Origin of the sequence: Mesorhizobium yinganensis (assembly GCF_040081985.1) — a bacterium.
In the GTDB taxonomy this organism is placed as follows: Bacteria; Pseudomonadota; Alphaproteobacteria; order Rhizobiales; family Rhizobiaceae; genus Kumtagia; species Kumtagia yinganensis.
Genome location: NZ_JBEBMH010000003.1, coordinates 512,716 through 565,860 on the forward strand (window position 1 = coordinate 512,716; position 53,145 = coordinate 565,860).

Annotated in this window: 63 protein-coding genes (2 of these 63 cut by a window edge); 37 read left to right on the forward strand and 26 right to left on the reverse strand. The window is 64.2% G+C overall.

The window, feature by feature from the left end; translation table 11 throughout:
* Positions 1 to 285, forward strand: the 3' portion of a protein-coding gene (locus tag ABMA59_RS09525) for a LysR family transcriptional regulator (protein WP_349005227.1). 645 nt of this gene lie to the left of the window's left edge; the window shows 285 of its 930 coding nt (coding positions 646-930); its start codon lies off the left edge, out of view; it ends in the stop codon at positions 283 to 285.
* 160 nt (positions 286 to 445) lie between these two features.
* On the opposite strand, the gene ABMA59_RS09530 is transcribed toward ABMA59_RS09525, so the two are convergent.
* The gene (locus ABMA59_RS09530) at positions 446 to 949 is read right to left on the reverse strand and encodes an invasion associated locus B family protein (RefSeq protein ID WP_349005096.1); all 504 of its coding nucleotides are present in this window, start codon (positions 947 to 949) and stop codon (positions 446 to 448) included.
* Between the two features lie 335 nt (positions 950 to 1,284).
* Here ABMA59_RS09530 and ABMA59_RS09535 point away from each other — a divergent pair, with 335 nt between their 5' ends.
* The gene (locus tag ABMA59_RS09535) at positions 1,285 to 1,857 is read left to right on the forward strand and encodes a sigma-70 family RNA polymerase sigma factor (RefSeq protein WP_349005097.1); all 573 of its coding nucleotides are present in this window, start codon (positions 1,285 to 1,287) and stop codon (positions 1,855 to 1,857) included.
* A 22-nt stretch (positions 1,858 to 1,879) separates the two neighbouring features.
* On the opposite strand, the gene ABMA59_RS09540 is transcribed toward ABMA59_RS09535, so the two are convergent.
* The 3 genes from ABMA59_RS09540 to ABMA59_RS09550 all read right to left on the reverse strand — a co-directional run bounded on the left by ABMA59_RS09540 (position 1,880) and on the right by ABMA59_RS09550 (position 3,745).
* Entirely contained in the window at positions 1,880 to 2,224 is a 345-nt protein-coding gene (locus ABMA59_RS09540; RefSeq protein WP_349005098.1) for a YkvA family protein, read from the reverse strand.
* Positions 2,225 to 2,319: 95 nt separating this feature from the next.
* A complete protein-coding gene (thpR, locus tag ABMA59_RS09545) occupies positions 2,320 to 2,913 on the reverse strand; it encodes an RNA 2',3'-cyclic phosphodiesterase (protein ID WP_349005099.1) in 594 nt (197 codons plus the stop codon).
* A 187-nt stretch (positions 2,914 to 3,100) separates the two neighbouring features.
* Positions 3,101 to 3,745, reverse strand: coding sequence for an arylesterase (locus ABMA59_RS09550; protein ID WP_349005100.1), 645 nt, complete (start codon positions 3,743 to 3,745; stop codon positions 3,101 to 3,103).
* A 61-nt stretch (positions 3,746 to 3,806) separates the two neighbouring features.
* On the opposite strand from ABMA59_RS09550, the gene ABMA59_RS09555 reads away from it, so the two are divergent.
* From ABMA59_RS09555 to ABMA59_RS09570, 4 genes are all read left to right on the forward strand, one after another.
* Positions 3,807 to 4,508: an ABC transporter ATP-binding protein gene (locus ABMA59_RS09555; protein ID WP_349005101.1), complete on the forward strand. Its 702-nt coding sequence runs from the start codon at positions 3,807 to 3,809 to the stop codon at positions 4,506 to 4,508.
* A 483-nt stretch (positions 4,509 to 4,991) separates the two neighbouring features.
* Entirely contained in the window at positions 4,992 to 7,541 is a 2,550-nt protein-coding gene (locus tag ABMA59_RS09560; RefSeq protein ID WP_349005102.1) for an ABC transporter permease, read from the forward strand.
* Between the two features lie 269 nt (positions 7,542 to 7,810).
* Positions 7,811 to 8,587, forward strand: a complete 777-nt coding sequence (locus ABMA59_RS09565) for a Bax inhibitor-1/YccA family protein (protein ID WP_349005103.1) — start codon at positions 7,811 to 7,813, stop codon at positions 8,585 to 8,587.
* A 104-nt stretch (positions 8,588 to 8,691) separates the two neighbouring features.
* Positions 8,692 to 9,258 (forward strand): GNAT family N-acetyltransferase, encoded by a 567-nt coding sequence (locus ABMA59_RS09570; protein WP_349005104.1) that lies wholly within the window; start codon positions 8,692 to 8,694, stop codon positions 9,256 to 9,258.
* Between the two features lie 116 nt (positions 9,259 to 9,374).
* Here the strand turns inward: ABMA59_RS09570 and ABMA59_RS09575 are convergent, their stop codons facing one another.
* Both ABMA59_RS09575 and ABMA59_RS09580 read right to left on the reverse strand, forming a co-directional pair.
* Positions 9,375 to 9,758, reverse strand: a complete 384-nt coding sequence (locus ABMA59_RS09575; RefSeq protein WP_349005105.1) for a DUF2794 domain-containing protein — start codon at positions 9,756 to 9,758, stop codon at positions 9,375 to 9,377.
* 405 nt (positions 9,759 to 10,163) lie between these two features.
* Positions 10,164 to 10,934 (reverse strand): DUF1223 domain-containing protein, encoded by a 771-nt coding sequence (locus ABMA59_RS09580; RefSeq protein WP_349005106.1) that lies wholly within the window; start codon positions 10,932 to 10,934, stop codon positions 10,164 to 10,166.
* A 114-nt stretch (positions 10,935 to 11,048) separates the two neighbouring features.
* Here ABMA59_RS09580 and ABMA59_RS09585 point away from each other — a divergent pair, with 114 nt between their 5' ends.
* A complete protein-coding gene (locus ABMA59_RS09585; protein WP_349005107.1) occupies positions 11,049 to 11,753 on the forward strand; it encodes a ceramidase domain-containing protein in 705 nt (234 codons plus the stop codon).
* Between the two features lie 51 nt (positions 11,754 to 11,804).
* Here ABMA59_RS09585 and acnA read toward each other — a convergent pair whose 3' ends face one another.
* The gene (gene acnA, locus ABMA59_RS09590; protein WP_349005108.1) at positions 11,805 to 14,495 is read right to left on the reverse strand and encodes an aconitate hydratase AcnA; all 2,691 of its coding nucleotides are present in this window, start codon (positions 14,493 to 14,495) and stop codon (positions 11,805 to 11,807) included.
* Between the two features lie 285 nt (positions 14,496 to 14,780).
* Between acnA and ccmA the strand changes: the two genes are divergently transcribed.
* The 4 genes from ccmA to ABMA59_RS09610 all read left to right on the forward strand — a co-directional run bounded on the left by ccmA (position 14,781) and on the right by ABMA59_RS09610 (position 17,174).
* Entirely contained in the window at positions 14,781 to 15,386 is a 606-nt protein-coding gene (gene ccmA / locus ABMA59_RS09595) for a heme ABC exporter ATP-binding protein CcmA (protein WP_349005109.1), read from the forward strand.
* 229 nt (positions 15,387 to 15,615) lie between these two features.
* Positions 15,616 to 16,278: a heme exporter protein CcmB gene (ccmB, locus tag ABMA59_RS09600; RefSeq protein ID WP_349005110.1), complete on the forward strand. Its 663-nt coding sequence runs from the start codon at positions 15,616 to 15,618 to the stop codon at positions 16,276 to 16,278.
* A gap of 132 nt (positions 16,279 to 16,410) precedes the next feature.
* The gene (gene ccmD / locus ABMA59_RS09605; RefSeq protein ID WP_349005111.1) at positions 16,411 to 16,575 is read left to right on the forward strand and encodes a heme exporter protein CcmD; all 165 of its coding nucleotides are present in this window, start codon (positions 16,411 to 16,413) and stop codon (positions 16,573 to 16,575) included.
* On the forward strand, positions 16,572 to 17,174 hold the full coding sequence (locus ABMA59_RS09610; RefSeq protein ID WP_349005112.1) for a DsbE family thiol:disulfide interchange protein: 603 nt from the start codon (positions 16,572 to 16,574) through the stop codon (positions 17,172 to 17,174). The genes ccmD and ABMA59_RS09610 overlap by 4 nt, the downstream gene beginning before the upstream one ends.
* Positions 17,175 to 17,264: 90 nt before the next feature.
* Here ABMA59_RS09610 and ABMA59_RS09615 read toward each other — a convergent pair whose 3' ends face one another.
* The 9 genes from ABMA59_RS09615 to ABMA59_RS09655 form a co-directional block, all read right to left on the reverse strand.
* Positions 17,265 to 17,432: a hypothetical protein gene (locus ABMA59_RS09615; RefSeq protein ID WP_349005113.1), complete on the reverse strand. Its 168-nt coding sequence runs from the start codon at positions 17,430 to 17,432 to the stop codon at positions 17,265 to 17,267.
* Between the two features lie 155 nt (positions 17,433 to 17,587).
* Complete coding sequence (locus ABMA59_RS09620) at positions 17,588 to 18,118, reverse strand: NADPH-dependent FMN reductase (RefSeq protein WP_349005114.1); 531 nt, start codon at positions 18,116 to 18,118, stop codon at positions 17,588 to 17,590.
* Positions 18,119 to 18,137: 19 nt separating this feature from the next.
* The gene (locus ABMA59_RS09625; RefSeq protein ID WP_349005115.1) at positions 18,138 to 18,752 is read right to left on the reverse strand and encodes a pyridoxamine 5'-phosphate oxidase family protein; all 615 of its coding nucleotides are present in this window, start codon (positions 18,750 to 18,752) and stop codon (positions 18,138 to 18,140) included.
* Positions 18,753 to 18,763: 11 nt separating this feature from the next.
* The gene (locus tag ABMA59_RS09630; protein WP_349005116.1) at positions 18,764 to 19,411 is read right to left on the reverse strand and encodes a septation protein A; all 648 of its coding nucleotides are present in this window, start codon (positions 19,409 to 19,411) and stop codon (positions 18,764 to 18,766) included.
* Positions 19,412 to 19,413: 2 nt separating this feature from the next.
* Complete coding sequence (gene ftsY, locus ABMA59_RS09635; protein ID WP_425475889.1) at positions 19,414 to 21,054, reverse strand: signal recognition particle-docking protein FtsY; 1,641 nt, start codon at positions 21,052 to 21,054, stop codon at positions 19,414 to 19,416.
* 358 nt (positions 21,055 to 21,412) lie between these two features.
* On the reverse strand, positions 21,413 to 22,711 hold the full coding sequence (gene mtaB, locus ABMA59_RS09640; RefSeq protein WP_349005117.1) for a tRNA (N(6)-L-threonylcarbamoyladenosine(37)-C(2))-methylthiotransferase MtaB: 1,299 nt from the start codon (positions 22,709 to 22,711) through the stop codon (positions 21,413 to 21,415).
* Positions 22,711 to 23,595 (reverse strand): diaminopimelate epimerase, encoded by an 885-nt coding sequence (dapF, locus tag ABMA59_RS09645; protein WP_349005118.1) that lies wholly within the window; start codon positions 23,593 to 23,595, stop codon positions 22,711 to 22,713. Before dapF ends, mtaB begins: the two co-directional genes overlap by 1 nt.
* 74 nt (positions 23,596 to 23,669) lie before the next feature.
* Positions 23,670 to 23,831 carry a DUF1328 family protein gene (locus tag ABMA59_RS09650; protein WP_349005119.1) on the reverse strand — a complete coding sequence of 54 codons (162 nt, stop codon included), beginning with the start codon at positions 23,829 to 23,831 and terminating at the stop codon, positions 23,670 to 23,672.
* 70 nt (positions 23,832 to 23,901) lie between these two features.
* The gene (locus ABMA59_RS09655) at positions 23,902 to 24,972 is read right to left on the reverse strand and encodes an MBL fold metallo-hydrolase (protein WP_425475890.1); all 1,071 of its coding nucleotides are present in this window, start codon (positions 24,970 to 24,972) and stop codon (positions 23,902 to 23,904) included.
* A 118-nt stretch (positions 24,973 to 25,090) separates the two neighbouring features.
* On the opposite strand from ABMA59_RS09655, the gene ABMA59_RS09660 reads away from it, so the two are divergent.
* The 18 genes from ABMA59_RS09660 (at position 25,091) to lpdA (ending at position 41,062) form a co-directional block, all read left to right on the forward strand.
* Positions 25,091 to 25,531, forward strand: a complete 441-nt coding sequence (locus tag ABMA59_RS09660) for a VOC family protein (protein ID WP_349005121.1) — start codon at positions 25,091 to 25,093, stop codon at positions 25,529 to 25,531.
* A gap of 139 nt (positions 25,532 to 25,670) precedes the next feature.
* Entirely contained in the window at positions 25,671 to 26,198 is a 528-nt protein-coding gene (locus tag ABMA59_RS09665; RefSeq protein ID WP_349005122.1) for an AprI/Inh family metalloprotease inhibitor, read from the forward strand.
* Positions 26,199 to 26,218: 20 nt separating this feature from the next.
* Positions 26,219 to 27,406 (forward strand): cell division protein ZapE, encoded by a 1,188-nt coding sequence (zapE, locus tag ABMA59_RS09670; protein WP_349005123.1) that lies wholly within the window; start codon positions 26,219 to 26,221, stop codon positions 27,404 to 27,406.
* The gene (locus tag ABMA59_RS09675; RefSeq protein ID WP_349005124.1) at positions 27,403 to 28,290 is read left to right on the forward strand and encodes an ADP-ribosylglycohydrolase family protein; all 888 of its coding nucleotides are present in this window, start codon (positions 27,403 to 27,405) and stop codon (positions 28,288 to 28,290) included. Before zapE ends, ABMA59_RS09675 begins: the two co-directional genes overlap by 4 nt.
* A gap of 260 nt (positions 28,291 to 28,550) precedes the next feature.
* Positions 28,551 to 29,513, forward strand: coding sequence for a malate dehydrogenase (mdh, locus tag ABMA59_RS09680; RefSeq protein WP_349005125.1), 963 nt, complete (start codon positions 28,551 to 28,553; stop codon positions 29,511 to 29,513).
* Between the two features lie 30 nt (positions 29,514 to 29,543).
* Positions 29,544 to 30,740, forward strand: a complete 1,197-nt coding sequence (gene sucC, locus ABMA59_RS09685) for an ADP-forming succinate--CoA ligase subunit beta (protein WP_349005126.1) — start codon at positions 29,544 to 29,546, stop codon at positions 30,738 to 30,740.
* A gap of 268 nt (positions 30,741 to 31,008) precedes the next feature.
* The gene (locus tag ABMA59_RS09690) at positions 31,009 to 31,380 is read left to right on the forward strand and encodes a cupin domain-containing protein (protein ID WP_349005127.1); all 372 of its coding nucleotides are present in this window, start codon (positions 31,009 to 31,011) and stop codon (positions 31,378 to 31,380) included.
* Positions 31,381 to 31,440: 60 nt separating this feature from the next.
* Positions 31,441 to 31,755, forward strand: a complete 315-nt coding sequence (locus ABMA59_RS09695; protein ID WP_349005128.1) for a hypothetical protein — start codon at positions 31,441 to 31,443, stop codon at positions 31,753 to 31,755.
* Positions 31,679 to 32,104 (forward strand): PIN domain-containing protein, encoded by a 426-nt coding sequence (locus ABMA59_RS09700; protein WP_349005129.1) that lies wholly within the window; start codon positions 31,679 to 31,681, stop codon positions 32,102 to 32,104. The genes ABMA59_RS09695 and ABMA59_RS09700 overlap by 77 nt, the downstream gene beginning before the upstream one ends.
* A gap of 18 nt (positions 32,105 to 32,122) precedes the next feature.
* On the forward strand, positions 32,123 to 33,019 hold the full coding sequence (gene sucD, locus ABMA59_RS09705; protein ID WP_349005130.1) for a succinate--CoA ligase subunit alpha: 897 nt from the start codon (positions 32,123 to 32,125) through the stop codon (positions 33,017 to 33,019).
* Positions 33,020 to 33,145: 126 nt separating this feature from the next.
* Complete coding sequence (locus tag ABMA59_RS09710; RefSeq protein WP_349005131.1) at positions 33,146 to 36,139, forward strand: 2-oxoglutarate dehydrogenase E1 component; 2,994 nt, start codon at positions 33,146 to 33,148, stop codon at positions 36,137 to 36,139.
* A 32-nt stretch (positions 36,140 to 36,171) separates the two neighbouring features.
* A complete protein-coding gene (gene odhB / locus ABMA59_RS09715; RefSeq protein WP_349005132.1) occupies positions 36,172 to 37,482 on the forward strand; it encodes a 2-oxoglutarate dehydrogenase complex dihydrolipoyllysine-residue succinyltransferase in 1,311 nt (436 codons plus the stop codon).
* A 30-nt stretch (positions 37,483 to 37,512) separates the two neighbouring features.
* Positions 37,513 to 37,659, forward strand: coding sequence for a DUF4160 domain-containing protein (locus tag ABMA59_RS37150; RefSeq protein ID WP_425475891.1), 147 nt, complete (start codon positions 37,513 to 37,515; stop codon positions 37,657 to 37,659).
* A gap of 74 nt (positions 37,660 to 37,733) precedes the next feature.
* A complete protein-coding gene (locus tag ABMA59_RS09720) occupies positions 37,734 to 38,021 on the forward strand; it encodes a DUF2442 domain-containing protein (protein WP_349005133.1) in 288 nt (95 codons plus the stop codon).
* A 28-nt stretch (positions 38,022 to 38,049) separates the two neighbouring features.
* Complete coding sequence (locus ABMA59_RS09725; RefSeq protein WP_349005134.1) at positions 38,050 to 38,460, forward strand: MAPEG family protein; 411 nt, start codon at positions 38,050 to 38,052, stop codon at positions 38,458 to 38,460.
* A gap of 169 nt (positions 38,461 to 38,629) precedes the next feature.
* On the forward strand, positions 38,630 to 39,058 hold the full coding sequence (locus tag ABMA59_RS09730) for a VOC family protein (protein WP_349005135.1): 429 nt from the start codon (positions 38,630 to 38,632) through the stop codon (positions 39,056 to 39,058).
* Positions 39,055 to 39,576, forward strand: a complete 522-nt coding sequence (locus ABMA59_RS09735) for a hypothetical protein (protein ID WP_349005136.1) — start codon at positions 39,055 to 39,057, stop codon at positions 39,574 to 39,576. The genes ABMA59_RS09730 and ABMA59_RS09735 overlap by 4 nt, the downstream gene beginning before the upstream one ends.
* Positions 39,577 to 39,655: 79 nt before the next feature.
* On the forward strand, positions 39,656 to 41,062 hold the full coding sequence (gene lpdA / locus ABMA59_RS09740) for a dihydrolipoyl dehydrogenase (protein ID WP_349005137.1): 1,407 nt from the start codon (positions 39,656 to 39,658) through the stop codon (positions 41,060 to 41,062).
* Positions 41,063 to 41,158: 96 nt separating this feature from the next.
* On the opposite strand, the gene ABMA59_RS09745 is transcribed toward lpdA, so the two are convergent.
* From ABMA59_RS09745 to ABMA59_RS09760, 4 genes are all read right to left on the reverse strand, one after another.
* A complete protein-coding gene (locus ABMA59_RS09745) occupies positions 41,159 to 41,668 on the reverse strand; it encodes a hypothetical protein (RefSeq protein ID WP_349005138.1) in 510 nt (169 codons plus the stop codon).
* A gap of 240 nt (positions 41,669 to 41,908) precedes the next feature.
* Positions 41,909 to 42,109 (reverse strand): hypothetical protein, encoded by a 201-nt coding sequence (locus ABMA59_RS09750; protein WP_349005139.1) that lies wholly within the window; start codon positions 42,107 to 42,109, stop codon positions 41,909 to 41,911.
* 122 nt (positions 42,110 to 42,231) lie between these two features.
* Entirely contained in the window at positions 42,232 to 43,287 is a 1,056-nt protein-coding gene (locus tag ABMA59_RS09755) for a TraB/GumN family protein (protein ID WP_349005140.1), read from the reverse strand.
* A gap of 66 nt (positions 43,288 to 43,353) precedes the next feature.
* Complete coding sequence (locus tag ABMA59_RS09760; protein ID WP_349005141.1) at positions 43,354 to 44,292, reverse strand: tyrosine recombinase XerC; 939 nt, start codon at positions 44,290 to 44,292, stop codon at positions 43,354 to 43,356.
* Between the two features lie 146 nt (positions 44,293 to 44,438).
* Here ABMA59_RS09760 and rimM point away from each other — a divergent pair, with 146 nt between their 5' ends.
* Genes rimM through ABMA59_RS37155 form a run of 3 tightly spaced genes read left to right on the forward strand, consistent with a single transcriptional unit; the run spans position 44,439 to position 46,064 of the window.
* Positions 44,439 to 45,029 carry a ribosome maturation factor RimM gene (gene rimM / locus ABMA59_RS09765; RefSeq protein WP_349005229.1) on the forward strand — a complete coding sequence of 197 codons (591 nt, stop codon included), beginning with the start codon at positions 44,439 to 44,441 and terminating at the stop codon, positions 45,027 to 45,029.
* Positions 45,026 to 45,727, forward strand: coding sequence for a tRNA (guanosine(37)-N1)-methyltransferase TrmD (gene trmD / locus ABMA59_RS09770; RefSeq protein WP_349005142.1), 702 nt, complete (start codon positions 45,026 to 45,028; stop codon positions 45,725 to 45,727). Before rimM ends, trmD begins: the two co-directional genes overlap by 4 nt.
* Positions 45,720 to 46,064, forward strand: coding sequence for a DUF4279 domain-containing protein (locus tag ABMA59_RS37155; protein WP_425475881.1), 345 nt, complete (start codon positions 45,720 to 45,722; stop codon positions 46,062 to 46,064). Before trmD ends, ABMA59_RS37155 begins: the two co-directional genes overlap by 8 nt.
* A 101-nt stretch (positions 46,065 to 46,165) precedes the next feature.
* Here the strand turns inward: ABMA59_RS37155 and ABMA59_RS09775 are convergent, their stop codons facing one another.
* Positions 46,166 to 46,918, reverse strand: coding sequence for a sulfite exporter TauE/SafE family protein (locus tag ABMA59_RS09775; RefSeq protein WP_349005143.1), 753 nt, complete (start codon positions 46,916 to 46,918; stop codon positions 46,166 to 46,168).
* A gap of 284 nt (positions 46,919 to 47,202) precedes the next feature.
* Between ABMA59_RS09775 and rplS the strand changes: the two genes are divergently transcribed.
* The 5 genes from rplS to ABMA59_RS09800 all read left to right on the forward strand — a co-directional run bounded on the left by rplS (position 47,203) and on the right by ABMA59_RS09800 (position 50,117).
* Positions 47,203 to 47,685, forward strand: a complete 483-nt coding sequence (gene rplS, locus ABMA59_RS09780) for a 50S ribosomal protein L19 (RefSeq protein WP_349005144.1) — start codon at positions 47,203 to 47,205, stop codon at positions 47,683 to 47,685.
* A gap of 70 nt (positions 47,686 to 47,755) precedes the next feature.
* The gene (locus ABMA59_RS09785; RefSeq protein WP_349005145.1) at positions 47,756 to 48,337 is read left to right on the forward strand and encodes a GNAT family N-acetyltransferase; all 582 of its coding nucleotides are present in this window, start codon (positions 47,756 to 47,758) and stop codon (positions 48,335 to 48,337) included.
* Positions 48,338 to 48,442: 105 nt separating this feature from the next.
* Positions 48,443 to 48,817 carry a DUF6152 family protein gene (locus ABMA59_RS09790; protein WP_349005146.1) on the forward strand — a complete coding sequence of 125 codons (375 nt, stop codon included), beginning with the start codon at positions 48,443 to 48,445 and terminating at the stop codon, positions 48,815 to 48,817.
* A gap of 11 nt (positions 48,818 to 48,828) precedes the next feature.
* A complete protein-coding gene (locus ABMA59_RS09795) occupies positions 48,829 to 49,293 on the forward strand; it encodes a hypothetical protein (protein WP_349005147.1) in 465 nt (154 codons plus the stop codon).
* A gap of 110 nt (positions 49,294 to 49,403) precedes the next feature.
* Positions 49,404 to 50,117, forward strand: coding sequence for a DUF805 domain-containing protein (locus tag ABMA59_RS09800; protein WP_349005148.1), 714 nt, complete (start codon positions 49,404 to 49,406; stop codon positions 50,115 to 50,117).
* A gap of 4 nt (positions 50,118 to 50,121) precedes the next feature.
* Here the strand turns inward: ABMA59_RS09800 and ABMA59_RS09805 are convergent, their stop codons facing one another.
* From ABMA59_RS09805 to leuD, 5 genes are all read right to left on the reverse strand, one after another.
* Entirely contained in the window at positions 50,122 to 50,502 is a 381-nt protein-coding gene (locus tag ABMA59_RS09805) for a glyoxalase superfamily protein (protein WP_349005149.1), read from the reverse strand.
* A gap of 41 nt (positions 50,503 to 50,543) precedes the next feature.
* Entirely contained in the window at positions 50,544 to 50,897 is a 354-nt protein-coding gene (locus tag ABMA59_RS09810) for a DUF1428 domain-containing protein (protein ID WP_349005150.1), read from the reverse strand.
* Between the two features lie 89 nt (positions 50,898 to 50,986).
* Positions 50,987 to 52,099, reverse strand: a complete 1,113-nt coding sequence (gene leuB / locus ABMA59_RS09815; RefSeq protein WP_349005151.1) for a 3-isopropylmalate dehydrogenase — start codon at positions 52,097 to 52,099, stop codon at positions 50,987 to 50,989.
* A 143-nt stretch (positions 52,100 to 52,242) separates the two neighbouring features.
* Complete coding sequence (locus tag ABMA59_RS09820) at positions 52,243 to 52,626, reverse strand: RidA family protein (RefSeq protein WP_349005152.1); 384 nt, start codon at positions 52,624 to 52,626, stop codon at positions 52,243 to 52,245.
* Between the two features lie 52 nt (positions 52,627 to 52,678).
* Positions 52,679 to 53,145: the 3' portion of a 3-isopropylmalate dehydratase small subunit gene (gene leuD / locus ABMA59_RS09825; RefSeq protein WP_349005153.1), read on the reverse strand. It continues 139 nt past the right edge of the window; the window shows 467 of its 606 coding nt (coding positions 140-606); its start codon lies beyond the right edge, outside the window; its stop codon occupies positions 52,679 to 52,681.

The window sequence follows — 53,145 nt, forward strand, 5'->3', positions numbered from 1 at the left end:
CCGCGTGCCGAGGACCGGCGGTTCGAGGATTACAATCTGGTGCTGGACGCCGCCGCCTGCGGCCTCGGCATCGCGCTGGCGCGCCCGCCGCTGACCGTCGACCAGTTGCGCTCGGGCCGCATCGCGCCCGTCGACGAGCGGTCCGTGCTCAATCCGGTATCCTACTGGCTGGACCGGCCGGAAGGCGTTTCGCCCCGGCCCGCGGCGGCCGACCTCGCGCGACGGATTGCTCGCGAGGCGGGACTGGCTGAGGGGAGGGTCGAGGCGTTTTTGAGTTCGGATTGAGCCTGATCGGTCCTTCGAGGCTCGCCCGCGAATGTCTGACCAATATTTTCAAAGCCTTGCGGGGGCTCGCACCTCCCTCATCCTGAGGTGCGAGCCCGCGCGCCGCAGCAGATTGAATGATACTATCGACGGGCGAGTCTCGAAGGACGCACCGTCGGCGCTACTTGCAGCTTGCGATCGATGAAAGCGCCGCCGAAATGCCCTTTAGCGAGAAGGTGTAGTTGGTCGGATTGCCGCGTCCGGACTTGGCGGCGATCTTCATGTCGGAGCCGCCCTTCATGGCTGCGATCAGCAGCGGCTCCTCGGCGGCGTTCTCCACCCAGGCCGACTTCCCCTTGGTGAACATGGAAAATGTCTTGCCGCCGACCGTCACCTGCACCTTGGAATTTGCCTGGAAGTCGTAGGACGCGATGAACTGCGGCTCGTAGGTGACCTGCTGGCCGGGCCGCTGGCTGACGAAGAAGAAGATGTCGCCGTGGTCCAGCGTCGGCGGCTGCTTGTCGGTCGGCACGGTCAGCACGTAGCAGACCTTGCCGTTGCCGGACTGGTAGCTGTAGGTGCCCCAGGCATTGTGCTGGCCGATCTTTGTGGCCGACTGGGCGAGCGCCGGCGCCGCACCCGCGACAAGGATAAGGCCCGCAACCGCCGCTAACAATCCGCGCATGTTTTTCACCGTCTTACGTTTCGCTGGAATTGCCGAAGCAGGCCTGGATTCGACCCCTGCCCGTTCGTTTAATTTTGAATTAGTCAGGGTTACGAAATGGTGAACGTCCGCGAAAAAGGGCATCCGCCATATTGCATCACCACCAACCTGCTCCGCGGCCTTCTCCGGATCCTCGGAGCCTTGTCGCCTGAGGCGAGTTCAAGACAAGAAAAGCGGCAGCAGTTTGACTTTTTTCGCCGGCATGCAATGGAGGACTGGGTTGCGACGGTCCGGGAAGCCGTCTCAAGACAGCGGCCGCAGAGGATGGGGATACGGCTTTCCGGCATGATCCGATCATGACCAATTCGCGCGACGAGGAGTTTTCCCGGCTTGCCGCGCTGGTGGCCCGCGACGGCGACCGCGCCGCGTTCACGCGACTGTTCGATCATTTCGCGCCACGCATCAACGGCTACCTGAAACGGCTCGGCATGGAGCCGGCCGGCGCCGAGGACCTCGCGCAGGAAGTGATGACGGTGCTGTGGCACAAGGCGCATCTGTTCGATCCGGCAAGATCGTCGTTGGCCACCTGGCTGTTCCGCATCGCCCGCAACCGGCGCATCGACGTGCTGCGCCGCGACCGCTCGCATCTGCTCGATCCCTCCGATCCGCTCCTGGTGCCGGACGATCCCGAGCCCGCGGACGAGGGAATGGATGCACGCCAACGCGACGAGCGCGTGCGGGTCGCGTTGACGGCGCTGTCGGGCGAGCAACTGGAGCTTCTGCAATATGCGTTCTTCGTCGGGCTGACCCACAGCCAGATCGCCGAGCGCACCGGCCTGCCGCTCGGCACCGTCAAATCGCGGATCAGGCTGGCCTTTGGGCGGCTAAGGAAGATTCTGGAGGCTGACGGCGCGGTGGATACTGATTGAGCGGCAGGCCTGCCGGTGCCAATCAGGAAATGTCGTGCAAAGCCTCGCGCGCAGCCAGCCTGTGTGCAGGCTTCATGTGGGCGCGGACAGCGGCAAGTGCCGCGGTCAGCACGGCGATGTCGTCGGTGAAGCCGATGCCGAAGAATACGTCGGGAATGGTGTCGGCGGGCAACACGAAATAGGCCAGCGCGGCCAAGAGGATACCCTTGGCCCTGAGCGGCGTGCCCTTGTCCATGGCGCAATAATAGCCGGCGACGACCTCGTCCATGAACGGCACCTGCGCGGCTGCCTTCCTGGCGGTGCGCCAGAATTTTTCGCGCACGTCCTGTTCCGGCGCGGTAGCCTGAGATTTGGTCGACTTGGCCATCCAATTCTCTCCCTTCACGCGAAAATGTGGTGAGGCGCTTGCCTCACCACAAGAGTTCGCATGCGCAGGCGATGAACAAGAGAAAACGAGCCGATCTACCGCATGGTGCGGTAGGGCTCCTCATAGCCGGCGGAGAGGCTGGGGCGCATGTCCGCGCCGATCAGCGGCCAGACTTCCTCCACCACATAGGGGCCGCCGCCGACCGAATCGCGCGACGACATCAGCACGAAGCGGCCGACCCGGAAGGGGGCGGCGGAAAAATTGCCGCGCGCCGAAAGGTAATGCGCCACATCGATCGGGCTGGAGTTGCGCAGCCGCGCCAGGGTGACGTGCGGCGTGAATTTGCGGGTGTCGGCGGGAAGGCCGAGGCGCTGGCAGATGCGGTCGATCTCGGCCTGCAGCGCGTTCAGGTCGGGAGAGGGCGCGGCGGCAGCGAAGATCGAATGCGGCTTCTTGCCGCCGAAGGCGCCGACGCCGTCGAGGCGAAGCTGGAAGGCCGGACGGCGGACCCGGTCCAGCGCGTTGGCGATCTCGTCGGCGACATGGCCTTCGATGTCGCCGAAGAAGCGCAAGGTGATGTGGTAGTTCTCGACGTCGATCCAGCGGGCGCCGGGCAGGCCGCCCCTCAGCAGCGAGAGGGAAAGGGCTGCGTCACGCGGAACTTCGAGGGCGGTGAAAAGACGCGGCATGAAAAGCCTCCCTTCCTCGAATCGACTTACCCGTCAAGCGAATCATCGATCCGGCGCGACGGCAAGCGGTTTGTGTGCAACGCAACAACAATTTGCTTTACGTGGCGTCATGTTGAGGGAGGTAAGCCGATCCATCATCATTTCGTCCGGTCCGGGACCAGTTCGCCGGCACTTGCCGGCGGCTCTCTCAGGTCGATCCCTTGGGCGCGGCCAGCACCTTTTCCATCGTCGGCAGGAAATTCTCGACCATCCTGTCCACCCCGGCGGGATTCGGATGCATGCCGTCCTCCAGTTGCAGATCGCGGTTACCCGCGACGCCGTCGAGGAAGAACGGGTAGAGCGCCAGCCCGTATTTCGCTGCGAGGTCGGGATAGATCGCGTCGAAGGCGGCCTGATAGTCGGCGCCGAGATTGGGCGCGGCACGCATGCCGGCGAGCAGCACGGTGATATTGCGCTGCTTCAGCCGCGAGATCATCTCGTCGAGATTCCTGCGGGTGATGTCCGGTGTTACGCCGCGCAGCATGTCATTGGCGCCGAGTTCGAGGATGACGATGTCGGTTCCGTCAGGAACGGACCAGTCGAGCCGCGATAGGCCAGCGCTGGAGGTGTCGCCGGAGACGCCGGCATTGTTTATCACGACATCGTGACCCTTGGCTTTCAGCGCCGCTTGCAGCCTGTCCGTAAAACCTTTGCCGGCATCCAGCATGTATCCGGCCATCAGGCTGTCGCCGAAACCGACGATTTGGCGCGGTTCGGCCTGGGCCTGCCCATAGCCGAGCGCCGAGGACAACATCGCCGCCGCGACAAAAAGCATGAAACGTTTGAAAGCCATGCGCAAAAGCCCATATGACGACAGCGTGCCTACAGTTTCCCACTCCATATAGGGCTATTCCGTGACCGCAGAAGCCGTCATCGAACTTCGCGATGTTTCGTTGACGCTGGGCGAAGGCGCCTCGTCGGTGCATGTGCTGAAGACCATCAGCCTCGATGTGATGGCCGGCGAGACCGCCGGCATCGTCGGCCCGTCGGGTTCCGGTAAGTCAACGCTGCTGATGGTGCTGGCCGGGCTGGAAGGCGTCGACAGCGGCACTGTACGCATCGCCGGCAAACTGCTCAACGGCAAGAGCGAGGACGAGGTGGCGGCGTTTCGCGGCAAAACCATCGGCATCGTCTTCCAGTCCTTCCACCTGATCCCCAACATGACGGCGCTTGAAAACGTCGCGGTGCCGCTGGAGCTTGCCGGCCATGCCGATCCGTTCGGCTGGGCGGCGCGTGAACTCGCGGCGGTCGGCCTCAGCGAGCGGCTGACGCATTATCCCGGCGAATTGTCCGGCGGCGAACAGCAGCGGGTGGCGATTGCGCGGGCGCTGGCGCCTTCGCCGCGTATCCTGATCGCCGACGAGCCAACCGGCAACCTCGACCAGGCGACCGGCCGGCAGATCGCCGACCTGCTGTTTTCCGAGGCGGCCGAGCGCGGCACCACGCTGGTGCTGGTCACCCACGACCCGATGCTCGCCGCCCGCTGCTCCCGGCAGATTTCCATGCGGTCGGGGCGCATCGAGGCGGGTGCGCCTCGGCTCGCGGTGTCGGCTTAGGAAGGCGCGTAGCCAAATGAAGTCGAGCAGCGCTCCTTCGGACCCCTCTCTGTCTTGCCGGGCTTACGGACGCATCACGCGTATCGGCCGTCAGCAAGGAGGGATAGGGGCATGTGATCTTGTTTTGCCAAATGATCCTCTCCGTCTCGCCTGCGGCGAGACGCCGAGGCACCACCCCCTCACCGGCCCTTCGGGCCACCTCTCCCCCTGCCCGGGGGAGAGGATAGCCGGCCGCGATGCCGGCACTTTTCCAGCTTGGATTCCTCTCCCCCGGGCAGGGGGAGAGGTGGCCCGAAGGGCCGGTGAGGGGGTGGTGCCGAGACGAACCGGCAAAGCCGGTTCGGGGCGGATAAATTGCATATGCGTTTGCCCTTCGGTGCTGAAAAGATTGGTACGACGGGCGAAAAGCCTGCCTTGCCTCCAAGTCCGGCAAGACAGTAGGGGACGCGATGGGCTGGAGCATTCAGCAGGATGCGTAGCTTGATGAGCCCCGCCTCCTCCCTCAAACTCGCCCTGCGCTTCGCGCTGCGCGAAATGCGCGGCGGGCTGTCGGGTTTTTTGATCTTTTTGACCTGCATCGCGCTGGGCGTGGCGGCGATCGGCGGGGTCAATTCGGTGGCGCAGGCGATTACCGCCGGCGTGGCGTCGGAAGGCCAGGCGCTGCTGGGCGGCGACATAAGGTTCGAACTTAACCAGCGCGAGGCGACCGAAGGCGAAACGGCTTTCCTCAAGGACCTCGGCACGCTGGCGGTGAGCGCCAACATGCGCTCCATGGCGCGGCTGGAGGACGGATCGGACCAGGCGCTGGTGGAGGCCAAGGCGGTCGACAACGCCTATCCGCTCTATGGTCAGTTGCTGACGGAGCCTTCGCTTTCGCAAGATGAACTCTTCGGCGAGAGGGACGGCGTCTTTGGCGCGGCGGCGCCGGACCTTTTGTTCGAGCGGCTCGGCTTGCAGCCGGGAGCCCGGATCAAGCTCGGCAACGCCACCTTTGAACTTCGCGCAACGCTCACCGGCGAACCGGATGCCATTTCCGACGGATTCGGCTTTGCGCCGCGCCTGCTGCTTTCCATGGACGGATTGCGGGCGTCGGGTCTGGTGCAGCCGGGCAGCCTGGTCGAGCACGCCTACAAGATCCGCCTGCCCGACGGCACCGGCGAAGCGCGGCTGAAGGAAATCCGCGAGGAGGCTGCCCAAAAGTTCCCCGAGGCTGGGTGGAGCATCCGCACCCGAAGCAACGCCGCGCCGGCGCTGTCCTCCAACATCGAGCGGTTCTCGCAGTTCCTGACGCTGGTCGGCCTGACGGCGCTTGTGGTGGGCGGCGTCGGCGTCGCCAATGCGGTCAGCGCTTATCTCGACGGCAAGCGTGGCGTGATCGCCACGTTCAAGAGCCTCGGCGCGTCCGGCGGATTCGTGTTCACGCTTTATCTCACGCAGATCATGATCATCGCGGCGATGGGGATCGCGGTGGGGCTGGTGCTGGCGGCGCTGATGCCCTTCGCGGCGAGTGCCGCGCTTTCTTCGCTGATCCCGGTGCCCACCGAGGGCGGCATCTATCCCGGCGCGCTGGCGCTTGCCGCCGTGTTCGGCGTGCTGGTGACGCTGGCCTTCGCCATCCTGCCGCTCGGCCGCGCCCGTGACGTGCCGGCGACCGCGCTGTTCCGCGAGGCCGGCATCGGCGGACGCGGACTGCCGCGCTGGATCTATCTGGCGACGACGCTCGGCATCGCGGCACTTCTGGCGGCGATGTCGATATGGTTCGCGACGGACCGGCGCATCGCCGCTATCTTCGTCGGCGCCGCGATCTTCGCTTTCATTGTGCTGCGTGGCGTCGGGCTGCTCGTGCAAGCATTGGCGCGCCGTGCGCCGCGCGTGCGCTCCACCGCGCTCAGGCTGGCGCTGGGCAACATCCATCGGCCCGGCGCGCTGACGCCGTCGGTGGTGCTGTCGCTGGGGCTCGGCCTGACTTTGCTGGTGACGCTGGCCCTCATCGACGGCGATTTGCGCCGGCAGATTTCCGGAAGCCTGCCGGAGCGCGCGCCGAACTTCTTCTTCGTCGATATCCAGGCGGCTGACGTCGACGCCTTCAGCAACCTCGTCGGCAGCCTTTCGCCGGAAGGCAAGCTGATGCGGGTGCCGATGCTGCGTGGACGCATCATGGAATTGAACGGCGTGGACGTGCAGCAGGTGAAGGTGCCGCCGGAAGGCGCCTGGGTGCTGCGCGGCGACCGCGGCCTGACCTATTCGGAGACGGTTCCGGAAAACGCCACGCTCTCGGAGGGTGCATGGTGGCCGGAAAACTATTCGGGCGAGCCGCTTGTCTCCTTCTCCGCCGAGGAGGCGCGGCAGATCGGCCTGAAGATCGGCGACACGGTGACCGTCAACGTGCTCGGCCGCAACGTCACGGCAAAAATCGCCAGCCTGCGCGAGGTGAAGTGGGAATCGATGGGCATCAATTTTGTCATGGTGTTCTCGCCCAACACTTTTGCCGGCGCGCCGCATGCCTGGCTGGCGACGCTGACCGCCCGCGACGCGCCGGCACAGGAGGAAGCGCGCATCCTCAACCAGGTGACCCGCGCCTATCCGGCGGTGACCACGGTGCGTGTGAAGGACGCGCTGGACATCGTCAACCGGCTGGTGGCGCAGCTCGGCACGGCCATCCGCGCCGCCGCCAGCGTGGCGCTGATCGCCTCGGTGCTGGTGCTGTCGGGGGCGCTCGCCGCCGGCAACCGGGCGCGCATCCATGACGCGGTGGTGCTGAAGACGCTGGGCGCCACACGGCGCACGCTGATCACCGCCTTCTCGCTCGAATACATGCTGATCGGCCTGGCGACAGCGGTGTTCGCGCTGGCCGCGGGCGGCGTGGCGGCGTGGTTCGTGGTGGCGCGCATCATGACGCTTCCCTCCAGCTTCTCGCCCACCGTCGCCGCTTCCACGGTGGCGATCGCGCTGGTGCTGACGGTCGGCATCGGCCTCATCGGCACCTGGCGGGTGCTCGGGCATAAGGCGGCGCCGGTGTTGCGGAATCTGTAGGCAGTCGGCAGTGGGCAGTCGGCAGTAGGTTAAGAAACAATTTCCATTCGGCACCCGACTGCCGACTGCCCATTGCCTACTGCCTCACCTCTGATCAATTTCGTATGAGATCGTAGAAAAACGTTGCCTCACGCGGGGTTTCAGCCCGTAACGGCTCTTGTCCTTCGCCGCGAGACGCATCATATTCTGCGCAGGCATGCTGGAGCCCCGCCAGCGGCGCCTGGGCGCGAGCCCGACACCCGACGGGGCAGAAGCAACAGAGGAAATCTATGGCTGACCTTCGCAACTATCAGGCGCGCGTCGCGGCGGGCTCCCGCGCGGACGCCGCCATCGACGAGGGCCTGCGCGCCTATATGCTCAAGGTGTACAACCTTATGGCGCTGGGCCTCGCGATTACCGGCTTCGCCGCGCTGGGCACGATGATGCTGGCTACCACCAACGACCCGTCGCTGGCCGCCGCCACGCTCGGTAACGGCAAGATGCTGACCTCGCTCGGCGTCGCGCTTTACGGCTCGCCGCTGAAGTGGGTCGTCATGCTCGCCCCGCTCGGCATGGTGTTCTTCCTGAGCGCCCGCATCCAGGCGATGAGCGTTTCCAGCGCGCAGATCGCGTTCTGGGTGTTCGCCGGCCTGATGGGCCTGTCGCTGTCGTCGATCTTCCTGGTCTACACGGCGCAGAGCATCACGCAGACCTTCTTCATCACCGCGGCCGCCTTCGGCGCGCTCTCCCTATGGGGTTACACGACCAAGCGCGACCTGACCGGCATGGGCACGTTCCTGTTCATGGGCTTGATCGGCCTGGTCATCGCGATGGTGGTGAACATCTTCCTGGCTTCGCCGGCCTTGCAGTTCGCGATCTCCGGCATCGGCGTTTTGGTGTTCTCGGGCCTCACCGCCTACGACACGCAGAAGATCAAGGAGATGTATTGGGAAGGCGACGACACGCTGGTGGCCGGCCGCAAGGCGATCATGGGCGCGCTGACGCTCTATCTCGACTTCATCAACCTGTTCACCTTCCTGCTGTCGTTCCTCGGCAACCGCGAGTAATCGCGCCGACAGACCGGACTGGACCAAAGGGCGGCCGCGCGGCCGCCCTTTTCTTTTGGGCGCCCCCGCTCTATTCGTAGGCACTTTCGGAGTGTGCCTATATCATGAGCAGTATCGTGCTGAGGGATGCCGTCGAGGACGATCTCGACCGTATCACGGAAATCTACGCCGACGCCGTCACCACCGGCACGGCATCCTATGAGCTGGAGCCGCCGAGCCGGGCCGAGATGGGCGCACGGTTTGCGACGCTGCAAGGCGGCGGCTTTCCCTACATCGTGGCCGACACACCGGACGGGCTTGCCGGCTACGCCTATGCGGGACCTTTCCGGCCGCGCCGGGCCTATCGATTCGTCGTCGAGGACTCGATCTACATCGCGCCGGCCGCCAAGGGGCAGGGCGTCGGCACGCTGCTGCTCAAGGAATTGATCACACGCTGCGAAGCGCTCGGCTTCCGCCAGTTGGTCGCGGTGATCGGCGACGGCAGGCCGGAAAGCCCATCGGTGAAGCTGCACGAAAAGCTCGGCTTCCGGCATTCCGGGAGACTTGAGGGTTCAGGCTACAAGCATGATCGATGGCTCGACACGATGTTCATGCAACTGACCATGAACGGCGGGACCACTCAGGAGCCCGACCCGGCGTCGCTGCCGGAGCGGCGGTTTCGAGGGCAGTAGGGCGTCTTGCTCCCGGCGAGTTTTTTGCCGTTGCTGAAAAGCAAAGTAATCCGCGCCTGTTGACCGTCTCGTGCGATCGCGCTTCCCACTCCTGCCTTACTGCCTTACTGCCCTAATCACGCCCCTACCAGCCTGAGCTTGCTGTCGAAGACGCCGAGCACGCGCGCCAGCTCGTGGCCGCGCTTCAGCACGGCGCCGGTGGCGGCGACCACGGAAAACATGCCCTGCTTGCGGGCAAGTTTTGGGTCCTTGACGATCTGGAACAGCGGCAAATCGTGGGCGCGGCGGTAGACCGAGAACACGGCGCGGTCGATCCGATGGTCGATCGCATAGTCCCGCCATTCGTTGGCGGCAACCATGCGGCCGTAGAGCCTGAGAATCTGGTCCAGTTCCCGCCGGTCGAAAGATACCGGGATGTCCATCCGCTCCCGCCTTGCCTCGTGGAGCGGAATCAATATTGCGGATTCGTCCCCACCCTCCCCTCCGCTGCGATCGGTCATCCGCGCGTACCCTTCATGACGGTTTCACGACATGAAAAATTCGCGCGTTCGCGGCGAAATTGCAAGGGCGGCGATTCGACGGAAAGGGCCGTCCTCAACAAATCAAATTTGATCACTATTAATTTCAGTAAGAAATGTTTGCTGAATGATCGCCACATTTCTGCCTTGTTTTACCCGCGCTGACGCCCCATTGTCCGACGACTTTACCCGCGTTGCCTGAGACGGTTCGGTCCGGCACCGGCTCGTAACCCCAAGCCCCCCGCCCACGGGCCCGCGTCGGATCGAACCAACCTCGGCCTCCCTGCAACGGAGCCGGGTCGTAACGATCCCAAACTGATTGAAGCCGGTGCCGCTTGGTCGTCGCCGGCTTTTCTGTTTCATTCGTCAAGCCGCATAGCCGAACCGCTACTTCGTGGAGGGCGATTCGGGATTGCGGATGATGGCGGCGCCGAGGATCGGGCCGGGCATGCCGTCCTTGCTGACCGCCTGCAACAGGGCGGCACAGCCTTCCTTCTTTGCGATTTCGCTCACCGGCAGTTCGAAACGGGCGGCTTCGCCATGCCACATGCCGGCGGTTTGCACGTCGGTCACGGCGTTCCAATAGGTGATGGTATTGCCGCTGTTCTCGCCGCGCTCGATCGTCACCGGCTTGGCGCTGTCGAAATAGACGAGCACGAGATGTGCCTTGCTGTTCGACGGTCCGGTTCCAGTCTGGATGACGAGGCTTTCCCCCTGCACGGTCGCCTTCAGATCGACCGACAATCCCTTGCCGGAGTTCAGCAGCGTTTCCAGCGTGCCCTTGACGGCCCATTTCTTGGCGCCGTTGACATGCACACGGCCGTTGATGACGGCCTGCGGTGTGTAGACCGAGCGGATGCCGAAGGCTCGCCCGTAGTCGCGCTGGCGCTGTGTGTTCTCCGGCTGGGCCAGGGTATCGCGCCAACCGAGGTAGTCCCAGTAGTCGACATGATAGGCGAGCGCCACGACCTCGCCCTTGCGCACCAGTTCGCTGAACAGCGCATCGGCCGGCGGGCATGAATTGCAGCCCTGGCTGGTGAACAGTTCGACCACGCCGAGCGGCTTGCGCGATTCGGCGGATGCCCTGTCGGCCGCAATGGCAAACCCTATCGCAACCAGCGCGAACGCCGCCAGCCTGGTCAGTTTTTCGCGCTTCATACAGGTTCCAGATGCTTTCACCGGTGGCACCGGCTTATCTTTTTGTTCATCAAACAATAGGCAGATGGACATTTCAACGGGAAGTCACGTTGCGGTGAGAAAATAGGCGGACGGATGGGGCCGGCACTCTTCGCGCATATCGACCTCTATTGCGAGCGGACGGGGCCGGAATTCTGGTCCGAGCGGGTCAACGCACTGACAAATCTGGCTTTTATCGCCGCCGGCCTGTGGGGCGTCTATGCCGTGCGGCGGCGCGGCACCGACCTGTTTTCCGAGTTGCTGGCATGGTGGGTGGTTGCGATCGGCATCGGCTCGGCTGTCTTCCATACCTTCGCCACGTCGCTCACCATCTGGTTCGACATAGTGCCGATCGCCGGCTTCACCCTTGCCTATACGCTGTTCAACCTGCGCCGCTTTGTCGGCATGGCGTGGCCGAAGGCGGTCACCATCTTCGGAGCCTTCTACATCGTGGTCGGAGCGATCACCGTCATGGTGCCGGCCTGGCTGCGCGCGGCGAGCAACGGCACGACCGGCTATCTGCCGCCTTTCCTGGCTCTGATCTTCTTCGGCATCCTGGTGGCGCGGGCCGGCAGCCCGGCAGGCTGGTATAACATCGCCGCGGCCAGCATCTTCGTCTGCTCGGTCATCTGCCGGGTAATCGATCCGCTGGTCTGCGAATCCTTCCCGCTCGGCACGCATTTCCTCTGGCACCTGTTGAACGGTCTGATGCTCGGTGTGCTGTTGGCGGCGGTCGCACGGTACGGCGCGCCGGGCCGGGCAAAACAAAACCCGCGGACGCATGTCGCATCCGCGGGTTGAAAGAATCTTCGGGAACGGTCACCAAAATTGGTGACCGTTCCCGGGCTCAGCTCACGCAGCCAGATCGCGGAGCACGTACTGCAAGATGCCGCCGTTCTTGAAATAGTCGAGTTCGTCGACCGTATCGATGCGGCAGAGGATCGGCACTTCGGTGACGGTGCCGTCCGCGGACGTGACCTTCGCCACCATCTTCTGGCGCGGACGGATGGTCTCCAGCCCATCTATGGTCACGGTCTCGTCGCCCTTCAGACCGAGGGAGGCCCAGGACGAACCCTCCTCGAAGGTGAAGGGGATGACGCCCATGCCGACGAGGTTCGAGCGGTGGATGCGCTCGAACGACTGGGCGATGACCGCCCTGACGCCGAGCAGGTTGGTGCCCTTGGCAGCCCAGTCGCGCGACGAGCCGTTGCCGTATTCGATGCCGGCGAAGATCACCAGCGGTACGCCCTGATCCTTGTACTCCATCGCGGCGTCGTAGATCGGCATCTCCTCCTTCGAGGGGTAGTGGATCGTGTAGCCGCCTTCGCGCCCGTTCTCGCCCAGCATGTGGTTGCGGATGCGGATGTTGGCGAAGGTGCCGCGCATCATCACCTCATGATTGCCGCGCCGGGTGCCGTACTGGTTGAAGTCGGCGACACCGACGCCATTGTCGGTTAGGTATTTGCCCGCCGGCGAGGCGGCCTTGATCGAACCGGCCGGCGAGATGTGGTCGGTGGTGATCTTGTCGCCGAACAGGCCGAGGATGCGCGCGCCCTTGATATCGCTGACCCTGCCATAAGTCTTCTTCATGTCGGCGAAGTAGGGAGGGTTCTGCACGTAGGTCGACTGGTCGTCCCAGGCATAGGTCTGGCCCTCCGGCACCTTGACCTCCTGCCAGTTCTCGTCGCCCTTGAAGACGTCGGCATATTTGCGCGCGAACAGCTCGCGGGTGACGTTCTCCTCGATGAAGGCGTTGATCTCGGCGGTCGTCGGCCAGATGTCCTTGAGATAGACCGGCTTGCCATTGCTGCTCTCGCCGATCGGCTCGGTGGTCAGGTCCTTGGTCACCGTGCCGGCCAGCGCGTGGGCGACGACCAGCGGCGGCGAGGCGAGATAGTTGGCCTGCACGTCGGGCGATACGCGGCCCTCGAAGTTGCGGTTGCCGGAAAGCACCGCGGCGGCGATCAGACCCTTGTCGTTGATGGTCTTGGAGATCGGCGCCGGCAGCGGGCCGGAATTGCCGATGCAGGTGGTGCAGCCGAAACCGACGAGGTTGAAGCCGATCTGGTCGAGTTCCTTCTGCAGGCCCGACTTTTCCAGATATTCGGCGACGACCTGGCTACCTGGCGCCAGCGAGGTCTTCACCCACGGCTTCTGCTTGAGGCCGAGACGGTTGGCGTTGCGGGCGAGCAGGCCGGCGCCGATCAGCACCGACGGGTTCGACGTGTTGGTGCAGGAGGTTATGGCGGCGATCACCACGTCGCCATGGCCGATGTCGAAATCCTCTCCCTCGACCGCGTAGCGCTTATGTGTGTCGACGGTCTTCTTGTAGTCCTTCTCCATGGCGGCGGCGAAGCCGGCGGCGATGCCTTCCAGCGGCACGCGGCCCTCCGGACGCTTCGGCCCTGCCATCGACGGCACGACGTCGCCCATGTCGAGTTCGAGCAGGTCGGTGAACACCGGATCGGCGGAATCATTGTCGCGCCACATACCTTGCGCCTTGGAAAACGCCTCGACCAGTTCAATGCGGGCTTCCGCGCGGCCGGACATGGTGAGATAGCGGATCGTCTCGGAATCGACCGGGAAGAAGCCGCAGGTCGCACCGTATTCCGGCGCCATGTTGCCGATGGTGGCGCGGTCGGCCAGCGTCATGTTGGAGAGTCCGGGGCCGAAGAACTCGACGAACTTGCCGACCACGCCCTTCTTGCGCAGCATCTGCGTGACGGTGAGCACCAGGTCGGTGGCGGTGACGCCTTCCTTGAGGCGGCCCGTCAGCCGGAAGCCGATCACTTCCGGCAGCAGCATGGAGACAGGCTGTCCGAGCATGGCGGCTTCCGCCTCGATGCCGCCGACGCCCCAGCCGAGAACGCCGAGGCCATTGATCATGGTGGTGTGGGAATCGGTGCCGACGCAGGTGTCCGGATACGCGGTCGTCTCGCCGTCCTCGGTGTTGGTCCACACGACTTGGCCGAGATATTCGAGGTTGACCTGGTGGCAGATGCCGGTGCCGGGCGGCACGACGCGGAAATTGCGGAACGCCTGCTGGCCCCATTTCAGGAACTTGTAGCGCTCCTGGTTGCGCTCGTATTCGAGCTCGACGTTGCGGGCGAACGCCATCGGCGAGCCGAACTCGTCGACGATGACCGAATGGTCGATGACGAGGTCGACCGGCACCAGCGGGTTGATCTTCTGCGGGTCGCCGCCGAGTGCGGCGATGCCGTCGCGCATGGCGGCCAGGTCGACAACCGCCGGCACGCCGGTAAAATCCTGCATCAACACGCGGGCCGGGCGATAGGCGATCTCGACGCCGGCGGTGCCCTTGTCGGTCAGCCAGTTGGCGACGGCCTGGATGCTCTCCTTGGTGACGGAGCGGCCGTCCTCGTTGCGCAGCAGGTTTTCGAGCAGCACCTTCATCGAATAGGGAAGCTGCGAGACGCCGGTGAGGCCGTTCTTCTCGGCCTCGACGAGATTGTAGTAGACGTAGTCCGCCCCGCCCGCGGTCAGGGTGCGGCGGCAATTGAAACTGTCGAGAGATTTGGACACGGATGACCCCATCTAGTCTGTTCTGCCTTCTGGGGAACGGACTCCGATGGCATGCAATCACGCGCAAAGGTGCGGGTACGGCCATTTCCGCTGTCCGCTCCCGAGCGTCCGGGCCGTGGATAACGGCACGAGCGCTGGTCCGGCACATATGAAGGTTGCCTTCCCCGACCGCTGGGGTTGGTATCTCGCATATAGAGAAAATCGTGGAATAGTTCTAGACACGGAATTGCCATTTTTGCTGCGCCGCACAGCGGTTGCAAGAGGGCTGCGCATGAAGGGAAAACAATGCGGCTGAGCGCCGACAATCTGGGCGGCGAACGCGGCGGCGAGACGGTGTTTTCCGGAGTTTCTTTCACGCGCGGGGATGGAGAGGCCCTGGTCGTCACCGGGCCGAACGGCTCGGGCAAATCGACACTGCTGCGCGTGCTGGCCGGGCTGCTGCCGGCCGCCTCCGGCACGGCCGGCATCGACGGCGGCGAGACGTTTCCGACGGTCGCTTCCGCCTGCCACTATCTCGGCCATCAGAACGCGATGAAGACGGCGCTGACCGTCGAGGAGAATCTCCTGTTCTGGCGCGACTTTTTTGGCGTGCCGCGCTTCACGCCTGACGAGGCGCTGGATGAGGTCGGGCTGGACGGGCTCGGGCATCTACCGTTCTCGGTGCTTTCGACCGGACAGAAGCGCCGCGCGGCGATTGCCCGGCTGCTCGTTGCGCACCGCCCAGTCTGGCTGCTGGATGAGCCGACCGCCGGGCTGGACGCGGCGTCCGAGGCGCGGTTCGGGGCGCTGATGAGGGCGCATATGTGCGAGGGGGGGATCGTCGTAGCGGCGACACATCTGCCGCTGGGGCTCGAGGGGGCGGCGGAGTTGCGGATGGGGGGCGTCGGCTGATGGTCGTGCTCCTTCGCGCCCCCCTCTGTCCTGCCGGACATCTCCCCCTCAAGGGGGGAGATCGGCTTGCCGCCGTGGCTTTGCCAACCACCAACGTCGCAGAAGTGGCAGCGGAATTGACGCTGCCAATCTCCCCCCTTGAGGGGGAGATGTCCGGCAGGACAGAGGGGGGCAACGTAGAGCACCGAAACTACGAGCATTGCGATGCGCAGGCTGGAGCTTTCGCCTGATGTGGTCGCTCTACCTTCGCGACCTGCGTCTCGGCATCCGCGCCGGTGGCGGTGCGCTGACCGGCATCGTTTTCTTCCTGGCGCTGGTCGCGACCATCCCCTTCGGCGTCGGGCCGGACCTCAACCTTCTCGCCCGCATCGGCCCTGCGATCCTGTGGATCGGCGCGCTGCTCGCTTCGCTGCTCGGGCTCGACCGGCTGTTCCAGGCCGACCGCGAGGACGGGTCGCTCGACCTTTTGCTGCTTTCCGCCGACCGCCACATGCTGGCGCTGACGGTTCTGGTCAAATGCCTGGCGCACTGGACGGCCAGCGTGCTACCGCTGGTGATTGCTTCGCCGCTGCTCGGCCTGTTCATGAATGTTGAGCCGGCCGGGCTGGGCGCCGCGGCGCTGACACTGCTGGTCGGCACGCCGGCCATCACGTTCGTCGGCGCGGCGGGCGCCGCCGTCGCCGTGGCGCTGCCGCGCGGCGGATTGATGATCTCGGTGCTGGTGCTGCCGCTGGCTATACCGGTGCTGATCTTCGGCGTGTCGGCGACCTATGGCGCGGTGACCGACCCGGCGCCGTTCCTGCAGCCTTTCCTCATCCTGTGCGCGCTGACGCTGTTCTTCGCGGTGGTCGGGCCGGTTGCCGCCGGTGCGGCGCTGCGGCACGTCGAGTGAATCCGCCGCACTTTGGGCGAATTGCTGCGGTGGTGTCGAGACGATAGGCTGTGCGCTTAGAGGCTCGCACAGGCCGGCCTCGCCCTTAGTTGCCCGCCCGCGCGGGTGTGCCCCTCGGAAAGAGGATCGTTTGTGACCGCCCACGCGCTTTACGTGACCGCTGCCTACGCTGCCTCGGCGGTGGCTCTCGCCGCCCTGATCGGCTGGATGCTGCTCGATGGCAGGGCACGGCGCCGCGAACTCGCGACGCTTGAAGCCAGCGGCGTCAGGCGGCGCTCCGACAAGGCCGCGTCATGACCGTCGACCATTCCGAAGCGCCCGGTACAGGGCAGGTCGAGGCGAAACGCCCGAACCGACTGATCGTTTTGCTGCCCCTGGCGATCTTCTTGGCGCTCGCGGCAATCTTTCTTTCGCAACTGCTGTCCGGACGCGAGATCGGCACCGTTCCGTCGGCTCTGATCGGCGCGGCCGCGCCACAGACGAACCTTCCGTCCATCGAAGGGCTGGGCCTTCCGGGTCTGGATTCATCCGCCTTCGCCGGCAAGGTCACGCTGGTAAATGTCTGGGCGTCGTGGTGCGCGCCATGCCGGCAGGAGCATCCGGTGCTGATGGCACTGGCGCAGGACAAGCGCTTCCAGATCGCCGGCCTTAACTACAAGGACGAGCCGGAGAACGCCCGGCGTTTCCTTGGCGACCTCGGCAATCCCTTTGCCTTGGTAGGCGCAGACCAGAAAGGCCGCACCGCCATCGACTGGGGCGTCTATGGCGTGCCGGAGACGTTCGTCGTCGGGCGCGACGGCAAGATTGTCTACAAGCATGTCGGCCCCCTCGACGGCGACAGCGCGCAAAGATTGCTCATGCCGGAGATCGAGAGGGCGCTGGCGGCCGGCCGATAGGCGAATGCGAAACGGCCGCCAGTCTCCCGGCGGCCGCTCAGCTACACATATGCTACGCGGGACTCAGATGAGCGTCCGCTTGCGGACATTTCAGCGGCCGTACACTTCCTTATAGGCGTGCTGCAGCATGTCGGTGCGGTTGCCGTTGATGTCGGCGAGGTCGCGATGCGACATGCCCATGATCTCGTCGACCAACCGGTTGTAGCGGCGGCGCTTGGCCATGCGGTCACGGGTGGTGTTGATCAGCGTCGAAAACATTTGCGAGGATCCCTTGCTGGGCCGCCTTGCGGCGACCGGGTTGTTCCTCCCTCACGCTGCATAGATTGGCATGATGAGCGTGCATTGCAACACGATATGCTGCATCGCAGCAATGCATTCATTGCATGACGCCGATACAGGGCGTTAACGACTTTTCACTGCTCGTCGATGAAGCGGACGAAATCGGCAAGCGTCGTACGCAGTCTTTGCCGGCATGCTGCATCGCGGAGGATCTCCGCGACCTCGTCCGGTTTCTTGCCGAGCAGCGGCACTTCGAGTTCCGGTCCCGGAAAGACCTCGAATGACATTGTACGCAGCACTTCGCGCAAGGCGTCCCGCGATATCTGCGAACGGTGCGAGGCATGGACGAGCATGACCGGTTTGCCGACCGCGGCCGGTCCCGAGACCAGCCAGTCGAGCGCGTTCTTCAGTCCGCCGGGGATGCCGTAAGCATATTCCGGGCAGGAGATCACCACGCCGTCGGCACGACTGACTGCCTCGTTCAGGCGTACGGCTTCCAGGGGAGTGTGCTCGCCTTCGTCGTCGGGATTGAAGATCGGCAGAGCGCCCAACCCGTCGTAGAGGGCGAGAGTGCAACCCCGCGGCGTCTCCACCTGCAAGGCCCGCAACAGCGCCGTGTTGGTGGAGGCGGCGCGCAGGCTGCCGGACAGACCGATCAGGTTCACGGCACGCCGGGTATGCAGTTCACCACATCGACTTGCTGTAGGCGTCGTCCAGCCAGCGGTCGGTCTGTTCCGCCGTCTCGGCCAGCGCGAGCTGGTCCTTGAGGATTTCCCCCAGGGTCGGCATTTCGGCGCGCGGCCGCCATTTCTCCGGCGCCCACAGGTCGGAGCGCATGAATGCCTTGGCGCAGTGCATGTAGACGGCGCGCGCCTTGACCACGATGACGCTCTGCGGCGCCTTGCCGTCGACGGCGAGCCGCTCGCGCAGCGCCCCGTCCAACGTGAGGCGGGCCTCGCCGTTGACGCGCAGCGTCTCGTTCATGCCCGGGATGAGGAACAGCAGGCCGATCGCCGGATTGACCAGGATGTTTTCCAGCGTGTCGAGCCGGTTGTTGCCCGGCCGGTCAGGGATGGCCAGCGTGATGTCGTCCAGCACCGCGACGAAACCCGGCTTGTCGCCTTTCGGCGTCACGTCGGCATTGCCCTTGGCATCGGACGAGCCGATCAGCACGAACGGGCTTTTGGCGATGAAATTGCGGCAATGGGGATCGAAGGCGCGCAGTTCCTTGCGGAGTGCCCCTTCCTGCGCTGGCTTGTATTGCTGCCGCAACTCTTCGTGCGTCGAAATGAAGTCCATCGGATTGCCCCCTATTTCCCGGTATTTTCTTCCAGCGAATGCCGCATGATCAAGGGCATCTGCGCGATGGTGAACAGCAAGGTGATCGGCATGATGCCCCAGACCTTGAACGCTACCCACGTATCGGTCGAGAAATTACGCCAGACCACCTCGTTGGCGACCGCCAGGAAAAGAAAGAAAAGACCCCAGCGCAGCGTCAGCTTGCGCCAGCCCTCGGCGTCGAGCTTGAAGGCGGAATCGAAGACATAGCCGAGCAGGGATTTTCCGAACAGAAGCCCGCCGAGCAGCACCGCGCCGAAAAGCGTGTTGACGATGGTGGGTTTCATCTTAATGAACACATCGTCCTGCAGATAGAGCGTCAGCGCGCCGAAGATGAAGACGACGACGCCGGACACCAGCGGCATGATCGGCAAGGTGCGGGTCAGCAACCAGGAGACGGCAAGGGCGACCGCCGTCGCTGCCATGAACAGGCCGGTGGCGATGAAGATCGGCCCGCCCATCTCGGCAAGCGCCGGGAATTTCTGCGCCAGCCATTCGCCGCGCGTGTTGGCGAAGAAGAAGACGACCAGCGGTCCAAGCTCCAGTGCCAGCTTCAGCAGCGGGTTGATTTCTTTCCTGCGGGGATCGCTCGGATCGCGTTCGAGGATTCGCTTGCTCATGGCTACCCTACCCCCGCGATCGCCTTGGCGAAATCGCGCGCGGAAAACGGCTCGAGATCGTCGACCTGCTCGCCGACGCCGATGAAATAGACCGGCAGTCTATGCTTGGCGGCGATCGCGACCAGAATACCGCCGCGCGCCGTGCCGTCCAGTTTTGTCATCACCAGCCCGTTGACGCCGGCGACGTTGCGGAAAATCTCGACCTGGTTGAGCGCGTTCTGGCCGGTGGTGGCGTCGACCGTCTGCAGCACCGTATGCGGCGCTTCGGGATCGTGTTTTCCCAGCACGCGCACGATCTTTTCCAGCTCGGCCATCAGTTCGGCCTTGTTCTGCAGGCGGCCGGCCGTGTCGATGATCAGAACGTCGGACCCGGCTTCTTTTGCCTTTTCGAATGCGTCCCAGGCGAGACCGGCCGCATCCGCGCCGAGCTTGGAGGACACCACCGGCGAGCCCGTACGCTCGCCCCAGATTTTCAGCTGCTCGATCGCGGCGGCGCGAAACGTATCGCCGGCGGCGAGCATGACCGAAAGCCCGCCCTGCCGCAGCTTTGCGGCGAGCTTGCCGATGGTCGTGGTTTTTCCGGTGCCGTTGACGCCGACCACGAGGATGACATGCGGCTTGTGGGACAAGTCGAGTTCCAGCGCCTTCGCCACCGGCGTCAGCACCTTTTCGACTTCCTGCGCCATGATGGTCCGCACTTCTGTGTCGGACACGTCGCGGCCATAACGCGAGGAGGCCAGCGTATCGGTGACGCGCAGCGCCGTTTCCATGCCGAGGTCGGCGCGGATCAGCACGTCCTCCAGTTCCTCCAGCGTGTCCTCGTCCAGCTTGCGCTTGGTAAAAATGCCGGCGATCGAGCCGGTCAGTTCGCGCGACGACCGCGACAGCCCGTCGCGCAGCCGCTGGAACCAGCTTTTGCGGGGCTCGGGCGCGGGAGCGGCCGGTTGCGGTTCGACCTTCTTCTCCACGGCCTTGCCGACCGTGACTTTGCCGGGAGGCGTGACCGGAAGCGGGGCCGGGTCGGGTGCGATGGGCGTCGGTTCGGGCACGACGGGGGAGGCGCGCGCCGGCTCCTCTCCCCCCTTGAGGGGGAGATGGCCCGCCTGTATCGCCTCCACGACGCCCGCAGCAACTTGTGCCGCCGGTGGCGGCGATACTGGCGGGCCAGAGGGGGTTGTTGCGGCAGTGCTCGGCGTTGCGTCTTCGACGCTTTGCACAGGTTGAAGACTAGAGTCGCGCGCTTCATCGGCGACCCCTTCCGCCTGCTTCGCAGGCACCTCCCCCGCAAGGGGGGAGGGTGGCGCGGCTGGCGTCGACGGGTCGGGAATCTCGACCGGGGCCGGGACTTCCCCGGGTGGGGAAGGAGGAACCTCTACAGGAGTCGGTTGTGGCTGTTCAGCCGGTTGTGTCGGAACCTCCGGAAGCGCGGGCGCGGGTTGTTCGGGCTCGGACGGCGTGGGTATTTCCGGGACCGCCGGTTCGTGCGGAATCTCGGGAGGCGGCTGCCGGGTAGGTTCGGGCTTAGCGGGCTCAGGCTGGACGGGCTCGTCGGGGACTTCCGGAGGCGCAGGCTCGGGTTCCGGGGCAGGTTGCGGCTCGACTTCCGGCGCGGGCTTTTCCGGTTCGGGTTCAGGCGCAGGGATAGGCTCCGGCGTGGGTGTCGGAACTTCGGGCTCTGTCGGCACCGGCTCTTCTCCCCCCTTGAGGGGGAGATGGTCCGAAGGACCAGAGGGGGTCGCCTCCGCAGTGCTCGGCGTTTCTTCCCCAACGCCGCGAGCAGCGGTAACCAAGGTGTCGCGCACTTCGTCGGCGACCCCCTCCGCCTGCTTCGCAGGCACCTCCCCCTCAAGGGGGGCGGGGGGCGGCGGCGCTTCCGCGGCAAAATCCTTTAGCGCTTCTAGGTTAAGCGGCGCGAGCGGCTCGTCCTCGGCAGGGCGCTGCTCGACCTCCTTGCGGCCGAACGAGAAGACCTTTTTCAGAAAACCCAGCGCCATGCGAAAATCAGGCCGCCTCAGCCGTGGCAGGCGCGGCGATCAGCCGTTCGCCGTCATGTCCGGAAATTGTGGCATTGACGATCTCGCCGGGCGCGCCGATGTCGATCGCCACCAGCGTGAAACCCTCGGTGCGGCCGAGGCCCGGCCGCTCCACCAGCACGCGCTGCGTCGTGCCCGCCAGCGCGGCGAGATGCCTGCGATAAGCGGCCTCGCCGGCTGCCCGCAGCCGCGCCGCGCGCGCCTTTATCGTCGCGCCGTCGACCTGCGGCATGCGCGCCGCCGGTGTGCCTTTTCGCGGGCTGAACGGGAAGACGTGGAGATGCGTCAGGCCGCATTCCTCGACGATCTTCAGCGAATTGTCGAACATCGCCTCGGTTTCGGTCGGGAATCCCGCGATGATGTCGGCGCCGAACACGATATCGGGCCGCACGGCGCGGATTTCGGTGCAGAAGCGGATGGAATCGTCGCGAAGATGACGGCGCTTCATGCGCTTCAAGACCATGTCGTCACCCGCCTGCAGCGACAGGTGCAGGTGCGGCATCAGCCGGCGTTCCGTCGCGATGGCCTCCACCAGTTCGGGATCGGCCTCGATGGAGTCGATGGACGACAGGCGCAGCCGCTTGAGATCCGGCACTTGCCGCAGCACGGTTTTGACCAACCGTCCGAGCTTCGGCGCCCCCGGCAGGTCGGCGCCGAAACTGGTCATGTCGACGCCGGTCAGCACCACCTCGGCATAGCCGTTGCAGACGAGACGCTTAACCTGATCGACCACCGCGCCCATCGGCACGGAACGCGAATTGCCCCGCCCATAGGGGATGATGCAGAAGGTGCAGCGATGGTCGCAGCCGTTCTGCACCTGCACGAAGGCGCGCGCCCGCCCCTCGATGGCGTCCACCATGTGTCCGGCCGTCTCGCGCACCGAAAAAATGTCGTTGACCCGCGCCTTCTCGAAATCGTTGACGCCGAAATCCGGCAGGGCGCGGTAATTGTGACGGTGAAGTTTTTCCTCGTTGCCGAGCACCAGGTCGACCTCGTCCATGCCGGCGAAGGTTTCGGGCTCGGTCTGCGCGGCGCAGCCGGTGACGATGATGCGCGCGTCCGGATTGTCGCGGCGCGCCTTGCGGATCGCCTGGCGGGCCTGGCGCACCGCCTCGCCGGTGACGGCGCAGGTGTTGAAGATGACGGCCCCGCCTTCCAGCGCGCCCAGCCCGGCGGCCTCCGCCTCGCGCCGCATCACCTCAGATTCGTAGGTGTTCATGCGGCAGCCGAAAGTGACGACGTCGATCGCCTTGGACAACGGCGCCATCAGGCAGCGCTCTCGGCCGTGTCGCGCAGCCAGGCGCCGGTGGCCGGATCGAGACTGCCAGAAAATTCCCATTCGGCTGGGCCGGTCAACACGACATGGTCGTCGGCGCGCCATTCGACCTTGAGCGGGCCGCCGGGCGCGATGATGGCGACGGTACGCCCGGTGCGCCCCGTTCGCGCGGCGGCGACGGCGGAGGCGCAGGCCGCCGAGCCGCAGGCCTTGGTCAGGCCGGCGCCGCGCTCCCAGGTGCGGATGGTCAACTGGTCGCGCCCGGTCACCTCGGCGATGGTGATGTTGGCGCGCTCGGGAAACATCGGATGGTTTTCCAACAGCGGGCCGAAGCGGTCGAGGTCGAACGTCCAGACGTCGCGGTCGACCCAGAATACAGCGTGCGGGTTGCCCATCGAAACGGCGGAGGGCGAATGCAGCACCGGCGCATCGATCGGGCCGATCTGCAGTTCGATGGCGCGGGTGTCGGTGAATTCCTCGGCGAGCGGAATGTCTTGCCAGCCGAAGCGCGGCTTGCCGAGATCGACGGAGATCGTGCCGTCCGCATGTTCCTCGGCATTCAAGATGCCGGCGACGGTCTCGAAGGTAAACACTTTTCGGCCGGTCTCGGCGGCGAGCGCCTGGACGACGCAGCGCATGCCGTTGCCGCAGGCCTGCGCCTTGGAGCCGTCCGAATTCAATATGTCGACGAACCAATCGGTGCCGGGCGTGCGCGCGTCGTGAATCGCCATGATCTGGTCGAACTTTGTCGCCGGATCGGCGTCCAGCGCCAGCGCGGCGGCGGGCGCGACCCGGTCGGCACGCGAACGCATGTCGGCAACGATGATCTCGTTGCCGAGCCCGTTCATCTTGGCGAAGGGCGCGCGCGCGTTCATGCCGGGCTATATGGCGGAAAGGCGCGGGAATTACCAGTGCGGAGCGACGTGGCGGCTTACGCGACCGCGGAACGTCAGGTGATCGCCAGGACGCCGAGGATCACCAGCAGGAACAGGATTAGCACGATGGCGATCAGCACCTGGGCGCCGGTCGCGGCCGCGCCGGCCAGCCGGGGAAAACCGAGCAGGCTGGCAGCCGCGGCGACCACAAGCAGAATGAGAATCCATTTGATCATGAGAGCAACCTCCGCTCGCGCCGGAAACGCGGCAGGACTGCGCTTCGTTCCGGCGTGGAGATCGGGCCGATCATCCGATTTCGGGCACATCCCAGACTTCGCCGGGCAGCATCGGCCGGAATTTTTCGCGCGCGATGCCTTGCGCCGCCAGCGCCGCGAACAGTTTTTCGCGGGGCTCGTCGATCGGCTCGTTGGTGAGGTGGAACGTGCCCCAGTGGCAGCCGGCGGCATAGGCGGCGTTGCACAGCATCATGCCGCTGACGGCTTCCTCCGGGTTTTGATGCTGCGGCTCCATGAACCAGCGCGGCTCGTAGGCGCCGATCGGCAGGATGGCGAGGCGCATCTCACCATGCCGGCTTGCGAGGCGGCTATAGGGAGTGCCGTCGTGAAAGCCGGTATCGCCGGCAAAGAAAATTTTTCCCGCGGCGGTTTCGACGACAAACCCGCACCACAGCGCCATGCGGCGGTCGCGCGTGCCGCGCGCCGACCAGTGATGCACCGGCTCGAGGTGGACGACGGCGCCGTCGCCGACCCGCACATTCTCATCCCAATCATGGACACTGACCCGTGCGCCAGGCGCGGCCGTTCGGATCAGTGCGTCGTTGCCGAGCGGCGTGACGAACAGCGGATCGTGGCCGATTTGCAGCCGTTTCAGCGTCGCAAGATCGAGATGGTCGTAGTGGTTGTGGCTGACCAGAACCGCGTCGATGCGCGGCAGATCGTCGAAGCGGATGCCGGGCGCATTCACACGTTTCGGTCCGGCGAAGGAGAGCGGCGAGACGCGGTCCGACCACACGGGATCGGTCAGGATGTTCAGCCCGGCGATCTGGATGAGCAAGGTCGAGTGTCCCACCATGGTGAGCCGCAACGCGCCGCCGTCGATCCTTTCCGCAGGCCGGGCGGCCGCGTGAGGGCTTGGCCAGTTCGCCGGCCATTTGGAACGCCCGCCGCCGGTCTGCCAGCGCAGCAGGTCGCGAAAGCTGCCGGGAGGCAGGCCGTTGGGATTGAAGAATTTTTGCCCGTCGAAATGATCGCTCGGCGGGCCGGAATAATAGGGATTTCCCGGCCCCGTCCGCCCCGCCAACGCGCCTGCCCGTTCCGCCGGGGATGATGACTGCCTGCTTGCGCGCCGCGTTTCCATTCCCTCAACATAGGCGGCAATGCGCGGCTGGAGAACCGTCACGACGCAATCTGGCGCATTATCAGACGTCGCGGACAGATTTAGTGTCCTCCTCAGTCAAGCTGAGGCGGAGGCACGCATGAAAAAACGCACCGGACAGGCCTGGATGCCGGCGGACGATTTCGGACGGTCCCTGCCGCGTGGCGTCGGCCTCAACCTGCTTGTGCCGGAGGTCGCGGAGATGGAAGCCTTCTGCCGCGACGTGCTGGGCGCAACCATCGTCTATTCGGACGTCGATTTCGCGGTGGTGCACCTGCTCGGCTCGGTCTTCATGCTGCACGCCGACCATACCTATCTGGACCATGCGATGACCGGCGTGCTGGAAGGCGTCGAACTGCGCGGGCAAGGCATGGAGATCAGGCTCTACGGCGCCGACCCGGACGCCATCGAGGCGAGGGCGCGAGACGCCGGCCATACCGTGCTTGCCGGGTCGCTCGACAAGCCGCACGGCATCCGCGAGTGCTACATCGTCGGGCCGCATGGTTATATCTTCGTGCCGAGTGCGGCGCTGTCGGGCTAGCAGCATACAAACCGCGACAAAATTGCAACATTTCTTGCCGGAAACCGTATCTTAACCATGAGCGGTTGAAATTCTGCCCTATTATGGCTTCAGCAAAGCTGTGAATGTGGACGCGGCGGTAATGCGCAGGAGGTCGGGTATGGCATTTTCGAGGACAGGCGTCCTGCTGGCGGCAATTGCCGCGCTGGCGGTAAGCGGGTGCCAGAGTTCACGCATGGCCTCGGTCGACACGCGGCCAGAGCCGCTGCCGGCAGCGCCGTCCGGTCCCGTCACATCCGGCACGCTGCCGCCCCCCGCGCCTGCCAATCCCGCCGCCTTCCCGACCGCGCCGACGCCCAATCCGGCCGATGTGGCGGCCGCGCCGGCCGCGCCGCCCGCCAACGCCCCGGACCTGACGCCATCGACCGTCGGCGGCGTCTGGAACGTCTCGGTCTCCGGCCAGAGCTGCAAGATCGCGACGTCGCAGACAAAATTCGGCTCCGGTTTCCGCGCCGGACCGCTGCGCTGCCCGGCTCCGGTCGACGGGGTAAAGTCGTGGAACGTCGCCGGCAAGCAGTTGTCGCTCTATGACGAGAATGGCGGGGTGATGGCGCGCCTTTATTCGTCAGGCTCGGAAAAGTTCGACGGCCAGACTGAAAGCGGCGTGCCGATCTCCTTCAGCCGCTGATCGCCGATCCCGGCGCTGCCATGCATCTTCGCGACGGCCTCGAGCCGCACGCCACCGTGCGCCAGCGCTACGATCATCTGGCCGCGACGGGCGTGGTCAGCCGCGACCCCGCGCAGGAAAACGTCGTGCGCGCGCTCGACCGCTTGCTCGACGCCCTGTCCGCAAAACGGCTCGCGCGAAAATCCAGCGCGCTCGGCTGGCTGTTCGCCAAGAAGCCCGAGGCGTCGGGCGTCAAGGGCCTCTACATCCATGGCGGGGTCGGCCGCGGCAAGACCATGCTCATGGACATGTTCTTCGAACTGGTGCCGATGCGGCGCAAGCGGCGAGTCCATTTCAACGACTTCATGGCCGACGCCCACGACCGCATCCAGAAGCACCGGCAGGCGCGCAAGGAGGGGACCGTCAAGGAGGACGACCCGATCCCGCCGGTCGCGAAAGCGATCGCCGAGCAGGCGCAGCTTCTCTGCTTCGACGAGTTCACGGTGACCGACATCGCCGACGCGATGATTCTTTCGCGATTGTTTTCGGCGCTGTTTTCGAACGGCGTCGTGCTGGTGGCGACCTCGAACGTCGCGCCCGACAGCCTTTACCGCGAAGGGCTCAACCGGGCGCTGTTCCTGCCCTTCATCGATATCCTCAAGCGTCATGCCGACGTGATCAGTCTTGACTCCGACACCGACTACCGGATGGAAAAGCTCAACCGCCTGCCGGTCTATGTCACGCCGCTGGGGCCGGAGGCCGACCGGCAGATGGACGAGGCCTGGGCGGCCGTCACACATGGCCGCCGCTCGGCCCCCGACAGCGTCGCGGTCAAAGGCCGCGAGATACCCATACCCGCCGCCAGCGGCGAAGCCGCGCGCTTTTCCTTCGCCGACCTCTGCGAAAAGCCGCTCGGCGCGCGCGACTACCTCGCCATCGCCTCGCGTTATTCGACGCTGTTCATCGACCGCATCCCGGTGCTGGCGGACGGCCGGCGCAACGAGGCCAAACGCCTGATCCTCCTGATCGACACACTCTACGACCGGCATGTACGGCTGGTCGTCAGCGCCGCTGCCCCTCCCACCGGCCTCTACGCGGGGAAAACCGGCGTCGAGGTGTTCGAGTTCGACCGCACCGTGTCGCGGCTGATCGAAATGCAGAGCGCGGATTGGCTGCGGGAATGGGCGGAGAGACACGTGGCCGTCGGCGTCCAGGCTGCTGCCTCGTGAACCAGCCGGGCGCAGATCGCGGTGGTGATCGGCGCGACCGCGCTATCGGGACATTGGTCGGCCTGGCAATTGGCGACGCCGTCGGCACCACGCTGGAGTTCAAGACGCGTGACAGTTTTGAGCCGATCACCGACATGATCGGTGGCGGTCCTTTCCGCCTCAAGCCCGGCGAATGGACCGACGATACATCCATGGCGCTCTGCCTTGCCGACTCCCTAATTGCCAGGGAAGGCCGTGTTGACGCCAAGCATCTGCTCGCCAGTTTCTGGCGATGGTTCGAATTCGGCGAAAACTCGGTGAACGGAGAATGCTTCGACATTGGCAATGCCACACGCCAGGCGCTCGGTGCTTTCCAACGGGACGGCTCGCTGGTGAACAATGCCGAAGAGTATATGCAGGCCAATGGATCGATCATGCGGCTGGCCCCGGTGGTGCTTTGCGCGACCAGCCGCACCGACGCCCGCGAACTGGCACAGGCTCAGGGCAGGACGACGCATGCCGCTTCGGTGCCGGACCGCTGCTGCGCGGAACTGGCGGAGACGCTTTGGGACCTGATCGAGACCGGCGTACTTCCGGAGTCTGTCCTCGATCTACGCTACAAGCGGCGCGGTGAAATCGTGAGTTCTGGTCACGCTCCGGCAACGCACGACGCCGCGCGCTGGTGCGTGGCGACCACTTCCGATTTCCGGGAGGCTGTGCTGTTGGCCGCCAATCTCGGTGACGATGCGGACACCGTCGGAGCGGTGACCGGCCAGATCGCCGGCGCGCGCTATGGACTTGGTGGAATTCCGCGGGACTGGCTCGCCAAGCTCGCGTGGCGCGATGACACCGTCGAACGGGCCGAGCGGCTTTGGAATCTCCGCGGCAATGCTTCAAGCACATAGACGAACAGCAACCTCTTGAGCGGCAGAGATCCGCCTTAGGCGTCGGGATACCCGCCTCCGCGCCTGTTCCTACATTTGTATTTTGACGTTTACGTAAATCAAAATCAATCTAACCGATTGAAACTATTGAGGTCAAAATAATCGGTTGAAAATGACGGCGCACGGGTCTATTGCAGCGGCGATGTCCCGGGCTTTCTCAGGCCCGTCGCCAACTTCTAGCGCGTTATCCGCGACAGTTCCAAGACAGGGATTCCTTCCGAATGGCACGCAGCAAGATAGCCCTCATCGGCTCCGGAATGATCGGCGGCACGCTCGCCCATCTGATCGGGCTCAAGGAACTGGGCGACGTCGTCCTTTTCGACATCGCCGAAGGCATCCCGCAGGGCAAGGGCCTCGACATCGCCGAATCCACCCCGGTCGAGGGCGTCGATGCCCGCTATGTCGGCGTCAACGACTATGCCGGCATCGAGGGCGCCGACGTCTGCATCGTCACCGCCGGCGTGCCGCGCAAGCCGGGCATGAGCCGCGACGACCTGCTGGGCATCAATCTCAAGGTCATGGAGCAGGTGGGCGCCGGCATCGCCAAATACGCGCCGAACGCCTTCGTCATCTGCATCACCAACCCGCTCGACGCCATGGTGTGGGCGCTGCAGAAATTCTCGGGCCTGCCGAAGAGCCACGTTATCGGTATGGCCGGAGTGCTGGATTCGGCGCGCTTCCGCTATTTCCTGTCCGAGGAATTCAAGGTTTCGGTCGAGGACGTGCACGCCATGACGCTGGGCGGCCATGGCGACGACATGGTGCCGCTGACCCGCTATTCCAACGTCGCCGGCGTTCCGCTGCCCGATCTCGTCAAGATGGGCTGGACCACGCAGGAGAAGCTGGATGCCATCGTCGAACGTACCCGCAAGGGCGGCGGCGAGATCGTCGCCCTGCTGAAGACCGGTTCTGCCTACTACGCCCCGGCCGCCTCGGCGGTCGCCATGGCCGAGAGTTTTCTGAAGGACAAGAAGCGCGTGCTGCCCTGCGCGGCCTATCTCGACGGCCAGTACGGTGTGAAGGACATGTATGTCGGCGTGCCGGTGGTGATCGGCGCAGGCGGTGCCGAGCGCATCGTCGAGATCGCCTTCGACGATGCCGAGAAGGCGATGTTCGAGAAGTCCGTGGCGGCCGTGAAAGGCCTTTGCGACGCCTGCGTCACCATCGCGCCCAGCCTGAAGTAACCGAGCCCGCAAGCAAGCGAGAGGCCAGCCATGAACATCCACGAATACCAGGGCAAGCAGCTTCTGAAGGGCTACGGCCTGCCCGTCGCCGAAGGTGTTGCCATCCTCAAGCCCGGCGAGGCGGAGGCGGCGGCAAAGGCGCTGCCCGGGCCGCTCTATGTGGTGAAGAGCCAGATCCATGCCGGCGGGCGCGGCAAGGGAAAATTCAAGGAATTGGCGCCCGACGCCAAGGGCGGCGTGCGGCTGGCGAAATCGGTCGCCGACGTGGTGACCAATGTCGGTGAGATGCTCGGCAACACGCTGGTGACCAAGCAGACCGGCCCGGCCGGCAAGCAGGTCAACCGCCTCTATATCGAGGACGGCGCCGACATCGCTCGCGAATTGTATCTGTCGCTGCTGGTCGACCGCTCGGTCGGCAAGATTGCCTTCGTTGTCTCGACGGAGGGCGGCATGGACATCGAGGCAGTGGCCCACGACACGCCGGAAAAGATCATCACGCTGGCGATCGACCCGGAGGCAGGCGTGACCGCCGAGGACGTGAAGAAGATCAATGCCGCCTACGGGCTCGACGGCGACGCGGCAAAGGATGGCGAGACGGTTTTCCCGGCCCTCTACAAGGCCTTCGTCGAGAAGGACATGAGCCTGCTCGAGGTCAACCCGCTGATCGTCATGAAGAACGGCCGGCTGCGCGTGCTCGACGCGAAGGTGTCGTTCGACAACAACGCGCTGTTCCGTCATCCCGAGGTCGTGGAACTGCGCGACACCACCGAGGAAGATGAGAAGGAGATTGAGGCGTCGAAATACGACCTCGCCTATGTGGCGCTGGACGGCAATATCGGCTGCATGGTCAACGGCGCCGGCCTGGCGATGGCCACCATGGACATTATAAAACTCTACGGCGCCGAGCCGGCCAATTTTCTCGACGTCGGCGGCGGTGCCAGCAAGGAAAAGGTCACGGCGGCCTTCAAGATCATCACCAAGGACCCGGCCGTAAAAGGCATCCTGATCAATATTTTCGGCGGCATCATGAAGTGCGACATCATCGCCGAGGGTGTGATCGCGGCGGTCAAGGAAGTCGGGCTTAAAGTGCCACTGGTGGTGCGTCTGGAAGGCACCAATGCCGAACTCGGCAAGAAGATCATCAACGAGAGCGGGCTGAACGTGACTTCGGCGGATGATCTGGATGACGCGGCCAAGAAGATCGTGGCGGCGGTCGATAACGCGTAACGCAATTTCTGACGTTGGTCGAAGACGCGGCGATGGAAACGGACAGTTCCCCAGGGGTGGCAGCAACGATAGTAGCTTGGCTTCCGTTCGTGATCTACGTCGGCACCTGGATTTGGGGAGTGACCGTTTTCAAACGATATGCGCGTAGCCGGCAAAGCGTTGGGGCCGACAATAGCGCTGCGATCCGGGAACTTGTTGAAAGCAATCGCGAGATCACCGCTGTGTTGCGCGAACTTAGAGACGATCTACGGCAAGGAAAGCCCTGACGATGCTGCCCCGCAAGATCAACCTCGTCGCAGCGGCGGACCAGAAGATTCAAAAAGTCTTCGATCCGCACATCGCTGGCGACGTGAATGACAGCCAGGCCAAGGTCGCGAAGTTCGGCAAGACTTTCGACTGGCATGCGCATGAGAACGAAGACGAGGCGTTCCTCGTTCTGCGCGGCAAGATCGCCATCGATTTCCGCGACGGGCCGGTAGAACTCGGCGAGGGCGACTTCATCGTCGTGCCGCGCGGCGTCGAGCACCGACCGCGATCGCTGACCGAGGAGCCGGTGGTGCTAATGTTCGAACCGGCGACAACGTTGAACACCGGAAATGCCAGAAGTGACCTGACGGTTACGGAACTGAAGCGGCTTTAGAGATGGACATTTTACACATAATCACACATATAATTCCTGTGTGATTATGTGGAGGCGACCATGAAGAATGTGACGCTAGCAATCGATGAGACACTTCTGGAGCAGGCGCGAGCCTTGGCGGACAAGCGCAAGACCACGCTCAACGCGATGGTGCGTTCGCTGTTGGAACATGAAGTCGAGCAAGCCGATCGGATTGCCTGGGCACACGAGGGCATGCGGCAGCTGATAGCGGAAGCGAAGACTGTGGCGGCCAAGGATACCGGCGGCGAACCCTATGTCTGGAATCGAATGGACGCCTATGAAGAACGAGAAAACCGCATACTTTCTCGACTCGAACGTCCTGATTTACGCGGCTTCAATGAGGGCGAATCGTGATCCACGACGCTCGCCTATCGCGGAAACCCTCGTCCTGGGATCGCTCTTTGCCACGTCCGGCCAGATCATGGCTGAATTTACGTCGGTATGCCGTCGTAGATCTCTGCTCACCGATGATGCGCTCAACCGCTGGCTTGTTTTCCTTGGAATCTGCCCGTCCGTCCCGGTCGATGATATTTACGTGCGCGCCGGCCTCGACTTCGCTCGCCGCTATCGGATCAACTACTATGACGCCGCGCTGCTCGCCGCCGCCGAGCGGCTCGGCGCGCCGATCTTCTACACGGAAGACCTCAACCACAACCAGGTTTACGGCTCGGTTCGCGCCGTCAATCCGTTTCTAGATCCCTGACCCGGAGTTCCGTTCCGCATGTCCATCCTCATCGACAAGAACACGAAAATCCTGGTGCAGGGCCTGACCGGCAACACCGGTTCGTTCCACACCGAACAGGCGCTGGCCTATCACGGCACGAAAATGGTCGGCGGAATCAATCCCAAGAAAGGCGGCACCTACTGGGACGGCAGCGTCTCGCTGCCGATCTATGCCACCGTGGCCGAAGGCAAGGAAAAGACCGGCGCCAACGCCTCGGTCGTCTATGTGCCGCCGGCGGGTGCGGCGGCGGCCATCATCGAGGCGATCGAGGCTGAAATCCCTCTGATCGTCTGCATCACCGAGGGCATCCCGGTGATGGACATGGTCAAGGTCAAGGCAAAACTCGACAAGTCGAAGTCGCGGCTGATCGGGCCGAACTGCCCGGGCATCGTGACGCCGGACCAATGCAAGATCGGCATCATGCCCGGCAACATTTTCCGCAAGGGCTCGGTGGGCGTTGTGTCGCGCTCGGGAACCCTTACCTATGAGGCGGTGTTCCAGACCACGAACGAAGGGCTCGGCCAGTCGACGGCTGTGGGCATCGGCGGCGATCCGGTGAAGGGTACGGAGTTCATTGACGTGCTGGAGATGTTCTTGGCCGACGACGAGACCAAGTCGATCATCATGATCGGTGAGATCGGCGGTTCGGCCGAGGAAGACGCGGCGCAGTTCCTCAGGGACGAGGCCAAGAAGGGCCGCAGCAAGCCGATGGCGGGTTTCATCGCCGGCCGCACCGCCCCTCCCGGCCGCACCATGGGCCACGCGGGCGCTGTGATCTCCGGCGGCAAGGGCGGCGCGGAAGACAAGATCGCCGCCATGGAAGCGGCCGGCATCAAGGTCTCGCCCTCGCCGGCGAGGCTGGGCAAGACGCTGGTGGAAGCGATCAAGGGATGAGGCAGTAGGCAATGGGCAGTCGGCAGTAGGGTTTCGCAAACACGCGCTTGTCCCGACTGCCTATTGCCCACCGCCGACTGCCCTCAACAAAGGAGACGGAGCCCAAAAACTCCGAAAGATAGGCAGATGGCACGACAAGATCAGGCCAACGACCAATTCTCGGTCACTTCGTTTCTCTATGGTGGAAACGCCGACTATATCGAGCAGTTGCAGGCGTCCTATGAGGACGATCCGCAGTCCGTGTCGCCCGAATGGCGCGTCTTCTTCGGCGCGCTGAAGGACGACGCGGGCGACGTCCGCAAGAACGCCAAGGGCGCCTCATGGTCGAAGCCGAACTGGCCGATCGCCGCCAATGGCGAACTGGTCTCCGCGCTCGACGGCAATTGGGGCTTGATCGAAAAGGTCATCGAAAAGAAGGTCAAGGAAAAGGCCGTCGCCAACGGCCACATGATGACCGACGACGAGGTGCATCAGGCGACCCGCGACTCGGTGCGCGCCATCATGATGATCCGCGCCTATCGCATGCGCGGCCATCTGCACGCCGACCTGGACCCGCTGCATCTCGCCAAGCCGATCGAGGATTATAACGAGCTGTCGCCCACCGCCTACGGCTTCACGGAAGCCGACTACGACCGGAAGATCTTCCTCGACAACGTGCTGGGGCTGGAGTCCGCGACCATCCGGCAGATGCTGGAAATCCTCACCCGCACCTACTGCTCGACGCTCGGTGTCGAGTTCATGCATATCTCCGACCCCGAGGAGAAGAGCTGGATCCAGTCGCGCATAGAGGGCGCCGACAAGGAAATCAGCTTCACCAAGGAAGGCAAGAAGGCCATCCTGCAGAAGCTCATCGAGGCCGAGGGTTTCGAGCAGTTCATCGATGTCAAGTACAAGGGCACCAAGCGTTTCGGGCTCGACGGCGGCGAATCGCTGATCCCGGCGCTGGAGCAGATCATTAAGCGCGGCGGTTCGCTGGGCATGAAGGAAATCGTGCTCGGCATGGCGCATCGCGGCCGCCTCAACGTGCTGACCAACGTCATGGCCAAGCCGCACCGGGCGGTGTTCCACGAGTTCAAGGGCGGCTCCTACGCCCCCGACGACGTGGAGGGGTCGGGCGACGTGAAATATCATCTCGGCGCCTCGTCGGACCGCGAGTTCGACGGTAACAAGGTGCATCTGTCGCTGACCGCCAATCCCTCGCATCTGGAGATCGTCGACCCCGTGGTGATGGGCAAGGCGCGCGCCAAGCAGGACCAGCTCTACGGCCGCACCCGCGAGGAGATCGTGCCGCTCGAGGAGCGCGCAAAGGTGCTGCCGCTGCTGCTGCACGGCGACGCGGCGTTTGCCGGCCAGGGGGTGATCGCCGAATGCCTCGGCCTTTCCGGGCTGAAGGGGCACCGGGTCGCCGGCACGCTGCATTTCATCATCAACAATCAGATCGGCTTCACCACCAATCCGCGCTTCTCGCGCTCCTCTCCCTATCCGTCGGATGTGGCGAAGATGATCGAGGCGCCGATCTTCCACGTCAACGGCGACGACCCGGAGGCTGTGGTCTACGCGGCCAAGGTCGCGACCGAATTCCGCATGAAGTTCCAGAAGCCGGTGGTGGTGGACATGTTCTGCTACCGGCGCTTCGGCCACAATGAGGGCGACGAGCCGGCCTTCACCCAGCCGATCATGTACCGCACCATCCGCGGCCACAAATCGACCCTGCAGATCTATGGCGACAAGCTAATCGGCGAGGGCCTGATCACCCAGGCAGAGTTCGACAAGATGAAGGCCGACTGGCGCGCCCGGCTGGAGATAGAGTTCGAATCCGGCCAGGCCTACAAGCCGAACAAGGCCGACTGGCTGGACGGCGCCTGGTCCGGCCTGCGCACCGCCGACAGCCAGGACGAGCTGCGCCGGGGCAAGACCGCCGTGCCGCTGAAGACGCTGAAGGAGATCGGCCGCAAGCTGACCGAGACGCCGAAGGGTTTCGAGGCGCACAAGACGATCTCGCGCTTCCTCGAGACGCGCCGCAAGATGATCGATTCGGGCGAAGGCATCGACTGGTCGACGGCCGAGGCGCTGGCCTTCGGCGCCATCCTGCTGGACGGCAACCCGATCAGGCTTTCCGGCCAGGATTCCGAGCGCGGCACTTTCTCGCAGCGCCATTCGGTTCTTTACGACCAGCGCGACGAAACCCGCTACATCCCGCTGAACAACCTCTCGCCGGCGCAGGCCGGCTACGAAGTCATCAACTCGATGCTGTCGGAAGAGGCGGTGCTCGGCTTTGAATACGGTTACAGCCTCGCCGAGCCGAAGGCGCTGACGCTCTGGGAAGCGCAGTTCGGCGATTTCGCCAACGGCGCGCAGGTGGTGTTCGACCAGTTCATTTCGTCGGGTGAGCGCAAGTGGCTGCGCATGTCGGGCCTGGTCTGCCTGCTGCCGCATGGTTATGAGGGCCAGGGTCCGGAGCACTCCTCGGCACGGCTGGAGCGCTATCTGCAGCTTTGCGCCGAAGACAACATGCAGGTGGCCAACGTCACGACGCCGTCGAACTATTTCCACATCCTGCGCCGGCAGTTGAAGCGCGACTTCCGCAAGCCGCTGATCCTGATGACGCCGAAATCGCTGCTGCGCCACAAGCGGGCGGTGTCGACGCTGTCGGAAATGTCGGGCGAGAGCGCCTTCCATCGGCTGCTGTGGGACGACGCGCAGTCGCAGGGCGCCGGCAGCGATCTTGTGCGGCTGGTCAAGGATTCGAAGATCCGCCGTGTCGTCATGTGCTCGGGCAAGGTCTATTACGACCTGCTGGAGGAGCGCGAGAAGCGCGGCATCAACGACGTCTACCTGCTGCGCGTCGAACAGCTCTACCCGTTCCCGGCCAAGGCGCTGATCAACGAACTGTCGCGGTTCCGCGGCGCGGAGATGGTGTGGTGCCAGGAAGAGCCGAAGAACATGGGCGCCTGGGCCTTCATCGACCCCTATCTGGAATGGGTGCTCGCCCATATCGACGCGAAGCACCAGCGCGTGCGCTATACGGGCCGGCCCGCCTCCGCCTCGCCGGCGACCGGCCTGATGTCCAAGCATCTGGCGCAGTTGCAGGCATTCCTCGACGACGCTCTCGGCGAATAGAACCCTAGAAGGCACCAACGGGCAGGAACCAAATGGCCAGCGAAATCCGCGTCCCCACTCTCGGCGAATCCGTCACCGAAGCGACGATCGGCAAGTGGTTCAAGAAGATCGGCGACGCCGTCAATGCCGACGAGCCTCTGCTGGAACTGGAAACCGACAAGGTAACCATCGAGGTGCCGGCGCCTGCCGCCGGCACGCTTTCGGAAATTGCAGCCAAGGACGGAGAGACGGTCGGTGTCGGCGCGCTGCTCGGCTCCATCTCGGCAGGCGGTGAAAAGCCCGCCGGCAAGGCGGAAGAGCCGAAGGCCGGACCCGCGACCAAGCCGGAGGCCGTAGCGCAGGCCGCCGGCGCTTCCGGTGCGTCGACGACCAAGGAAGCGGCGGCCAAGACCGCCGCGATCGCCGGCGAGGGACCGGTCGAAAAACGCGACATGCCGCCGGCCCCGTCGGCCGCGAAACTGCTGGCCGAGAACAACCTGTCGGCCGACCAGGTCACCGGTTCCGGCAAGCGCGGCCAGGTGCTGAAGGGCGACGTTCTGGAAGCCATCGCCAAGGGTGCGAACGCCGCTCCCGCCGTATCGGCGCCCGCCGCTCCAGTTTCCATTCCGGCCGCCGCCCGCGCCCCTTCCTCGCCCGCCGACGAGGGCCGGGAAGAACGCGTGCGCATGACAAAACTGCGCCAGACCATCGCGCGGCGGCTGAAGGAAGCGCAGTCGAGCGCCGCCATGCTCACCACCTTCAACGAGGTGGACATGAAGGCGGTCATGGACCTGCGCAGCAAATACAAGGACGTGTTCGAGAAGAAGCACGGCGTGAAGCTGGGCTTCATGGGTTTCTTCACCAAGGCCGTCACCCATGCGCTGAAAGAGATCCCGGCGGTCAATGCCGAGATCGACGGCACCGATATCATCTACAAGAACTTTGCCCATATCGGCGTGGCCGTCGGCACGGAGAAAGGTCTCGTCGTGCCGGTGGTACGCGATGCCGACCGGATGTCGATCGCCGAGATCGAGAAGGAGATCGGCCGGCTCGGCCTGGCTGCCCGCGACGGCAAACTGTCGGTGGCCGACATGCAGGGCGGCACCTTCACCATCTCCAACGGCGGCGTCTACGGCTCGCTGATGTCGACGCCGATCCTCAACGCTCCGCAGTCCGGCATTTTGGGCATGCACAAGATCCAGGACCGGCCGGTCGTGGTCGGCGGCCAGATCGTGATCAGGCCCATGATGTACCTGGCGCTCAGCTACGACCACCGCATCGTCGACGGCAAGGAAGCCGTGACTTTCCTGGTGCGGGTGAAGGAGAGCCTGGAGGACCCGGAACGGCTCGTGCTGGATCTGTAGGAAGTGCCGACGGTTGCGATCGTCGATGGGGTGAAGATTCAGTTCTTTGTATTGGAGCATCCGCCTCCGCATTTCCATGCGGCGTTCGCAGGTGACCGCGCTTCCATTGAGATCGTAACACTGCCTGTGATGAATGGAAGTTTGCCGCGCACAAAGCTGAGGGCTGTGATAGCTTGAGCGGAGCCGCGTATGCCTCAGTTGACCGCAGCCTGGGAGGCCGTCGCAGCGAGGCGTTCCCCGGAGCATTTCGCATGAAAGAGACGTTGCGGATCATATCGGCTGAAGCCGTTGTTCCAGGCGTCCTCAAGGTTGTCTGGAATGACCGCTATGAAGGCGTCGTCGATTTGCGCGGAATTCTCCGGGAAGGTGAGATACTCTCATCCTTACGCGACCCCGTGCAGTTCCGAAAATTGCGTGTCGCCCAATATGGTCACTCCATCTACTGGGGTGAGGAGGGCGACGAGGACGTCGACTTCGGTTGCGACAGACTACGGGAATTGGCCGAGGAACAGGCCGAATTAATCCGGCGGGCGAGCTAATCTCTGCGGAGATGAATCGGAGGGTGGGATGGAACCTGTGGCTGCAGCAGCATCGACTGAGATAACCGTCCTGACGTGGAGCGTCGTTCTGCTTCTCGTTCAGGTCATCGTGCAGGCGACGGCCACATACGATCTCGGTCCAAAATACCTCTTCAGCCCGCGTGACGAAGGGCGGGTCTCGCGTAGCGTCGTTGCCGGCCGGCTCGGCCGGGCCTTGCGCAACCTGCTCGAAACCTATCCGGCCTTCATCGCGCTTGCCCTGATGCTCGTGATTACCGGCAAGGCAGGCGGCCTCGGCGCGACCGGCGCATGGTTGTGGCTGGCGGCGCGCGTCGTCTATGTGATCATCTATGCGGCCGGCGTGCCGGTTGTCAGGACGCTGGTGTGGCTGGTGTCGATCGTCGGCCTGCTGTTGATGCTGGCCAGGCTGGGTTTCTGAATTTTTGCGAACGACCCAGCCCGAAACATCCGGATATTTGGATCGACACGGAAAGTTATGCCGGGGCTGGACCGGCCCGCGCGGCACACTGTGCCTTCCGTTTCGAACTGCGTCGGCTACAGTCGGTCGTGGAGCATCCAAGGCTCCGGGCCTTGCCAGAAAGGTGCCGATGGCTTTCGAACCGGACATCCCACCGATCCAGGTGCATCTCTGCGTGAAGGGCGGGCAGGAGGCCATCGCCTGGTACGAGAAGGCGTTCGGCGCGGTCGAGACGTTTCAGCAGATGGCTGAGGACGGTGAGCGCGTGCAGCACGCCAATCTCAGCCTGTTCGGCTCCGAGATCATGCTGCATGACGAGTTCCCGGAACTTTCACTCGACGTCATGTCGCCGCTGTCGCGTGGCGGCGCGGCGATGACGATCAACGTCAACCTGCCCTACCCCATCGATGTCGACCGCGCGGTAAAACGTGCCGTCTCCGCAGGCGCGGCGGTGACGATGCCGGTCGGCGACCAGTTCTGGGGCGCGCGCTACGGCAAGATCCGCGATCCGTTCGGCCATGTCTGGGCGTTCAATGCGCCGCTGGTGAAGGCCGGATGAAGATTGGCAAAGTTCTCGTGCGCCGGGGTCTCCGCGCTGCACATTTCGCCGTTGCGTTTGGCCTTGCGGCCGTTCCTTCCCTCGCTGTCGCTGCCTGCCCGATCGAACTCTCCACCTATCGCGACGTCGAAAACGCCGGCTCGCTGGAATTCCGCCCGACCGGCGGCAATGCGACCGTGACCAACAGTTTCCGCCTGATTGTCGGCGAGGTGGTGCTCGACGGCGTCGTCATGTGGAGCGATGGGGTCGGCCGGCCGAACGGGATGCTGGGTTACAAGTGCCCGGTCGGAGATGTGACCGGTTCCGAGCTGGAGGCCTGCACCGTTTGGCAGGGTGTCATCTATACGTCGGATGCTTCTGGCACGATCGGCCTGCTGCCGGACGAGGGAAAGGACGCGCCGCAAAAGCTTGTCTTATCCGACCTGGAACATTCTCTTCGTTTCTCGCCGGTCTCCGCTGTGACCAGCCTTGCAAAACTTCCATGGGACGTTTTCGTGCTAAGCGGTTGCCAGGAGTGACGCCGTCGGTGAAAGAAAGGCATTCGACATTATGTGTTTGATGCCGGTCTCCGGCGCCTGCGCGATAGGGAAACAAAATATGGCTTATGACGTCGTCATCATCGGAAGCGGTCCCGGAGGTTATGTCTGCGCCATCAAGGCGGCGCAACTCGGGCTGAAGGTCGCCGTTGTCGAGAAGCGCGCCACCTATGGGGGCACCTGCCTCAACATCGGCTGTATTCCATCCAAGGCGCTGCTGCACGCCTCCGAAATGTTCGCCGAGGCGGACCACGGGCTTGAGGCGCTCGGCGTCGAGGTCGGCAAGCCGAAGCTGAACCTCAGGAAGATGATGGAGCACAAGGACACCACTGTCGCCGCCAACGTCAACGGCGTCGCCTTCCTGTTCAAGAAGAACAAAGTCGACGGGATCCGCGGGACCGGCCGCATCGTCTCGGCCGGCAAGGTTCTGGTGACCACCGAGGACGGCGGCACGCAGGAGCTTCAGACCAGATCGATCGTGATTGCCACCGGATCGGAAGTCGCCGGTATTCCGGGCGTCAAGGTCGACATAGACGAGAAGGTGATCGTTTCCTCCACCGGCGCGCTCGAATTCGCGGAGGTGCCAGGGCATCTCATCGTGGTCGGCGGCGGCGTCATCGGCCTGGAACTCGGCTCGGTCTGGGGCCGGCTCGGCTCGAAGGTCACCGTCATCGAATATCTCGACACCATCCTCGGCGGCATGGACGGCGAGGTGGCGAAACAGTTTGCCCGAATGCTCGCCAAGCAGGATTTCGACATCCGTCTCGGTTCCAAGGTGACGGGCGTGGAAAAGACCAAGGAGGGCGCGAAGGTTACCTTCGAGCCGGTGAAGGGCGGCGACGCTGAAACCATCGAGGCCGACGCCGTGCTGGTCGCAACCGGCCGCCGCGCCTATACCGACAGCCTCGGCCTCGCCGAGGCCGGCGTGGCGGTGGACGAGCGCGGTCGCGTCAAGACCGACAGCCATTTCCGCACGAGCGTCGAGGGCATCTATGCCATCGGCGACGCCATCGCGGGGCCGATGCTGGCGCACAAGGCGGAAGACGAAGGTGTGGCCGTGGCCGAAATCCTCGCCGGTCAGAAAGGCCATGTGAACTATGACGTGATCCCCAGCGTCGTCTATACCAGCCCCGAAGTCGCCTCGGTCGGCAAGACCGAGGAGGAGCTGAAGAAGGCCGGCATCGACTACAAGGTCGGAAAATTCCCCTTCACCGCCAACGGCCGTGCCCGCGCCATGCTGCACACCGACGGTTTTGTCAAAATCCTGGCGGACAAGGCCACCGACAAGCTGCTCGGCTGCCATATCGTCGGCTTCGGCGCCGGCGAGCTGATCCAGGAAGCGTCGGTGCTGATGGAGTTCGGCGGCTCGGCGGAAGACCTCGCCCGCACCTGCCACCCGCACCCGACCATGTCGGAGGCCATCAAGGAAGCGGCGTTGGCTGCCTGGTTCAAGCCGATCCATATCTGATCGATACAGGAAGCAAGCAGCTTCCCGGCGTAATCAACCTCCAAATGAAACGGCCCGCCGAAGCGGGCCGTCCGTCTTTGAGACGAAGCTGCCAGATTACTGAGCAGGAGCCGGGGCCGGCTGTGCGGGCGCGGGCTGTGCCGGGGCAGGAGCCGGTTCGGCCGGAGCGGTCGCGTTCGGCGCTGCCGGAGCGGTCGCGTCCGGAGCAGGAGCAGCCGGGGCTGTCGCATCGGGCGCAGGCGCTGCGGGAGCAGCCGCGTCAGGCGCAGGCTGGGCAGGCGTCGCCGGAGTGGTCGCTGCGGGCGCCGAGGCATCCGGGGCGGGCGTCGCGGGTTCCGTGGTTACCGGCTGTTCGGTCGTCGCCGGCGTATTCGTGGTCCCCGGCGCGAAGACGAAATAGGCAATGACCGCCAGAACCAGCACGACGGCGGCGATCAGCACGCCGCTGCCGCTTCTGCGTTCCTGCACGACGGTGCGGTTGTCGACGTAGGGGTCCTGGGTATTTGCCGGGTTCATGCGTGGATCGAGGGGATCGGCGCCGAGCGGCGGGACCGGATTGATCGGATCGTTGTAGCGTGGATCCGGCACGCGTTCGGGGTTGGCCATGATTGTCCTCCATCAGTTTCGATGGCTGGACAACGCGCAACATTCGATTCGGTTTCACAAACGTTCGACGGCACCTTCAACCGCCTGTCGTGCCCAGTCCGTCGCGCAACCCGGCCCGGCCTTGTTTCGGATGATTCGGGATATCGATTAAAAACGCCAACGAGGCAAAATACTTACCGTATGACCGCCCCGGCGGCCATACGCAGGAAAGGTTCGGGTAGGTCTGCCGGTCCCAGGCTGCTATTCGGCCGCTGGTTCGACTTGTTGCGGCGCCGGGACCGAGGCCTCCGGCAGGCTCACCGGCTCCGATTGGGGAACAGCGATGCTCGCCACAACCGTCTTGTCGGTTTCGGCAGCCTTGGCGGACCGGTGGTAATCGCAGGCATTGGCGCCGGAGGTGGCCAGGCCGAGACCGGCCGCAATCAGCAGAAGTTTCGTCATCCGCGTTTGTCCTTCCCTGGCTGTCGATACGTACCAAGGCTAACAAAAGTATGAGCCATCACCAAATCACGGTTTGCGTGAACGGGAAGCGCCGGGGAGACCGTCCGGAAATGGGGCTCAGCTCAGGTCGGCGCGCGAACCGTGTAGCCTGCCTTGCGCAGCAGTTCGACGAGACCTTCCGGCCCGGGCAGGTGCAGGGCGCCGACAGCGATGAAGGCATTGCCGGCATCGAGGATCGGCGCGGCGCGTTGGATCATCGTGTGGTTGCGCTTGGTTATCAACGTCTTCTCGAAGGCCACATCGTCCGCGCCGCCGGGAAGCGTTGCGCGAAACAGCGGCCAGATCGTGCCGACCTCGCCGCTGACATAAAGCAGGATCATGGTTTCGTTGGCATCGTCGATGCGATCGCCGACCTTCAGCGTATCGATCAGGCCCCGGATGTGGAGGTCGATCGGCAGCGAGGCCATGGCCTCGAGCTGCTCGGCCGCCGTCTCCAGCCCTTCCAGCTTTTTGCCTTTGGCATTCGCGTCTCGCCCGAGCTTGACGTCGAGAACGGGCGCGCCTTCGGCCTGGCGCTGGGTCTCGCAAGCCGACAAAGCGAGCATGCCGGTGATGACCCAGGGTTTCATCTTGGCGACGCTGGAGAGCGGGATGCCACGCGCCTCCAGCGCCTTGTTGACGAAGTCGGCCTCGTCCTTGGGCAGCAGCGAGGCCAGCGTCGTCTGGTCCGTGAACATCATAAGTTCCGGTTTTTGCATCAGCGAAGCCAGCATCTTGCCGCGGTCGAGCACTTCGGTGGTTTCGATGGCGACGGTCCCGGCTTTGTCGTAGGCGGCCTGCGCAGCCGGCGTCAGCGTGGTCACGCGCGGATCGGTGACATGCATGGTGCCGAATAGGTAGGATGGCGAGACGCCTGCCTTCTCGACCTTCCACAGCAGGCCCCGGCCGTTTTCGACCTTCGCCGCCTCCGCTTCGACGCTGGCAAATTTGGCCGGGTCGCTGTGCTGGAGGTCAGCCAGCATGTCCTTGCCGGTGCACACCGGGGTCTCGGCGCGCGCCACGCCGATGGCGGAAAGCAGCATGGCCGCAAAGGCGAGCAGGAACAGAAGGTTTAGGGCGGCGACGAGCTTCAGCAGCGGCAACGCGCCACGGTCGGCAAGGGCGATCATGGTTTTCATGCCGGAACCCTATCCGGAAATAGCGGCAAAACCGTTAAACCGCTCGTGAAAAGGCGTGCGATCGGCTCACGCCCTGGGGTGCGCGGCGTCGTAGATTTCCAGCAGCCGCGCCGTGTCGACGCCGGTATAGACCTGCGTGGTCGAGAGGCTGGCGTGGCCGAGCAGTTCCTGGATGACGCGCAGGTCGCCGCCGCGCCCGAGCAGATGCGTGGCGAAGGAATGGCGCAGTGAATGCGGCGTCGCCGTATCCGGCAGGTTCATCGCGCCGCGCATTTTTCGCATCGCTCGCTGCACGATCGCGGGGTTGAGCGGCCCGCCGCGCGCGCCCCTAAACAGCGGCGCGGCCGGATCGAGATGAAAAGGGCAGAGCCGGCGATATTCGGACACGGCTTGCAGAGCGACCGGCAGGACGGGCACCAGCCGCGTCTTGCCGCCCTTGCCGGTGATCCGCAGCACGCTGTCGCCAGGCGCGGCCAGAGCGCTCGCCGGCAGGCCGAGCGCCTCGGAGATGCGCAGGCCTGCGCCATAGAGCAGGGTCAGTACGGCGGCGTCGCGCGCCGCGACCCAGGGCTCCTCAGCCAGTTGTTCCTCGGCAGAGACCACACGCCGCGCGTCCGGGGCCGTCAACGGCTTCGGCAGCGACTTCGGCTGTTTTGGTGCACGCAGCGCGGCGGCGCCCGCGGCATTGACCAGTCCCTTGCGTTCGAGGAAACGCAGCATCGAGCGCACGCCGGCCAGCCCGCGACCGAGGGTGCGCGGGCCGGCGCCGTCCTTGCGTCGCGCCGCGAGATAGGCGCGCAGATCGGCGGGCCGAAGATTGGCGATGTCAGTTATCCCGGGCGCGCCGCCGCAATGGCTGGTGAGGAAATGCAGGAACTGCCGGGTGTCGCGCTCATAGGCCTCGACGGTCAATCCCGACAGCCGGCGTTCCTTGGCCAGCATCTTTAGCCAGTTTTCGCGCGCGGCCTGGAGGTCGGGCTTTGCTGCGATGAGGAATTCCTGCATGCGATCGATTCCGTATGGTCGGAAAAGATGGTTGCGCCGATGAGGTTAGCAAGGCGTGAACGCGGCCACGATTGAAACGCAAGTGCTGCGGGGATAGAGCATCCGGCAAGCAAACCGGGAATGCGATCGTGAAAAACCCCGTCCAGATGGCCGTGATCGGCGCCGCGCATGGCATTCGCGGCGAGTTGCGGGTGAAGACCTTTACCGGCGACCCGCTGGCGCTCGGCGACTACGGACCGCTGCAAACGGCGGATGGCCGGTCCTTCGAGGTTCTCGACATGAGGCCTGCCGGCAATGTCGTCGTCATCCGCTTCAAGGGCATCGCCGACCGTAATGCCGCCGAGGCGCTCAACGGCACGGAGTTGTTCGTCGACCGCTCGGCGCTTCCGGACGATGTCGAGGAGGGGGAATTCTATCATACCGACCTGGTCGGCTTGGCAGTCCGCGACGAGGTTGACACGGTGGTCGGGCGCGTGACCTCGGTGCAGAATTTCGGTGGCGGCGACATCCTCGAAATCACCCACGCCGGGACGAAGGGCGTGCTGATCCCGTTCACACAGGCGGCCGTACCGGTCGTCGACATCGCCGGCGGTTACGTCCGCATCGATACCGTCGCCGCCGGTCTCACCAACGAGGGCGACGATAGCGACGAGGCTCCGAACAAGCAGGACGGTGCGGAGGGGGGCGGCTTGAATCGCCGCCCGCGTGGGCCAAAAAATGCCGGGGGCAACCGGTGACGTTTCGCGCCAGCGTGCTGACGCTCTATCCCGAAATGTTCCCGGGACCGCTCGCTGTCTCGCTCGCAGGGCGCGGCCTGGCGGAAGGCGCCTGGTCGCTGGAGACCATCCAGATCCGCGACTTCGCCACCGACCGGCACCGCAGCGTCGACGACACGCCGGCCGGCGGCGGCGCTGGCATGGTGATGCGCGCCGACGTGCTGGCGCGCGCGGTCGACCATGCCTCGCAGCCGGGCGATCCGCGCCCGCGCCTGCTGATGAGCCCGCGCGGCAAACCGCTGACGCAGCAGCGCGTGCGCGAACTGGCTGCCGGCCCCGGCGCTGTCATCCTGTGCGGACGCTTCGAGGGCGTCGACCAGCGCGTCATCGACCTGCGCGGGCTGGAAGAAATTTCGGTTGGCGACTTCATCCTGTCGGGCGGCGAGCCCGCGGCGATCGTACTGCTCGACGCCGTGGTACGGTTGCTGCCGGGCGTCATGGGCAATGCGCAGTCCGGGGAAGAGGAAAGTTTTGAGAACGGCCTGCTCGAACATCCGCACTATACGCGGCCGCAGGAATTCGAGGGCGTGGCGATCCCGGATGTGCTGAACTCCGGCCACCATGCAAAGATCGCCGCTTGGCGGCACGAGCAGGCCGAAAAACTGACGAGGAAGAGAAGGCCTGATCTGATTACCAATCGGGTAACTAAAGATGGGTGAAGTTTCGGCCACTCAAGCTGGGCTGAGGATCGGTGGCACTGATTTGGATCCCGCTGAGATAGCCGAATTGCTTGGGTGTCAGCCTACGCGCTCGCACTCGAAGGGCGATAGAATATCGCCAACGAAGCAGACATTGTGGAAAAAAGGAATTTGGATTGTTTCGTCGGAATGGGAACCGGGCGACAAACTGGACAGCCAAATCCGTAAAATACTCTCGTCTCTGACGAGCGACGCCGAAACATGGAAAGCTTTAGGTCATCGGTTCGACGTCGATATGTATTGCGGCGTGGAGCTTATGAAACCAATCTGGGTATGCGTCTCGAATTTCAGACAATGAAGATGCTGAGCGACAGAATGATCAAGCTGGAACTCGACATCTATCATGTAGGTCCGCAGCCGGGCGAATAGCTCGCACTCAAGGTTGATTTCTGGCCGAGTTCACCCCGTCCAGAAATAATACCCCGCCAAAAGCAGCCCGACAGCGATGACGAACCCGCGCAGCACGGTCTGCGGCACGCGCTTGGCCATCCACACGCCGGCATAGCCGCCGAGCGCGACGGCCGGGATCATGACGATCGCCTGCGGCCAGGCCACCACGCCGCCGGAGACGAAGACGACGATAGCGACGGCCGCGATGACGATCGACAGCATGTTCTTCAGCGCGTTCAGACGGTGGTAGTCGCCGGCCTGGGTCAGGCCCAGAGTGGCCAGCATCATCACGCCCATGCCGGCGCCGAAGAAACCACCATAGACCGCCGTCAGGAACTGGATGATGGCGCCGGGCACCGAGCCGACCGCCGCCGGCTGGCCGGGTTTTGGTTTCGGCTTCAGCCACGGGCCGGCGGCGAACACGGCCGTGGCGGCGATCAGCAACCAGGGCACCAGCGCACGGAACGACGGATTGGACAGCGCCAGCAGGATCAAAGCGCCTGCCAGCGCGCCGACGGCCGAAATTATCGAAAGCAGCAGCGCGCCGCGCCAGAACGTCTTGATGTCGCTCCAATAGGCGAGCGTCGACGTAATGTAGCCCGGAAACTGGGTGATCGATGACGTCGCGTTGGCGGCGATCGGCGGGATGCCGGCAACCGACAACGCCCCGAAGGTCAGGAACGTGCCGCCGCCCGCGACCGCATTGACCGCGCCCGAGACGAAGCCGGCGACGGCGAGCAGCAAAATGTCGGCAAAATTCATATCTGTCTGGCGGCTGGATCGAAGGGGTGAGAAGCTGTACGGAAGGCCGCCCGGCGGCGCAAGCGCCGGGTTCCCGCGAAAATCCGCGACGCGGGCGTGACAAGCGAAAAGTTTTGGTGTATCGCCGCGCACGTAACCGGAAGGACGAACCGACCGGGCCCGTCATAAGGACGGTGAATTCGCCCCTGCTTCTCCCAGTGAGACGGCATAGCCAAGCGGCAAATGAGCTGCAAGGCAAGCGTTGGGCGCTCTGGCTGTCGAGAAGCAAGAAGAGGTTTTTTGAGATGGACATCATCCGTCAGCTCGAGGCCGAACAGGCCGCCAAGATCGAAGCCAAGCGCACGCTGCCCGAATTCCAGCCGGGCGACACCGTACGCGTCCAGGTGCGCGTAACCGAAGGCAGCCGTACCCGCCTGCAGGCCTATGAGGGCGTCGTCATCGCTCGCTCCGGCTCCGGCTTCCAGGAGAATTTCACCGTCCGCAAGATTTCCTACGGCGAAGGTGTGGAGCGCGTGTTCCCGGTCTACTCGCCGATGGTCGAGGGCGTCGAGATCGTCCGCCGCGGCAAGGTGCGCCGCGCAAAGCTCTATTACCTGCGCGATCGTCGCGGTAAGTCGGCCCGCATTTCGGAAAACACCGGCGTGCGCGCCCGCAAGCTGAACGACGCCGAGCGCGAGGCGCTGAACGCCGAGAAGGCGAAGCTGGAGGCCGAGAAGGTCGCCGCCGCCCAGGCGCTGGCCGCCGAGAAGAAGGCCGCCGCCGAGTAGGACTCGGCCGGTGAGACCACGTGAGAAGGCGGCCGTCGAGCCGCCTTTTTTGTTTGGAATATCGCAAGGAATGGACACTGGGGACGACCGGCGGATGAACCAGCGCGCGTTGCGCGACGCGGGGCCACGCCCGGTCATTCGGCTTTTGACCGCGAACGATGCAGCCGCGTTCCGTGCGCTGCGTATCATGGCGTTGCGGGAAAGCCCCGATGCCTTCACCGCAAGCATCGAAGAAGAGGAGGCCTTTTCTGACGACGAAATGGCTGCTCGCGCCGTGCCGGAGGCGCCCGGCCTCTTTCTCGGCGTCTTCGTCGGCAATGAGCTTGTCGGCATGGCCGGCTATATCGCCAATCCGCGGCCCAAGACCCGGCACAAGGGCGTGATGGTCGCCGTCTATGTCGCGCCGCAATGGCGGGCGGAAAAGCTCGGCCGCCGGTTGGTCGAGGCGGTAGTCGATCACGCCCGCTCGGTCGGTGCGACGCTGCTGCATTGTACGGTACGCGCCGACAATGTGCCGGCGCGGCGGCTCTATCTGTCGCTGGGCTTCGTTCCCTATGGGCTGGAGCGCGACGCGATTTTCGCGGACGGGCGTTTCTTCGATGACGAGCTTCTGGCGCTCGACCTTCGAGATGGCTCGCACAGGGGCAACTGATCCCCGGCACCTTCATCCATATGTGATTTGACGGTGCGGCCCGCGGCTCTACGATTTGCTACAAATCGCAGACGGAGTAGCGACATGTTGCGCAGCGGGAGTGGAATGAATTGGCAGGCGTCCGTGCTTGCAGGCTTCATCGCACTGGCAACGGCGGTACCCGCGCTGGCGCACCACGGCTGGTCGTGGACCGAGGAAGGCTACTTCCAGCTCGAGGGCATCATCCGTGACATCTATGTCGGCAATCCGCACGCCACGCTCGACGTCGATGTCGAGGGCGAGATCTGGCGCGTCGAACTGGCGCCGCCCTCGGCCACCATTCGCGCCGGCTTCACCGAGGACACGGCCAAGCCCGGCGACGAGGTCATCGCCATCGGCAACCGCTCGCGCGATTACACCGAAAAACGCATGAAAGCCGTCCGGCTCACCGTCAACGGCAACACCTACGACGTCTATCCGAACCGCGTGCCGCCATCCTGATCGAGGCGGGTATGGAATTGCTGACAGCGATCGAGCAACACGATCTCGTCCGGCTGCTCAAAAGCTCCTTCTACGCCTACCCGATCGTCAACGCGCTGCATATCGCATCGATCGGGGGCTTGCTGACCTCGGTCTGGCTGATGGATTTGCGTATTCTCGGCTGGCTTGTTGTATTGCCCGAACGGCCATTCCTGAAATTGTTGCGGCGCGTGGCGCTGATCTCCTTTGCCTGCGCCGCGGTCACCGGCCTTGCGCTGTTTTCGGTGCGCGCCACCGAATATGTTGGCCTCCCCATCTTTCTCGCCAAAATGACGCTCATCCTGCTGGCAGGCCTGAACCTCCTGCTATTCTTCATTCTGGATCGCCAACGCCCGGCCAGCGTGATGCCTTCAATCATGGAACGCATCGTTGCCGGCTTCTCGGCAGTGCTATGGACAGGGGTCCTGTTCGCCGGCCGTTTCATCGGCTTCGTCTGACTTTCCGCGCCAGGACGGGAACGTCTTGCAGGCTCATTGCATGACAGCCGGTTGACAGCATCGCGGTGTGTGCAACACCCTTCGGGCCAAGCGTTCGGAGGAGCGGCCATTTGCGCGGGGAAGTGCTGCATTACGACGAGGAGCAGGGCTTCGGTTTCATCGATGGAGCCGATGGAAACCGCTACACTGTCATTCGTGAGGACCTGCGGCGCGGCGGTTCGCTCGCCAACGGCGCTGTCGTGGATTTCCAGCCGAGCGGCGACCGGGCTAGGAACGTTCTTTCAATCCGCGCACAAGCCGCGGACACGGGGACAGGAAGCGCCGCGCAGCCAGCCGGACTCCAGCATTTCGGCCGCAACGCCGTTCCATTTTCCGTCGCTGCTCCGACAGGGACCGGACTGTGGCATTACTTCCGGCGCGCCTTGACCGCCAATTATGCGAATTTCGCCGATCGCGCCCGCCGCAAGGAATATTGGGGCTATGTGCTGTTCTGGATGCTGGCCTTCGTCGCAGTATCAAGCGTCAGCCTGACGATCGACTATCAGGTCGGGAACATGGAGCCCGGTTCCGAGGCGCCGGTTCTCATGGTTCTCGGCATGGCGGGCTGGATCCTTGCTACGCTGGTGCCCAGCCTGGCGATGGCCGTGCGGCGCCAGCACGACATCGGCATTTCCGGCTGGTTCTTCCTGGTTGTCTTCATTCCGATGGGTGTGGTCATCGCGCTGATCTTTGCGCTCATCCCGTCACGAAAGCAGGAAAACCGATGGGGTCAGGTGCCGCAAGGCATTGAAGTGCCGCCGCAAATCGCGCCGAGAACCACCTGACCCTTCAGGCAGCTTGGTCGGGCTTGTTTTCGCTGAAGCGGATGGTGTTGCCGAACGGGTCGATAACCGTCATCAGCCAGGCATTCCAGGGCGCATCCTCCAGTCCAGGGCGCAGGTTGCCGTATCTCTTGCCGATCAGTTCGGCGTGAAACGCGCGCAACCCGGCGGTCTCGACGAAGATGCAGGAGCCGGGCGTGCCATCACCGAAATGCTCGCTGATGTGCAGCGACAGACCGGCGCGCGACACCTGCATGTAAAGCGGCAGGCCGGGCTCGAAACGATGCTCCCAGTCCACCGTGAAGCCAAGGAAGCCGACATAGAATTCCCTTGCCTTCGCCTCGTCGAAGGACCGAAGGATCGGAATGGTCTTCGAGAATTCCGTCATCAATACTCCGTTTTCGGCGCGCCGTGACCGGCCGGCCGCCGTCACAATTCGAGAAAGCTCTCGAACCCGCCAAAGATCATGCGTTTTGCATCGAACGGCATGTTGTCCCAATCGCACTTCAGGCGCGGATCGGCCATGACCTTGGCGTTGATCTCGTCGCGTTTCTGCCGCGACTCGTAGACGATCCAGGAGAAGACCACGACCTCGTCGTCCTTCGCCTGCACCGAGCGCGGGAACGACGTCAGCTCGCCATAGGGAACGTCGTCGCCGACGCATTCGACATAAGCGAGCGCGCCATATTCCTTCCAGATCGCGCCCGCATCGGTTGCCATCTTGCGATAGGCGTCGAGATTGGCTTTCGGCACGGCCAGAACGAACCCGTCGACATAGGACATCATCTTCTCCTTTCGATCACCATGGCCAAAGGACGAAGGAGGCGAGCCGGTTCCGACAGGTTCCCTGAATTTTCGGCGGTGCGAGCCGGTCAGGCCGACAACGTGCGGAATTTTTCGATGATCGCGTCGCCCATCGCCACCGTGCCGACCTCGGTCGTCCCAGCGGAAAGGATGTCGCGAGTGCGCAGGCCGCTATCGAGGACGGCCGAGATTGCCGCTTCCAGCCGGTCCGCCTCGGCCACCATACCGAACGAATAGCGCAGGCACATGGCGAAGGAGGCGATCATGGCGATCGGGTTGGCCGCGCCCTTACCGGCAATGTCCGGCGCCGAGCCGTGGACAGGCTCGTAGAGCGCCTTGCGGCTGCCGGTCTTGGCGTCCGGCGCGCCGAGCGAGGCGGAGGGCAGCATTCCGATCGAGCCGGTCAGCATCGCGGCAATGTCAGACAGCATGTCGCCGAACAGATTGTCGGTAACGATTACGTCGAACTGTTTTGGCCAGCGCACAAGCTGCATGCCCCCGGCGTCGGCCAGCATATGGTCGAGTTTCACGTCGGAATAACGCGCCTTGTGCGTCTGGGTGACCACCTCGTTCCACAGCACGCCGGATTTCATGACGTTGCGCTTTTCCATCGAGGTCACATGGTTCTTGCGTGTGCGCGCCAGCTCGAAGGCCACGCCGGAAATGCGTTCGATCTCAAACGTATCATAGACCTGCGTGTCGATGCCGCGCTTCTGGCCGTTGCCGAGGTTGATGATCTCCTTCGGCTCGCCGAAATAGACACCGCCGGTGAGCTCGCGCACGATCAGGATGTCGAGGCCCTCGACGACGTCCTTCTTCAGCGACGAGGATTCAGCCAGCGCCGGATAGCAGATGGCTGGGCGCAGATTGGCGAACAGCGCCAGGTCCTTGCGCAGGCGCAGCAGGCCTGCCTCGGGGCGCACCTCATAGGGAACGCTGTCCCATTTCGGACCGCCGACCGCGCCGAACAAAACGGCATCGGCGGCCAGCGCCTTGCCCATGTCGTCTTCCGAAATCGCCTTGCCATGCGCGTCGTAGGCCGAGCCGCCGACGAGGCCGTGCTCGGTCTCGAAGCCGGCGCCGAATTCCGCGTTCATGACCGCGATCAGCTTCTCCACCTCGGCCATGGCCTCCGGACCTATGCCGTCGCCGGGGAGCAGGAGAAGTTTTTTCGAGGCCATGTCGTCATATCCTGAAATCTTGGAGAAGCGCAGCCTTGCTAGCGGGCACAAGCCATCCACGCAAGGCGGAAAACTCCCGCATTACCTTGGCATCGGCCTTCAAATAGACTGCTCGTCGGGATCGGGCCGCTGGAGATGAACGCTCAGGCGTCGCGCCGCAGCGCAGTCACCTCGATCTCGATCTTCATTTCCGGCTCGGCAAGCTCGCAGACGATCATCGTCGCGGCCGGACGGATGTCGCCAAACGTCTCGCCGAAGATCGGATAGACGCTTTTCACGAAGGCGCGATCCGTGACGTAGTAATGCGCGCGCACGACGTCAGCGAAAGCGAAACCGCCGTCGGCCAGCGCCTTGCCGATGGTCGCAAGGCAATTGCGCGCCTGGTCCTCGACGCTTTCCGGCATGGTCATGGTCGCGTAGTCGTAGCCGGTGGTGCCCGCGACGAAACACCAGTCGCCCTGCACGACGGCGCGGGAATAGCCCGCCGTCTTCTCGAAGGGCGAGCCGGTTGAGATCAGCTTGCGCATCTGGGTCTGGCTTGCTGCCGAAGAGCGATCGCGGCCTGCCCGCCCCGGACGCTCACGCCCAGGGACGGGAGGCCGCCGCGCTCTTCTCGTAGGCGGCGATTGACGAAGCCTTCTCCAGCGTCAGGCCGATGTCGTCGAGCCCGTTGAGCAGGCAGTGGCGCTTGAAATCGTCGAGATCGAATTTCACCGTGCCGCCATCCGGTCCACGGATCTCCTTTGCTTCCAAGTCGACGGTGAGCGTGGCGTTGGCGCCGCGCGAAGCGTCGTCCAACAGTTTTTCCAGGTCTTCCGGGCTGACCGTGACCGGCAGGACACCGTTCTTGAAGCAGTTGTTGTAGAAAATGTCGGCGAAGGAGGTGGAGATCACGCAGCGTATGCCGAAATCGAGCAGCGCCCACGGCGCGTGCTCGCGCGACGAGCCGCAGCCGAAATTGTCGCCGGCGACCAGAATCTGTGCGTTGCGATAGGCGGGCTTGTTGAGCACGAAATCCGGGTTTTCGGAGCCGTCATCCTTGTAGC

Excerpts from the sequence above, each read along its gene's own strand:
- ABMA59_RS37155 (WP_425475881.1), top strand. The coding sequence starts at position 45,720 with ATGGGTGAAGTTTCGGCCACTCAAGCTGGGCTGAGGATCGGTGGCACT.
- ABMA59_RS09690 (WP_349005127.1), top strand. The coding sequence starts at position 31,009 with ATGCTGCCCCGCAAGATCAACCTCGTCGCAGCGGCGGACCAGAAGATT.
- ABMA59_RS09730 (WP_349005135.1), top strand. The coding sequence starts at position 38,630 with ATGGCTTTCGAACCGGACATCCCACCGATCCAGGTGCATCTCTGCGTG.
- sucC (WP_349005126.1), top strand. The coding sequence starts at position 29,544 with ATGAACATCCACGAATACCAGGGCAAGCAGCTTCTGAAGGGCTACGGC.
- ABMA59_RS09790 (WP_349005146.1), top strand. The coding sequence starts at position 48,443 with ATGAATTGGCAGGCGTCCGTGCTTGCAGGCTTCATCGCACTGGCAACG.
- ABMA59_RS09785 (WP_349005145.1), top strand. The coding sequence starts at position 47,756 with ATGGACACTGGGGACGACCGGCGGATGAACCAGCGCGCGTTGCGCGAC.
- ABMA59_RS09565 (WP_349005103.1), top strand. The coding sequence starts at position 7,811 with ATGGCTGACCTTCGCAACTATCAGGCGCGCGTCGCGGCGGGCTCCCGC.
- ABMA59_RS09540 (WP_349005098.1), bottom strand. The coding sequence starts at position 2,224 with ATGGCCAAGTCGACCAAATCTCAGGCTACCGCGCCGGAACAGGACGTG.
- ABMA59_RS09580 (WP_349005106.1), bottom strand. The coding sequence starts at position 10,934 with ATGAAGCGCGAAAAACTGACCAGGCTGGCGGCGTTCGCGCTGGTTGCG.
- ccmA (WP_349005109.1), top strand. The coding sequence starts at position 14,781 with ATGCGGCTGAGCGCCGACAATCTGGGCGGCGAACGCGGCGGCGAGACG.
- ABMA59_RS09560 (WP_349005102.1), top strand. The coding sequence starts at position 4,992 with ATGAGCCCCGCCTCCTCCCTCAAACTCGCCCTGCGCTTCGCGCTGCGC.
- ABMA59_RS09745 (WP_349005138.1), bottom strand. The coding sequence starts at position 41,668 with ATGGCCAACCCCGAACGCGTGCCGGATCCACGCTACAACGATCCGATC.
- ABMA59_RS09820 (WP_349005152.1), bottom strand. The coding sequence starts at position 52,626 with ATGCGCAAGCTGATCTCAACCGGCTCGCCCTTCGAGAAGACGGCGGGC.
- ABMA59_RS09700 (WP_349005129.1), top strand. The coding sequence starts at position 31,679 with ATGAAGAACGAGAAAACCGCATACTTTCTCGACTCGAACGTCCTGATT.
- ABMA59_RS09720 (WP_349005133.1), top strand. The coding sequence starts at position 37,734 with ATGAAAGAGACGTTGCGGATCATATCGGCTGAAGCCGTTGTTCCAGGC.
- ABMA59_RS09650 (WP_349005119.1), bottom strand. The coding sequence starts at position 23,831 with ATGATCAAATGGATTCTCATTCTGCTTGTGGTCGCCGCGGCTGCCAGC.
- ABMA59_RS09775 (WP_349005143.1), bottom strand. The coding sequence starts at position 46,918 with ATGAATTTTGCCGACATTTTGCTGCTCGCCGTCGCCGGCTTCGTCTCG.
- ABMA59_RS09810 (WP_349005150.1), bottom strand. The coding sequence starts at position 50,897 with ATGTCCTATGTCGACGGGTTCGTTCTGGCCGTGCCGAAAGCCAATCTC.
- odhB (WP_349005132.1), top strand. The coding sequence starts at position 36,172 with ATGGCCAGCGAAATCCGCGTCCCCACTCTCGGCGAATCCGTCACCGAA.
- leuB (WP_349005151.1), bottom strand. The coding sequence starts at position 52,099 with ATGGCCTCGAAAAAACTTCTCCTGCTCCCCGGCGACGGCATAGGTCCG.
- thpR (WP_349005099.1), bottom strand. The coding sequence starts at position 2,913 with ATGCCGCGTCTTTTCACCGCCCTCGAAGTTCCGCGTGACGCAGCCCTT.
- mtaB (WP_349005117.1), bottom strand. The coding sequence starts at position 22,711 with ATGGCGCCGTTGTCCAAGGCGATCGACGTCGTCACTTTCGGCTGCCGC.
- dapF (WP_349005118.1), bottom strand. The coding sequence starts at position 23,595 with ATGAACGCGCGCGCGCCCTTCGCCAAGATGAACGGGCTCGGCAACGAG.
- ABMA59_RS09655 (WP_425475890.1), bottom strand. The coding sequence starts at position 24,972 with ATGGAAACGCGGCGCGCAAGCAGGCAGTCATCATCCCCGGCGGAACGG.
- ABMA59_RS09695 (WP_349005128.1), top strand. The coding sequence starts at position 31,441 with ATGAAGAATGTGACGCTAGCAATCGATGAGACACTTCTGGAGCAGGCG.
- ABMA59_RS09660 (WP_349005121.1), top strand. The coding sequence starts at position 25,091 with ATGAAAAAACGCACCGGACAGGCCTGGATGCCGGCGGACGATTTCGGA.
- ABMA59_RS09750 (WP_349005139.1), bottom strand. The coding sequence starts at position 42,109 with ATGACGAAACTTCTGCTGATTGCGGCCGGTCTCGGCCTGGCCACCTCC.
- ABMA59_RS09610 (WP_349005112.1), top strand. The coding sequence starts at position 16,572 with ATGACCGTCGACCATTCCGAAGCGCCCGGTACAGGGCAGGTCGAGGCG.
- ABMA59_RS09530 (WP_349005096.1), bottom strand. The coding sequence starts at position 949 with ATGCGCGGATTGTTAGCGGCGGTTGCGGGCCTTATCCTTGTCGCGGGT.
- mdh (WP_349005125.1), top strand. The coding sequence starts at position 28,551 with ATGGCACGCAGCAAGATAGCCCTCATCGGCTCCGGAATGATCGGCGGC.
- ABMA59_RS09630 (WP_349005116.1), bottom strand. The coding sequence starts at position 19,411 with ATGAGCAAGCGAATCCTCGAACGCGATCCGAGCGATCCCCGCAGGAAA.
- lpdA (WP_349005137.1), top strand. The coding sequence starts at position 39,656 with ATGGCTTATGACGTCGTCATCATCGGAAGCGGTCCCGGAGGTTATGTC.
- rplS (WP_349005144.1), top strand. The coding sequence starts at position 47,203 with ATGGACATCATCCGTCAGCTCGAGGCCGAACAGGCCGCCAAGATCGAA.
- ABMA59_RS09665 (WP_349005122.1), top strand. The coding sequence starts at position 25,671 with ATGGCATTTTCGAGGACAGGCGTCCTGCTGGCGGCAATTGCCGCGCTG.
- ABMA59_RS09615 (WP_349005113.1), bottom strand. The coding sequence starts at position 17,432 with ATGTTTTCGACGCTGATCAACACCACCCGTGACCGCATGGCCAAGCGC.
- zapE (WP_349005123.1), top strand. The coding sequence starts at position 26,219 with ATGCATCTTCGCGACGGCCTCGAGCCGCACGCCACCGTGCGCCAGCGC.
- ccmB (WP_349005110.1), top strand. The coding sequence starts at position 15,616 with ATGTGGTCGCTCTACCTTCGCGACCTGCGTCTCGGCATCCGCGCCGGT.
- ABMA59_RS09725 (WP_349005134.1), top strand. The coding sequence starts at position 38,050 with ATGGAACCTGTGGCTGCAGCAGCATCGACTGAGATAACCGTCCTGACG.
- ABMA59_RS09755 (WP_349005140.1), bottom strand. The coding sequence starts at position 43,287 with ATGAAAACCATGATCGCCCTTGCCGACCGTGGCGCGTTGCCGCTGCTG.
- ABMA59_RS09535 (WP_349005097.1), top strand. The coding sequence starts at position 1,285 with ATGACCAATTCGCGCGACGAGGAGTTTTCCCGGCTTGCCGCGCTGGTG.
- ABMA59_RS09760 (WP_349005141.1), bottom strand. The coding sequence starts at position 44,292 with ATGCAGGAATTCCTCATCGCAGCAAAGCCCGACCTCCAGGCCGCGCGC.
- ABMA59_RS09625 (WP_349005115.1), bottom strand. The coding sequence starts at position 18,752 with ATGGACTTCATTTCGACGCACGAAGAGTTGCGGCAGCAATACAAGCCA.
- ABMA59_RS09570 (WP_349005104.1), top strand. The coding sequence starts at position 8,692 with ATGAGCAGTATCGTGCTGAGGGATGCCGTCGAGGACGATCTCGACCGT.
- ABMA59_RS09710 (WP_349005131.1), top strand. The coding sequence starts at position 33,146 with ATGGCACGACAAGATCAGGCCAACGACCAATTCTCGGTCACTTCGTTT.
- ABMA59_RS09735 (WP_349005136.1), top strand. The coding sequence starts at position 39,055 with ATGAAGATTGGCAAAGTTCTCGTGCGCCGGGGTCTCCGCGCTGCACAT.
- ABMA59_RS09550 (WP_349005100.1), bottom strand. The coding sequence starts at position 3,745 with ATGGCTTTCAAACGTTTCATGCTTTTTGTCGCGGCGGCGATGTTGTCC.
- ABMA59_RS09585 (WP_349005107.1), top strand. The coding sequence starts at position 11,049 with ATGGGGCCGGCACTCTTCGCGCATATCGACCTCTATTGCGAGCGGACG.
- ABMA59_RS09805 (WP_349005149.1), bottom strand. The coding sequence starts at position 50,502 with ATGACGGAATTCTCGAAGACCATTCCGATCCTTCGGTCCTTCGACGAG.
- rimM (WP_349005229.1), top strand. The coding sequence starts at position 44,439 with ATGGCCGTGATCGGCGCCGCGCATGGCATTCGCGGCGAGTTGCGGGTG.
- sucD (WP_349005130.1), top strand. The coding sequence starts at position 32,123 with ATGTCCATCCTCATCGACAAGAACACGAAAATCCTGGTGCAGGGCCTG.
- ABMA59_RS09575 (WP_349005105.1), bottom strand. The coding sequence starts at position 9,758 with ATGACCGATCGCAGCGGAGGGGAGGGTGGGGACGAATCCGCAATATTG.
- ABMA59_RS09795 (WP_349005147.1), top strand. The coding sequence starts at position 48,829 with ATGGAATTGCTGACAGCGATCGAGCAACACGATCTCGTCCGGCTGCTC.